The organism is Pseudodonghicola flavimaris (assembly GCF_030164425.1).
Classification (GTDB): domain Bacteria; phylum Pseudomonadota; class Alphaproteobacteria; order Rhodobacterales; family Rhodobacteraceae; genus Pseudodonghicola; species Pseudodonghicola flavimaris.
The window spans coordinates 1-57,671 of sequence record NZ_JASNJD010000013.1 but is presented as its reverse complement, the minus strand read 5'-3'; the positions used below and the strand labels follow the sequence as shown (position 1 = coordinate 57,671).

The window sequence follows — 57,671 nt, the reverse complement described above, 5'->3', positions numbered from 1 at the left end:
GCCAGCCTGACGCTGGCGCAGACCTCCTACGACCGGGCGCAGCGGCTTAAGGGGTCCGGCTATACCGTCGCCGAGGTCGAGGCCGCCCGCGCCACCCTGGCCGAGGCCCAGGCCGCCGTCGATGCCGCCCGGGCGGCGCTGGATTTCGCCCGTACGCAGCTGTCCTGGACCACCATCCGCAGCCCGATCCAGGGCGTTGCAGAGGTCGCCGATGTGTCTGTCGGCGCATTGGTCACCAGCGGCCAGTCCGATGCGCTGACCACGGTCACCCGGCTCGACCCGATCGAGGTGGACATGCTGGAGGCCAGCGCCCGCGTCCTGTCGATCCGCAACCAGATCGACAGCGGCACGATGACGCTCGCCGACAAGCTGGATGCGACGCTGACACTGGAGAACGGCCAGATCTATCAAGGCTCCGGCACGCTGGTGGCGCCCGGCAGCACGGTGGCCACCACCACCGGTACGATTTCGATCCGCTTCCGCTTCGAAAACCCCGACCATCTGATCCTGCCCGGCATGTTCCTGCGCGGCGAGGTGACGCTGGGCACCATTCAGGCCTATCTGGTGCCGCAACGGGCCGGCAGCCATGACAGCGCTGGCAATCTGGTCGTCTTCGCCGCCGATGCCGGTGGCACCGCCCGGCAGCTGGCGCTGAAGGATATCGGCAGCTGGCAGAACAGCTGGGTGGTGACCGAGGGGCTGTCGGACGGCGACCGGATCATCGTCGACGGGCTGAAATCGCTGCGCGCCGGCGCGGAGGTGACCGCAACCGAGGTCGAGATCACCGGGACCGGCCTGGTGCGCGACGCCCCCACCAGCACGCAGGACTGATCATGGCCTCCTTCTTCATTCACCGCCCGGTCTTCGCCTGGGTGATCGCCATCGTCATCATGCTGGCCGGCGTCTTCGGCCTGACATCGCTGCCGATCTCGCAGTACCCCGAGATCGCCCCCACCACGGTGCGGATTTCGGCCACCTACACCGGCGCCTCCGCCGAGACCGTCGAAAACTCCGTCACCACGGTGATCGAGGACGGCATGACCGGGCTCGACGGTCTGATCTACATGACCTCTTCCTCGACCGAGGGGTCTTCCAGCATCTCGCTGGTGTTCGACGACAGCGTCGATCCCGACATGGCGCAGGTGCAGGTGCAGAACAAGCTGCAGCTGGTGCAATCGGGCCTGCCGACCTCGGTCACCAACCGCGGCATCAGCGTGACCCGCTCCACCAGCTCGATCCTGATGGTGGCCGCCGTGGTTTCCGACGACGGCAGCAAGACCTCGGTCGAGCTCGGCGATATCCTCAGCTCCACCATCGAGGACCCGGTCAAGCGCACCGAAGGCGTCGGTTCGATCCGTTCCTTCGGATCGCAATATGCCATGCGCATCTGGCTCGATCCCTGGAAGCTCTATCAATATCAGCTCACCCCCTCCGATGTGACCTCGGCGGTGTCGGAGCAGAACACCAATGTCACCGTCGGCGCGCTCGGCAATCAGCCGACGGTCAAGGGCCAGCAATTCACCGTCTCGCTCAGCGCCCAGTCGCAGCTCTCCACCGTGGAGGATTTCGAACGCATCCTGCTGAAGACCAATTCCGACGGCTCCACCGTCTATCTCGGCGATGTGTCGCGGATCGAACTGGCGGAAGAGGATTACAGCGCCTACAGCCGCTTCAACGGTAAGCCGGCGGCCGGCTTCGGCATCAACCTCGCCACCGGCGCCAACGCGGTGGAAACCGCCGCCCGGGTGCGCGCGACCATGGACACGCTGTCCGCCGCCCTGCCCGAGGGGGTGAGCATCCAGTACCCCTATGACACCTCGCCCTTTGTCGAGGAATCGATCAATCAGGTCTATCACACCCTGGGTGAGGCCATCGTACTGGTCTTCCTGGTGATCCTGCTCTTCCTGCAGAGCTGGCGAGCGACCCTGATCCCCACCATCGCCGTGCCGGTGGTTCTTCTGGGCACCTTCGGTGTGCTCGCGGCGCTGGGGATGTCGATCAACACGCTGACCATGTTCGCCCTCGTCCTCGCCATCGGGCTGCTCGTCGACGACGCAATCGTCGTGGTGGAAAACGTCGAGCGGGTGATGAAGGAAGACGGGCTCGGCCCGGTGGAGGCGACGGAGAAAAGCATGGGCGAGATCTCCAGCGCGCTGGTCGGGATCGTCCTGGTGCTCTCGGCAGTGTTCCTGCCGATGGCCTTCATGAGCGGATCGACCGGGGTGATCTATCGCCAGTTCTCGGTCACCATCATCACCGCCATGGTGCTGTCGCTCGCCGTCGCGCTGATCCTGACACCGGCGATGTGCGCCCAGCTGCTGAAGCCGTCGCATGGGGAAACCCGCCTCGCGCCGCTCAACTGGTTCAACCGAGGCCTCGACCGGCTGACCCTAGGCTACGGCCAGGGCGCCGGCCGGCTGTCGCGCCGGCCCTTCCGCATGCTGGTCGTGCTGGTCGCCATCGGCATCGGCGCCTGGGGCGTCTACAGCCGCCTGCCCTCCGCCTTCCTGCCGACCGAGGATCAGGGCGTGCTGATGGCCATGGTCACCCTGCCCGAGGGCGCCACCACGCCGCAGACCGAAGAGGCCGTCGCCGCGATCGAGCATTACCTGCTGACCGAGGAGACCGACACCGTCGATTCCGTCTTCGGTGCGGTCGGCTTCAGCTTCGGCGGCAGTGGTCAGAATGCCGCCATGCTCTTCGTCAAGCTGAAGGACTTCGCCGACCGCGAAGGCTTCGACGCGGCGGCACTCGCCGGGCGGGCGAACGGGGCCTTCTGGGGCAACCGGATGGGGCAGATCATCTTCATGCAGCCCCCGGCGATCCCCGGGCTCGGCACCTCCTCCGGCTTCACCATGTATCTGGTCGATCAGGCCGGCAACGGCAGCGCCGCGCTGGCCGAGGCCGCCGATGCGCTGGTCGCCGCCGCCCAGGCCGACGGCCGCGTCACCAGCCTGCGCGGCAACGACGATGCCACCAAACCCTCGCTGCAGCTGACAATCGATCCGGAAAAGGCGGAATCCTTCGGACTGACGATCTCCGATATCAACACCACGCTCTCCACCGTCTTCGCCAGCACCTATGTCAACGATTTCACCCTGGGCAACGACCTGCGCGAGGTGATCGTCCAGGGCGATGCGCCCTGGCGCATGCAACCCGAAGACGTGCAGGCCTGGTTCGTGCGCAACAGCGCCGGCGAGATGGTGCCGCTCTCGGCCGTGGTGACCAGCGACTGGACCGAGATTTCGCCCAAGCTGGCACGCTATGGCGGCACCCGCGCCCTGGAGATCTCCGGTTCCGCCGCCCAGGGCACCAGCTCCGGCAATGCGATGACCGTGATGGAGGAGCTGGTGGCCGACCTCGACGGCGGCTACGGCGCCGCCTGGACCGGCCTGTCCTATCAGGAACGGCTGTCGGGCAATCAGGAGCCGCTGCTCTATTCGCTGTCGGCGCTGGTGGTCTTCCTCTGCCTCGCCGCCCTCTACGAAAGCTGGACCGTGCCCTTCTCGGTCATGCTCTCGGTGCCGGTGGGGGTGCTGGGGGCGCTGGTCGCCACGCTGCTGTTCGATCAGACCAATGACGTCTATTTCAAGGTCGGCCTGCTGACCACCATCGGCCTCGCCGCCCGCAACGCCATCCTGATCGTCGAATTCGCCGAAGCGCTGCGCGCCCAGGGCACCGCCCTGATCGAGGCGACCGTCACCGCCGCCCGTCAGCGGCTGCGGCCGATCCTGATGACCTCGCTCGCCTTCGGCTTCGGCATCATGCCCCTGGCCCTGGCCAGCGGCGCCGGCGCGGCGGCACAGAAGTCCATCGGCATCGGCATGTTGGGAGGCATAGTCTTCTCCTCGCTCTTCGGCATCCTGATGGTGCCGGTGCTCTATGTCGCGGTGCTGCGCGCCGTCGCTCTCTTCTCCCGCCGCAAGGAGGCCGCGTCGTGAAATACGCCTCACTTTCCGTTCTCGTGCTGCTGACCGCCTGTACCGTCGGCCCCCGTCACCAGGTACCGCAGGCCACCGTTCAGCAGCGCTTCATCGGCGGCGACGCCGCGACGGTGGGGGCGGTGGCGCAGCAACGCTGGTGGGAGGAGTATCGCGACCGCGAGCTCAGCGCGCTGATCGGCACCGGGCTGCAGCAGAACCTCGACAGCCTGGCGGCGATGGAACGCATCCGCGAGGCGCAGGCCAGGCTGCGCGCCACCGGGGTCAATGCGGCGATGGACGGCGCGCTCGAGACCGGGCGCAGCCGCAGCGGCGGCGATGCCACCACCACCGGCACCGCCACCTCCTCCGGCCTCAGCGCCAGCTTCGTGATCGACCTCTTCGGCGGCATCCGGCGCGGCCGCGACAGCGCCCTCGCCGGGCTCGCCGGGGCGCAGGCCGATCTGGACACCACTGCGCTGGCCTGGGTCGCCGAACTGATCGCCGCCTATGCCGATGCGCGCTACAATCAGGAGGCGCTGGCGCTGACCCGCGAGACCATCCGGACCCGGGAACAGACGCTGGAGATCACCCGGCAGAAATACGACGCCGGTGCCGCCACCGAATACGAGGTGGCCGAGGCCGAAGCCTCGCTCGCCTCCGCCCGGGCGGCGCTGCCGCAATATAACGCCGCCTTCAGTACCAACGTCTTCGCCATCGGCACGCTTCTGAACACCCAGTCGGGCCCGATCCTGGCGCGCATGCAGCGGGGCGCACCACAGCTGCGCATCCCGGCCCCCCGTGGCAGCGGGGTGCCGGCGGACCTGCTGCGCAACCGCCCCGACATCCGCAGCGCCGAGGCCGCCCTGGCCGCCGCCGTGGCCGAGGCCGGGGTGAGCGAAGCAGAGCTCTACCCGGCGCTCACCCTCAGCGGCTCGGTCGCGCGCGTGAGCAGCACCGACAGCTGGTCCTTCGGGCCGGTGCTGTCGCTGCCGGTCTTCAACCAGGGGGCGCTGGCCGCCAATCGCGATGCCGCCGTCTCCGCCGCCCGCCAGGCGGCGATCGACTGGCAGGCCGCAGTGCTGACGGCGGTGGAGGATGTGCAGGTGGCACAGGCGCAGCTGACGCAATACCGCCAGCGCGCCGTGGCCCTGCGGCGGGCCGCCGAGGCCTATGACCGGGCGCTGCAGCTGGCGCAGCAGAACTATCGCGACGGGGCGATCACGCTCCTCGATCTGCTCGACACCGACCGCTCCGCCGCCTCGGCCCGGATCTCCGCCGCCTCCGCCGCGAATGACGCCGCCAAGGCCTGGGCGACGCTTAGGATCGCCATCGGTGCCGGCGCCGGTGCACTGCGCCCCGTCCCGGAGCCGGCCGCACCTGCGGCAGACACGCCCGCCGCGCGCAACGGCTGAGCCGCCGCCGCCGCTGCTCAGGCGGCGGCCAGTTCCGCCTCCACCATGGCGAGGAAATTCGCCAGCGTCGGGGTCCGGTCGTCACGGCGCCAGATCAGCCCGGTCTCCAGCTCCGGCGCCGGCCCGGAAAGATCGAGATAGCGCACCCCGGAGCGCGCCAGATGCCGCAGCGAGGCCGGCACCAGCGCAATCCCCATGCCGGCAGAGACCAGGCTGATGATGGTCTGCATCTGGATCGCGTTCTGCACCACATGGGCGGTGCCGCCACAGGCGGCGTAGTAACCGGTCACCAGATCGTAGAAGGAGGGGGCCGCCGGGCGCGGAAACACCACCAGCGGCGAGGAGATCACCGCCTCCGGCGGCAGCGCGGGCCCCGCCAGCCGCAACCGCCCCTCCGCCAGCCAGCTTTCCGGCACCGCCGCGATCAGCGGCTCCGCCACCAACCGGCGATAGGCGAACCCCTCCGGCACCGGCGCCTCCGCATCGGGGATGATGATACCGGCCTGGCCGTGCCCCTCGCGCAAGGCGGCGATCTGCATGTCGCTGGTCGCCTCGGTCAGCGCCAGATCGACATCGGGATAGAGCTGTCGAAAGCCGTGCACCAGCCGCGGCAGGATGCTGTAATCGGCGGTGGAGACGAAGGAGAGTTCCAGCCGGCCGGAGCGGCCACGGCGCAGCCGCTCGGCGATCTCCGGCAGCGCCCCCAGCCCGTCGAGCGCCTCGCGCACATGCGGCAACCAGGCGGCCCCGAAGGGACTGAGCGCGACGCTGCGGCGGGTGCGGTCGAACAGGGGCGCCCCCAGCTCCCGCTCCAGCGTCTGGATCGACTGGCTCAGCGGCGGTTGCGTCATCCCCAGCCGTTCCGCCGCCCGGCCGAAGTGCAGCGTATCGGCGACGGCAACAAAATGCCTGAGCTGCCGGACATCCATTCCACTTATATCTCCAAAGACCCAATCGACGCACAATAATATATTTCACTCGCAGAAGCGAGGCGTATAGGGTGCGCCGACTCATTTACCAGGGAGGGTTCGATGCCCCGCTATCGTTCAAGAACCAGTACCCATGGCCGCAACATGGCAGGTGCCCGCGGTCTGTGGCGTGCAACCGGGATGACCGACGGCGATTTCGGCAAGCCGATCATCGCCATCGTCAACTCCTTCACCCAGTTCGTGCCCGGCCACGTCCACCTGAAGGACCTGGGCCAGCTGGTCGCACGCGAGGTCGAAAAGGCCGGCGGCGTGGCGAAGGAATTCAACACCATCGCGGTCGATGACGGCATCGCCATGGGCCATGACGGCATGCTCTATTCCCTGCCCTCGCGCGAAATCATCGCCGACAGCGTGGAATACATGGTCAACGCCCATTGTGCCGACGCGATGGTCTGCATCTCCAACTGCGACAAGATCACCCCCGGCATGCTGATGGCGGCGATGCGGCTGAACATCCCCGCCGTCTTCGTCTCCGGCGGCCCGATGGAGGCCGGGAAGGTTGTCTGGGAGGGCAAGGAAACCGCGCTCGATCTGGTCGATGCGATGGTCGCCGCCGCCGACGACAGCTATTCCGACGAACAGGTCGCCGCCATCGAACAGGCCGCCTGCCCCACCTGCGGCTCGTGCTCGGGCATGTTCACCGCCAACTCGATGAACTGCCTGACCGAGGCACTGGGTCTGTCGCTGCCGGGCAACGGCTCCACTCTGGCCACCCACGCCGACCGCGAACGGCTGTTTGTCGAGGCCGGCCACCTGATCGTCGATCTGGCACGGCGCTACTATGAACAGGAGGACGCCAGCGTCCTGCCGCGCAACATCGCCACGGTGCCCGCCTTCAAGAACGCCATGTCGCTGGATATCGCCATGGGCGGCTCGACCAATACCGTGCTGCACCTGCTGGCCGCCGCGAATGAGGGCGAGGTCGATTTCGACATGTCCGATATCGACGCGCTCAGCCGTCAGGTGCCGGTGCTGTGCAAGGTGGCCCCGGCCAAGAACGACGTGCATATGGAGGACGTCCACCGCGCCGGCGGCATCATGTCGATCCTGGGCGAGCTGGACCGCGCCGGGCTTCTGGATACCAGCGTCAATTCGGTCCATGCCGAAAGCCTGGCCCATGCGCTGGACCGTTGGGACATCACCCGCACCAATTCGGAAAGCGTGCATGAGTTCTTCCGCGCCGCCCCCGGCGGCGTGCGCAGCCAGACCGCCTTTTCGCAGTCGCGCCGCTTCGACACGCTGGATCTCGACCGTGAACAGGGCGTGATCCGCGATGCCGATCATGCGTTTTCCAAGGATGGCGGCCTGGCGGTACTCTACGGCAATATCGCCGAGGACGGCTGCATCGTGAAAACAGCCGGCGTGGACGAGTCGATCCTGACTTTCTCCGGCCCCGCACGCATCTTCGAAAGCCAGGATTCGGCGGTGAACGGCATCCTCACCGGCAAGATCAACCCGGGCGACGTGGTGCTGATCCGCTATGAAGGCCCGCGCGGCGGCCCCGGCATGCAGGAAATGCTCTACCCGACCTCCTACCTGAAGTCGAAAGGTCTGGGCAAAAGCTGTGCGCTGGTCACCGACGGACGGTTCTCCGGCGGCTCCTCGGGTCTGTCGATCGGCCATGTCTCGCCCGAAGCGGCCGAGGGCGGCGCCATCGGTCTGGTCGAGGAAGGCGATATCATCGAAATCGACATCCCCAACCGCAGGATCCACCTGGCGGTGGACGACGCAGTGCTGGCCGAACGCCGCGCCAAACGCGAGGAAAAGGGCTGGCAGCCGGACGAGAAACGCCAGCGCAAGGTGTCGAGCGCGCTGCAGGCCTATGCCGCGCTGACCACCTCTGCCGCCCGCGGCGCGGTGCGCGACGTGCGCCAGATCCAGGGCAAGAAATAAGCCTCTCGCTCCGGGGGGAATACCTCCCGGAGCGTCTCTCCCCCGCCCGGCGATCCGGGCGCCCTCTCCTCACATCGTAAACCGCAGCCCTCTGCGTTCAGCCCCAGGGTCCGCTGTTGTCCCCGCCGTCTTGCCGCGTCCGGCGTTTGCCGGCTTTCGGCACGGCGCCAAGACCGCGCGCCGGGGTCTCATAGACGCCCCCCGCATCCCGGACGGGTGCCGGCTGCGGCCGGGCCGCCCGCTGCGGCATCCGGGCGCCGGCACCGGCCAGCTGCCGCAATGCTGCGACGCGGTTCTCGGTCGAGGGGTGGGTGGCGAAGAGATTGTCGCGCCCCTGCCCGTGCAACGGGTTGATGATGAACATATGCGCGGTGGCCGGGTGCTGTTCGGCGGCGACATTGTCGACCCGCGCCGCACCCGCCTGGATCCGTTCCAGTGCCGAGGCCAGCCACAGCGGGTTGCCGCAAATCTCCGCCCCCGCGCGGTCGGCGGCATATTCCCGGGTGCGCGAGATCGCCATCTGCACCAGCGCCGCCGCCATCGGCGCCACGATCATCATCGCCAGGGTGCCGACGATCCCCATCCGCTCACGCGAGCCGCCGAAGAACAACGCGAAATTCGCCAGCATCGAGATTGCCCCGGCAAAGGTGGCGGTCACCGTCATGATGGCGGTGTCGTGGTTCCTGATATGCGCCAGCTCATGAGCGATCACGCCGGACAGCTCTTCGCGCGACAGGCTCTGCATCAGGCCGCGGGTCACCGCCACGGCGGCGTTCTGCGGGTTGCGCCCGGTGGCGAAGGCATTGGGCTGCGGTGTCTCGATCACATAGACCGCCGGCATCGGCAGCCCGGCGTTGCGGGCCAGCCCGGCGACCAGCTGGGTCAGCCCGGCCCGGTCGTTCGGCGGCACCGGCTGCGCATTGTGCATCCGCAGCACCATCTTGTCGGAATTCCACCAGGTAAAGACGTTCATCGCCCCGGCGACCACCAGCGCGATCACCATACCGCCGGTCCCGGCCATCAGATAACCGAGCCCCATGAACAGCGCCGTCATCGCGGCCATCAGCAAAGCGGTCTTGAAATACCCCATGTCTCAGTCTCCCGGTTTCACCCACTGTGGCGAACCCTGCAGATATAAGATCGCCGGCGGCCCGTGCAATTGCAGCATGGCGCTTCGGCTAGGGCTGGCCGGTGCGGGCGGGCCGATGCGTCCTGCGGCGGCGATTCACCCCGAGAGCGGGGATGAATGCGCGGTTTTCACGACTTCCTGCTCATCCGAGGTCAAACCCCGCACGGGTCACCTCCACTGAGGGAAACTTTGCGCATTTCGCGCACGCAGCATCCGCTATCAAGGAGAAAAGCGCGAACAGGAGAGCCCCCATGAGTGACAAGATGTATTTCCACCAGTCCATCGCCCGTGCCCTCTGCGACCACGGGGTCGAAACCATGTTCGGGCTGATGGGGGACGCCAACCTGTTCATGGTCGACCGTTTCGTGCGCGATTGCGGCGGCCGCTTCGTGCCGGTCGCGCATGAGGGCAGCTCGGTGCTGATGGCGCTGGCCTATGCCTCCGTCTCCGGCAAGGTCGGGGTGGCGACGGTCACCCATGGCCCGGCGCTGACCAACTGCATGACGGCACTGACCGAAGGCGTGCGCGCCCATACCCCGATGGTGCTGCTGGCGGGGGATACGCCGGTGTCGAACCCGCGCCACCTGCAAAGCATCGACCAGCGCGAGGTGGTCAAGGCCGCCGGCGCCGGCTTCGAACAGATCCGCGCGCCCGAGACCGCCGGCCGCGACGTCGCCCGCGCCTTCTATCGGGCCCAGGTCGAACGCCGGCCCATCGTGCTGAACATGCCGGCCGATTATATGTGGATCGAGGTGGCCCACGACTGCCGCGTGCTGGATGTCTTCACCGCCCCCGGCGGCGTGGCGGAGGGCGACATGCTGGACGAGGCTATCGGCATGATCGCCTCGGCCCGTCGACCGCTGATCCTGGCCGGTGCCGGGGCCATCGCCGCCCGCGACAAGCTGATCCGCCTGGCCGACCGGCTGGAGGCGCCGCTGGCCACCACGCTGAAGGCCAAGGGGCTGTTCCGCGATCACCCCTATAACATGGATATCTTCGGCACGCTGTCGACGCCCGCCGCCTATGACCTGATCGCCAAGGCCGACTGCGTGATTTGCTTCGGCACCGGGCTGCATGACTTCACCACCGATCAGGGCAAGCTGATGAAGGACAAGCGGATCGTGCAGGTGGATATCGAGCCCACCGCCATTGGCGGCGGCACCCATCCCGACGCCGCCCTGGTCGCCGATGCCGGGCTGACGGCGGACACCATCGTCTATTGGCTGGACGAGGCCGAGATCGCACCGAGCGGCTTCACAAAAGAGCTGGACACCGAAACGCTGACCGCCCATCCGACCCCGCCGGTGCGCGCCGCCGAGGGCTATATCGGCTATGTACCGACGCTGGAGCGGCTGGAGCAGGCGCTGCCGCAGGATCGCATCCTGGTCACCGATGGCGGCCGCTTCATGACCGAGGTCTGGTGCCGCGTCTCCGCCCCCGATCCGAAGAGCTTCGTGGTCACCGCCAATTTCGGCTCCATCGGTCTGGGCGTGCAGGAGGCGATCGGCGCCGGTCTGGCGGCACCGGGGCGGCCGGTGGTGCTGTTCACCGGCGACGGCGGCTTCATGATGGGCGGGCTGACCGAATTCAACACCGCCGTCCGGCTGGGGCTGGACCTGATCGTGATCGTCGCCAATGACTCCGCCTATGGCGCCGAGCATATCCAGTTCATCGACCGCAAGATGGACCCCAGCCTGACCCAGTTCGACTGGCCCTCCTTCGCCGAGGTGGCGACCTCGCTGGGCGGTCAGGGCATCGAGGTCCGGACCGAGGACGATCTGGAGGCGGCGCTGGCCGCGTTGGAGACCCGCGACCGGCCGGTACTGATCGACCTGCGGCTCGATCCCAACGACGTGCCGCGCATGCGGATCTGACGCGGCTTCGACAAGACCGGCGCGGCCACCTGCCGCGCCGCCGCTACAGCAGCAGATCCGTCGCCGTAATCCGCCCGATCCCCTCCAGCACCACCGCGAAATCGGCTTCGCGATCGCCGTCATAGTCTAGCTCGATCCGGTTCAGATCGGCGTCAAACCGCAGCTCATTGCCCTCGCCATAAAAATCCCGGCCGCCGAGGAAATAGAGCGCTCGGTCGAAGCCGGTGAAATCGAGCAGATCCTTGCCGCGGGTGAAATCGGTGATCACATCCTCGGCGCCGGTCGCGCTCTCCGCCACCGAGGTGAAGACGAAACTGTCCCGCCCGGCCCGGCCGCTCAGCCGGTCGCTGCCCAGACCGCCGATCAGGATGTCATTGCCACCGTCGCCGGAGATGCGGTCATCGCCCGTGCCGCCGTCGATCCGGTCGCGCCCGGCACCGCCGCGCAGCCGGTCGTCGCCACCGAGACCCGCGATCCGGTCGTTGCCCCGCAGCCCGTCGATCGTCTCGCCCAGATCGGTGCCGCGCAGCCCCCGGTCGTTGCCGGTGGAGCCGGTGAACTCCAGCACCCCGGTGAGGTCGCGCGTGGCGTCGGAGAAGACCGCCTCTTCCACCATCGGCACTGGCAGATCGTCGGCATACTGGCCGGCGACCCGAATGCTCTGCCCCGAACCGGTGCCGCCGTAGTGCAGCAGCAGATCGTCGCCGTCGCGGGTAAAGCTCACCTCCTCGACATAGACGTCCAACTCGATCCGGTCGAAGCCGCTGCCGGTGGTCTCATCGATCACATCCTCGGCGATATGCGCGGGTTTGAACCGATAAGTGTCCCAGCCATGCCCGCCCCACATCGTGTCAGAGCCTTCGCGCCCCAGCATCAGATCGTCGGCGGAGGAACCGAACAGCCGGTTGTTGCCGCTGTCGCCGCGAACCGTGTCCGCGATCAGCGCCGACACGAAGATCGCGGTATCGCCCAGACCATCGCCGCCATCGGCGACCGAGAAGGCAAAACTGTTCAGCCCGTCGAGGATCGGCGCGCTGACCCGCAGGATGGTGGTATAGGCATCGGCGGAGAGAACAGCGGCATGGGCGCCCTCGCCCACCAGGTTGAACAGCAGTTCCTCGGCGAAGGCACCATCGGGCGCCGCGGCAAGGTTCTGCAGCGTCGCCTGCCGCCCGTCGCCCAGCACCAGCGCGCTCAACCCGTTGACCTTCACATCGACGATATCCTGCCAGGCGGTGCCGGCGAATTCGGGAAACGCCTCGGTCACGATCACCACGTTGAAGAGATCGGCGACCGCCCAGTCGGCCCCGCCGCGCAGATCCACGTCGAGCTCGGCCGACAGCGTGACCCAATCGTCCGCCGCCCCCGGGGTGCCGATATCGGTGGAGGCATCGGCCCCGGCGCTGCTGTCGCCGTCGCTGACCTGCACCCGACCCGACAGCGCCTCTCCCGCGTCATAGGCCTCCCCGACATAGAGGTAGAGCGGCCCGTCGGTCGCCACCGTTTCGGTCAGCTCGAAGGTCGCTGACCCGCCATCGCCCAGCGACACCGCGCCACCATCCAGCGCCGAGCCGGTGTAATCGACCGCCCCGAGCCGCGCGACGCTCTCGTCGATCATCCCGTTCACCGTCCCGCCCAGGGCGGTGAAGAGTCCCGGGTTGCGCATGGTGCCGGCCTCCAGCCGGGTGCCTATCGGGCTGTAGTCGAAGACATCGAGCGTGGCGACACCGGTCAGATCGACCACCCCGCCCACCGCGTCGATCCGGTCGGGCGACAGGAAGATCCCGTCGAGGTCGAAGCCGGAAAACAGGCTGTCGGCGCCTTCCAGGTTCAAACTGTCGGTCAGCGTCAGCGTCTTCAACCCGCCGGCCAGCCCGGAGACATCGGCGCGGAAGATGGCAGAGCCACCGGCGGTGACGCCGAGCTTCTCGAAGACCAGATCGGCCTCCGATCCCGCCAGGATGCCCCGGCTGTCGCTGCCGTCGGCGCGGTTCTCCGCCGCCAGATCCCGCGCCACCCCGGTCGAAAGCACGACCCCCTCTTCCAGACCGAAGGGCGCGTCGGAAAACGCCTTGGCGCTGCCCGGGTTGCCGGCCAGAGATGCCGAGACCGTGGTGATCGACCGCGCCCCGAGATCGGCCAGCCCGTCGCGCAGCACCTCCTCGAACGGGTCGATGACGCCATAATCGTGGATCTCGAAAGGCTCCGGCAGCGGCACCGGCCCGGTCAGCGTCGCCGCGCCACCGCTGCGCCCACTGCCCGACGATGCCACCGGATCGGTCACCGCAACAAAGCTCACCGCCGGATCGGAGAGCGAAACCGCCCCCGCCCCCATCAGCACCGCGACCAGTTCCCCGGTTTCGGTCAGGGTGATGCGGCCATGGCCGGCGGCAGAGACGGAGACGCTGTAATCCGCGGCGCTGCCAGCCAGCTGCAGCCGGTCCTCGGCGATATCGAAATCCTCGATCCGCGCCACATCCTCGGCCGCGGCGCCGTAATGGCTTCCGGTCTCATCCCCCAGAACGAAGAGATCGCTGCCGGCGCCGCCGGTCAGCCCGTCGCGCCCGTCGATCACGCCGGCCAGGCCGCCAATCAGCGTATCGTCGCCGATGCCGCCCTCCAGAAGGTCGGTGCCGGCGCCGCCGACGATCACATCGTTGCCGCGCCCGCCGCTGATCACATCGTCGCCCGCCTGCCCGTCCAGCACATCGTCGCTGTTGCGCCCGTCGAGCCCGGCGATCACGTCGTCGTTGCGACTGCCAGTCAGGACCAGCCGTTCGAATTCGTAGTAGGTCGAATTGCCCTTGAGGACGAAAATCGGGCCGGAGCCCTGTTTCAGCCGAACGTTCAGCCCGGCGGGATCGCCGATGACGGCCGGCGTTTCCAGCGCCGCGTCGACCCACATCAGCCTCTCGCCGGAGTAGTCCAGGATCAGCGTGTCCACCGCCCCGTCGCTGCCGGCCCAGACCAGGTTGTCGCCGTAATCGAGCGTCACCGTATCGGCGCCGTCGCCGGTGTGGAATTCGCTGTCCACAGCCCCCAGCTGGGTCAACTGGTCCTCGCCGCTGCCGGTGGTGATCTTCTCCAGGATCTCGAAACCGGCGAAGACGCCGCCACCAGCAACGCTGAAGGCCAGCCCGCTTTCGCTGAGCGGCGAATAGGAGGCCAGCACCACCCCTGCGGTGTCATAGGAGAGATCCGCGATCAGCCGGTCGATCCCCTGCCCGCCATCCATCACGAAGGTCTCGGCCTTGGTCGCCTTGTCACGCCAGACGGTATCGTCGCCCAGCCCGGCAAAGACCTGATCGGCACCCGATCCGGCGGCGATGCGGTCCGCCCCGGCGCCGGTCGCGATGTAATCGTCACCGGCAAAATGGTCGATGCCCGGCAGATCCTCGGTCTCGTTATCGACGACGGAGGCGATCAGATCGTCACCGGCACCGGTTAGGATGGTGGCATCCTCGGTGTCCCAGATCTCCGCCCGCAGGTCACGATCCTCGATAGCGCCGGAATAGATCCGCGCCCAGGTCGTCGAGAGCTTGACGACGGAGATATCCTCCTCCGCGTCGGACCAGCTGACGATCACCCGGTCGATGCCGCCATTGCCGTCGACCTCGTCATAGGAAAACCCGGTCCAGACGCCGATATCCAGATCGTTGCCACGCAGGTTGCCCAGCAGCACGTCGTCGCCGCCGCTGCCGCGCACCGCCTCGATGCCCGTCAGGCTGTCGCCCTCGGCATCGCCGCCGGCGCCGGTGCCGGCCGCCAGATCGACGGTCACGCCGGCGCCGCTTGCGCTGTAGTCGGCGGTGTCGAAGCCGGCGCCGCCGGTCAGCTCATCGGCATCGGCACCGCCGATCAGGGTATCGTCGCCCCCCGCCCCCGACAGCACATCCTGCCCGGCCAGACCGCGCAGCACATTGGCCTTGCCGTCGCCGCTGATCACATCATAGAGCCGCGATCCGGTCACATCCTCGAAACTGCTGTTACCGGCGTCATCCTCCAGCAGGGTATCGCTGCGGCCGCCGGCGATCTCCGTCGCGGTGCCGGCGGCGAGGTCGATCTCCACCCCGTCCTTGCTGCCCAGGGTGGCGTCGAAATGATGTTCGAAGGTCAGCAGGTCGCGACCCGTGCCACCGTCGAGCCGGTCACCATCGGCGCCCCCCACCACGGTATCGTCACCGCCACCGGCGAAGATGCGGTCGCGCCCCGCGCCGCCGTCGAGCAGGTCGTTGCCCTCGAACCCGTAGACCACATCGCCCACCCGCCCGGTGGTGGCACCGAAGAAACTGTCCGCCTGCCAGGTAAGCTGATAGATCTCGATATTCTCCAGCGTGTCGCCGCTGGCATCGCCGCCCCAGATCACCCCGTGTTCGAGATCGATCAGCACCCCGGCGGTGGAGAAAGCATAGGACACCGCGTCCTCGCCATCGCCGCCATCGAGACGATCCGCCCCGGCGCCGCCCGACAGGAGATCGTCGCCCACCCCACCGATCAGCACATCGTCGCCGCCGCGCCCGTCAAGCGTGGAGTCGGCGACCGGGTCCGCCTCGATCCGGTCGTCGTAGTCGGTGCCCTTCACATATTCGATCGAGGTCAGCAGATCACCCCTGGCCTCGCCGCCGCGCCCGACCCGGGTGGTGACGCCGGCGGTTGTGACATTGACGATGCGGATGCCCTCTGCCGCGCCGGAGTAATCCGCCTCGTCGATCCCCGCGCCGCCGTTCAGCACATCGGCCCCGGCGCCGCCGATGAGGATATCGTCGCCGTTCATCCCCTTCAGCACGTCATCGCCGTCATGCCCGGTCAGCACATCGCGACCGCCATTGCCCGACAGCACGTCCGCCGCGGCGCCGCCCGTCAGCGTGTCATGGCCGCTGCCACCGGCAAAGGCCACCGCCACATCCAGATCGGCCGCCACCGTCAGCCGGTCGTCGCCGCTGCCGCCATCGCCGCTGATCAGGGAAAAGCCTGCGGTGCGGTCATAGACCTCGTAGATCCCGAAGGCCGAGACCGCCAGCGCCGCGGCCGTGTCGCCGCTGCCCTCCGGCGCGCGACCGACATAGACCACCTCGTCGCGCGCGCGGGTGTTGACCCCGGCGGCCTCCAGCGTCTCCAGCTCGGCATCGCTGGCGGCATCAAACGCGGGATCGAGGTCGATCCGCCCGGGCACATCGCGGCGGCCGGAGGCGGCGCCGACATTCAGCGCCAGTTCGCCCCCCGCGACCTTGCGGGCCAGTTCTGTATCGGAAAACCTGAGCGTGGCGGGGTCGAAATCGCTGTCGCAGGGATCGAAGCCGAATTGCGCCAGCACGGTTTCGCCGATGGTCACCCGGTCAGTCACCGACAGCTTGCCGATGCCGATCCTGACCTCGACCTCCAGGCTCGCCTCGATCCGACCGGTGATCGGGTTGAACAGGCAGCCGCCGAGATCGGCCAGCCGGGTTTTCTCTCCGCCACCGGCGAGGAACAGATCGACCACACCGCCGACGCCGCCGACGATGGAGACCTTGGCAACCCCGGCGCCGACACCGCCGCCTGCCTCCATCCCGAAGGAGAGCGTCAGGAAGGGATCGACCCGGGTGCCATCGACGGTGGTGACGTAGAAACCGGCGCCGAATTCCACGCCGCCCAGGGTGAATCCGGCAGTGTCATAGCCGATTCCGAAGTCGGTCTCCGCCGCGAAACTGCCGCCGATGAAGAAGGACAAGGGCCCGACGTCGAAGGGAATTCGCGGCGCCACCGAGAACCCCAGCGGCGGCAGATCGTAGGACACCAGCGTCACCGGCGCACCGTAATAGCCGTTCAGCAGCAGCGCACCCAGCGTGCCCAGAGGATCGGAGAGCAGCGGGATGTCGAGCCGGTCAGAAGCCTCGATCCCGGCGCCGAGCGAGCCGGTGAGAAGCCCGTCCAGACCGCTGCCGGCGATCAGGTCCAGCAGGTCGGTCTCGGCCGTGGCGCTGACACCGTCGCCGTCCAGATCGAACCGTGCCTCCGTCGTCGCCTCCGCCGACAGGACCAGATCGCCCAGATCGACCCGATAGGCCAGATCGCGCAGGTCGTCGATCGTCTCCAGCGCGTCGACCAGCGCCTCGATCGCGGTGACGAACCCCATGTTGTCGCTGTCCGACCCGAAGGCGAGGATGAAATCCGCCGCGGTGATCGAGCCGTCGCCGGTCTTGTCCAGCGATCCCGGCGCGATGGCGTCGATCACCGGGATCGGCGTGGTCAGGATATCCAGCACGGTGCCGAAGGGAAAACTGTCGGTGATCGCGGTGATCTGGCCCAGCACCGCGTTCAGGAAATCGACCAGCCCGCCCATGTCGAGCGTCAGGTTCTCCAGCCCGATGCGGCCGGCGACGTCGATCGCCACACCGTCCTCGAGGGCAAGGGCAGCGAAATCGAAACCGAGGTTCAGATCGCCGGAGATCACCGGCAGGATGTCGGAGGCGGCGGTGGTCTCGAACCCCCGGCCGAAGGTCGCCCCGCCGGAGAGCGTGGCATGGACCGCGCTGCCGTCCAGATCGACATCGAAGGACAGATCGATGCCGTCCGCTGCCGACCAGCCGCCCAGCAGGCTGTCGAGAAAGCCGAGCTCCACCCCGCCCTCGGGCAACAGTCGCCCGAAGAGATCGAGCCCGAATTCCTGACCGGGCGATGTATCCACCCGCACCGACCCGGTCTCGGCATCGAGCACCAGGACCAGCCCGGCCTCGACCGTGGCATCGAGATCCAGCGTCCCGTCGAAGGCGATGCCGGTTCCCAGACCGCCAAGCGCCGCCGCCGCCGTTTCCGCCGCCAGCGAGATCACCGCATCATGGTCGAACTCCAGCGCCAGCGTCCCGTCGGCGCGGATCGTCGCGCCCAGCTCCGGGCCCGCCAGGCCGACCGCCGCGGCGATCTCTTCCAGTGTGGCCGTGGCGGTGCCGATCCCCTCCAGCGCCGTGCGCACCCCGGTCTTCAGAGTGTCGACAAAGCCCAGAACCTGATCTGCCGTGTCAGCGAAGCTCTGGCCCAGAAGCGGGATGTCGGAGCGGAACACTGCGGTTTCGATACGGGAGCGGTAGCCGTCCAGCAGGCTGTCGATACGATCAGCCACAGCCGCAACGGGCACAACGGCTGGCGAAGAGCTGTCAAGCGCCATCGAAAAATCCTCAATAAAAGCATGTCGACCCAGAAAAAAACGGCGGGTCTGCATAAGAATAAGGGGGATAGTAGCAAAACACCCCCACCGATCAATATGGAAAATCCTGCGCCGGTTGTGCCGGATGGCCCGTCCTGGGCGGCTCAGGCCGAGGGGCCACGCGGCGGCCGGCTGCCCGCGCTCCAGTCGCTCAGCAGGGCGCGCAGCCGCTGGATCAGCAGACGGGCGGCCGAACGATGGCTGACCGGCCCCACCGTCATGGCATAGATATCGAAGCTCAGGTCCGGCTCCAGATCGCGGATGGCGAATCCGGTATCATTCTGGAAATACGCGGTAAACTCATCGGCGAGCGAGGCCACCCCGAGCGTTTGTGCCAGGGGCGGCACCAGGCTGAGGGAATTCACCGTCACCTGTGAGCTGAAATCGATGTCCTGCCCGACCAGCGCCTCGCCCAGCACCTTGCCGACCGGCCCCCGCAGGGTGGAGCCCAGCAGCGGGCTGGCCTTGAGATCGCGCATCGGCAACGGCCCGTCGCCGGCCAGCGGCCCATCCGGCGGCGTCAACAGCAACAGCCGGCCTTGGCCGATCCGTTCCAGTTGCACCCCTTCGGCCTGCACCTTGCCCGCGACCAGGCAGAGATCGACCTGCCCCGCCTTCAGCGCATGCATCTGCTGGGCCAGCGTGCCGATGTCCAGCGTCAGGCTCAGCCCCGGCAGCTGTCCCAGCAGGTGGCGCACCGCCTGCGGCACGAAATGCACCGACAGCATGTTGACCGTCATCACCGACAGGGTCTGGCCGACGCCCTTCTGCAACGCCTCGATCCGGTTCTCCAGCCGGTTGACGCCTTCGAACAGAAACCGGCTTTCGCGATAGATCGCATCCGCCTCCGCCGTCGGCATCACCCGGCCCTTGTCCAGCACGAAGAGCGACAGGCCGAGCGCGGCTTCGAAATCGCGCAGGTGGCGCGACACGGTGGGCTGCGACAACCGCAGCTGCCGTGCCGCCGCGGTGATCGAATCCTGCTCGTAGACAGCGCAGAAGACCTGCAGACGCTGAAGGGTGATAGGGCGCATTCTCGGGCTCCGCAGGGTTCGATGGGCAAGGCATAGAAAAACACTATGGGAAAGCCAAATGTTTTCTATTTCCCCATCGCCCTCCCCTGCCCAAGGTGGGCGCAAAGCAACAACGACAGGGACGATCCGGGTATGCCCGCGCCATTCATTCTCGGTTTTGCCGTTCTCGGCCTCCTGGCCGGCTCTGCCATCGCCTATGTGATCGGCGCCTCCGCCATCCTGACCTTCGTTGCCGCCGGGCGCGAAAACTTCATGGCGGTGCTGCCGCAGCGGCTGTTCAGCCAGCTCGACAGTTTCGCCTTTCTGGCGATGCCGCTGTTCATCTTCGCCGGCGACCTGATGAACCGGGGCGGGCTGGCCTCGGCGCTGATCGATTTCACCATGTCCTTTCTGGGCCGGCTCAAGGGCGGGCTGGGGCATGTGAACGTCGCCACCTCGGTGTTCTTCGCCGGCGTCTCCGGCTCGGCGGTGTCCGATGCCGCCGCGCTCGGCAACTCGCTGGTGCCGGAGATGCAGCGGCGCGGCTACACGCTCGATTACGCCGCCGCGATCACCGGCGCCTCCTCGATCATCGGGCCGATCATCCCGCCCTCGTCGATCCTGATCTTCTACGGCGCGCTGATGGAAACCAATGTGACCACGCTGTTTGCCGCTGGCATCCTGCCCGGCCTGCTGCTGGCGGCGGTGCTGATGGCGATGAACGCCTTCTACGCCCATCGCGACAATCACCCGGGCGGCCGCGATGTCGAGGTGCCGCCGTTCTTCCCCTCGCTGCTGCGGGCGCTGCCGGCGATGGCGCTGCCGGTGATCATCCTCGGCGGCACACTCTTCGGCTTCATGACCCCGGCCGAGGCGGCGGCGATGGCGGTGGTCGCGGCGCTGGCGATCGGCATCGGCTATGGCAAGCTGTCGCTCGGCGATATCGGTGCCAGCCTGCAGCGCACTGCGGTGATGCTGGGCGGGCTGTTCATCATCCTCTGCGCGATCTCCACCTTCAGCTATCTCGCCGCCCTGCTGCAATGGCCGCAGGCGATCAAGGCGGTGATCGAGGGCTGGGGCCTGGGGCCGCTGCAATATCTCATGCTGATCAACGTGATCTTCCTCGGCGCCGGCATGGTGATGGACGTCAAGGCCGCCGTCGCGCTCTTCGCGCCGATCTTCGTTCCGGTGGCGCTGGCGATGGGAATCGACCCGGTGCACCTGGGCATCGTCATCTGCTTCAACATCACCATCGGCCTGCTGTCGCCGCCGCTTGGGGGCGTGCTGCTGATCCTCGCCACCACGGTCAAGATGGACTACTGGCGGCTGATGCGCGCGACCTTCCCGTTCTTTCTGGCCGAGGTCGTTCTGCTTCTGGTCCTGACCTTCTTTCCCGACATCACACTCGCCCTGCCCCGGCTTCTGGGGCTGGCCAAATAACCCACCAAAACCCAACAGTGGAGCATGCCATGAGTTTTCTGTCCCGTACCCTCGCCGCCACCGCTGTGGCCCTGATCGCCGGCGCCGCCGTTCAGGCCGCCGAGGTCAAGATCGCCATGAATGGCGTCGACGATCCCGTCACTAATGCCGAGGCCGCCTTTGCCCACGGCTTCGCCGACGCGCTGAAAGGCACCGATTTCGAGGTCTCGATTTTCCCTTCCGGGACGCTCGGATCGGAAAAGGAGCGCTATGACCAGGTCGCCCAGGGGCTGGTCGAAGTCGACCTTGCCACTGCTTCGACCACCTATGGCATGTCGCCCCTGGTCAAGGGCGTGGCGCTGCCGTTCTTCTTCGCCTCGACCGAGGAATTCGACGCCATCATCGGGGACACCGATATCCTGGCCGAGATGAACGCGCCGTTGATCGAAAACGGCGTGCGGCTGGTCGGCTTCAACTACATCGGCGGGTCGATCGGCATCCACAATGCCACCCGCCCCATCGCCTCTCTCGATGACATGAAGGGCATGCGGTTCCGGGCGCTGAACGCCGAACAGCTCGACTTCATCCAGACACTGGGGGCGACCGGCACCATCGTCGCCTGGGCCGAGGTCGCCAATGCGATCCAGACCGGCGTCGCCGAGGGTTATTTCAACGCGCCGAACTCCGCCATCCGGACCGGGCATACCGACTTTCTCAAGTATTACACCCCCGCCGCGATCTCGCCCTCGACCCGGGTGGTTCTGATCTCGGAGGACTGGTACGCGCTGCTCACGGAGGCCGAGAAGGCGCAGATCGATGCCGCCATCGCCGCCGGCGTCGCCGCCAACCGCGCCTGGGTCGCCGACTGGCTGCCGAAGGTGCGCGCCAAGCACGAGAGCCTGGGCGTGACCTACACCGAACTGGCCCCGGGCGAGCGCGACAAGATGGCCGAGCTGTCGAAACAGGTCTGGGCCAAGACGCTGAGCCCCGAGGACCTGCAGGCCTGGACCGACGCCCGCGCGGCGGTGGCGCAGTAATCCGAACCCGAGGACGGTCCCCATGCAACGTACAGCCAAGATGATGATCGGCCTGTCGAACGGGCTCGACCGGGTGGCCACGGTGGTCGCGGGCACCGCCATCGCGGTGCTGGTGGGGGCCGTCATGCTGCAGGTGGTGGCGCGCTACATCTTCCAGCAGCCCCCCGCCTGGACCGAGGAACTTGCCCGCTACGCGATGATCTGGGCCGGGCTGACCGGCGCCACCATGAGCTTCAAGCGCCGCTTCGACCCGGCGCTGTTCAACGGCTCCAGCGCCCGCGGGCTGATCGGGATCGCCGCCGAGGCGATGAAATCCATCGTCGTTCTCACCTATCTGCTGCCGATCCTGTTCTATGTCTTCTACGGCCCCGGCATGAACCCGGCGCGCGGCTTCCTGCTGCGCCACAGCCGCAGCATGGCCGAGGCGCTGCCGTTCTCGACCGTCTGGATCGCGGTGGCGGTGCCGCTGATGATCGTCTTCATCCTGCTCCATCTCGTCGCGCGCTGGTGCGGCGACGACGGGCCGGCGCAGCCCGATAACGACGCCACATAATTTCCGAACCAAGTCAGGAGACTACCATGCACGCTGATTTCATCATCCGCGGTGCCGAGATCATTGATGGCACCGGCGCGCCGCGCCGCAGGGGCGATGTGGCCGTCAGCGACGACCGGATCGTGGCGACCGGGGATCTGAGCCACTGGACCGCCGGCCGCGAGATCGAGGCCGCGGGACGTGTCGTCTCGCCCGGGTTCATCGACCCGCATGTGCACCACGACGCCGCGCTGTTCATGCGTCCGGACATGGAATTCATGACCAATCAGGGCGTCACCACGGTGATCAACGGCAACTGCGGCTTTTCCATCGCCCCGGTGACCCGGCCGGAGAACCTGCCCGGCCAGCTGGCGGCGATCGCCGGCCGCCCCGATCTGATCTTTGCGACCTATGCCGCCTATCGCGACCGGATCGCGGCGGAACCGCCAGCGGTGAATGCCGCCTGCCTGATCGGCCAGTCGACCCTGCGCGCCAATGCGATGGACGATCTGACCAAGGCCGCCACCAAATCCGAACTGGCCGAGATGTGCCGCCTGCTCGACGGGGCGCTGGCCGAGGGCGCGATCGGCGTCTCCACCGGGCCGTTCTATCCGCCCTCGCGCGCCTCCACCACCGAGGAGCTGATCGAGCTGGGCAAGATCGCCCATCGGCACGGCAAGCTCTATGTCACCCATATGCGCGACGAGGGCGACCGGGTGATCGAGGCGCTGGAGGAGACCTTTGCCGTCGGCCGCGAAAGCTGCTGCGGCGTCCATGTCTCGCACCACAAGTGCGCGGGCCTCGCCAACCACGGGCTCTCCACCACCACGCTGAAGATGATCGACGACGAGATGCAGCAGCGCGATGTCGGTCTCGACACCACGCCCTGGATCGCCTCCTCTACCATCCTGAACTCGGGCCGGCACAAGCAGGCGACCCGGGTGATCGTGGCCGAAAGCGAGCCCTATCCCGACATGGCCGGCCGCGACCTGGCCGATATCGCGCGGGAGTGGAACACCGACCTCGACGACGCGATGGAGCGGCTGCTACCGGCCACCGGGATCTTCTTCATCATGGCGGAGGAGGATGTGCAGCGCATCCTCTCCTATGAACACACGATCATCTGTTCCGACGGCATGCCCACCGGCAAGCACCCGCATCCCCGCGTCTGGGGCACCTTCCCGCGGGTGCTGGGCCATTACGTGCGCGATGTCGGCCTCTTCTCGCTGGAAGAGGGGGTTCGGCGGATGACCTCGATGCCGGCGGACCGCTTCGGCCTCGGCGGTCGCGGTCGCATCGCGGTCGGCGCCTTCGCCGATCTGGTGATCTTCGACCCCGCGACCATCGCCGAGGGCGCCACGTTCGAAAATCCGATCCAGCCGGCGCATGGCATCGACCGGGTCTTCGTCAACGGCCGCGAGGTCTTTGCCGGCGGCAAACCCACCGGCGCCCGCCCGGGCCGGCCGCTGACCCAGACCGCGCCGGTGCAGGTGGTCTGACCCCTGCCCATTCCCCTCCCCCACCTGCGGGCCGTCGTTTCGGCGGCCCGGCTTTTTTCCGGCGGGGGGCTGGTGATCCTTGCCGGCCTAGCGCCGCAGCAGCTCCATCAGCCGTCCGGTGTCCATCGCCCGGCAGATGCCGGTGGCCGGCCGCGCCATCGGCACGTCCTCGGCGGCGCAGAGCGCGTTCAGAACCGCCTCTTCCACCGCCTCCACCGCCGCCAGATAGACCGGATCGAGCAATTCGTCGTTCAGGCAGGTCATCTGCCGCCACGGGCCCGACAGCTGCGGCAACGCCATTTCGTTGGCGGTGGAGAACGCCAGGAAGATATCGCCGGAGTTGTTGCCGCCCGGAGTGCCGCCGCGGCCGATGCCGATCGCGGCGCGGCGCGCCAGCCGTTCGAGCTGGCCAGGCGACAGCGGCAGATCGGTGGCCAGGATCACGATGATCGAGCCGCGCTCGGTCATCATGTCGGCGATCCGGTGCTCCGGCATCTCGCGGCCCACCGGCTGGCCGGCGACCGTCAGCCAGGGTCGCAAACCATGGTTGGCCTGGACCAGCGCCCCGAGGGTGAATGCCGTGCCGTCGATCCCGATCCGGCGCGAAGCGGTGCCGGTGCCGCCCTTGAACTCGTAACAGATCATCCCGGCGCCGCCGCCGCTGTTACCCTCAGCCACCGGGCCCGGCCGCGCCGCCTCCAGCGCCGCACGGGCGCAGGCCTCGGTCACATGCAGCCCGTTGATGTCGTTGAGCACCCCGTCATAGGTCTCCGCCACCACCGGCATCGCCCAGAGGTGGTTATCCTCCCAGGTGGCGCCATAGGTCTCGATCATCCAGCGCACCGCCGCCGTGTGGCAGGGTCCGATCGCATGGGAGTTCGAGATCATGATCGGCCCGGCCAGCCAGCCGCCGTCCCGGACCCAATGCGCGCCGGTCATCTCGCCGTTGCCGTTCAGGCTGAACTGCCCGGCCCAGACCGGCTTCGGCTGCGGATCGCGGCCGCGCGGCAGGATCGCGGTGACCCCGGTCTGCACCTGTATGCCGCGGGTGGCCAACGCCGGGTCGCGCGACGACAACAGCTCCACCGTGCCGACCTCGACCCCCGGCACATCGGTGATCGCATTCAGCCCGCCCGGGGTGCCGGGCAGCGGCACGCCCAATTCGCGGGCGCGCGGTTTCGCAGGTTCGGTCATTTCTGTCGTCTCGATCTGAAGTAGAGGCCGACCGCCGCGATCACCAGGGTGAACAGCAGCATCAGCGTGGCGATGGCGTTGATCTCGGGCTTGATGCCACGGCGCAGCATCCCCCAGATGTGGATCGGCAGGGTCGTGTTCCCGGTGCCGGCGATGAAATAGGTGATCACCAGATCGTCCATCGAGATGATGAAGGACAGTAGCCAGCCCCCCAGGATCCCCGGGGCGATCCCCGGCAGCGTCACCTTGCGGAAGGTCTGCGCCGGTGTCGCCCCCAGATCGGCCGAGGCTTCCTCGAGGCTGGTGTCGAATTCCGCCAGCCGGGCCGAGACGGTGACGAAGACATAGGAGATCAGAAAGGTAGACTGACCGACGATGATGGTCATCAGTGACAGGTTCATGCCGATGGTGATGAAGAAGATCAGCAGCGCAATGCCCAGAACGATATCCGGCATGATCATCGGCACCATCATCAGCGTGCGGTAAAAGCCCGCCAGACGGAACCGGTAGCGCGCCACGGCAAGCGCCAGCGCGGTGCCGCAGACGGTGGAAAAGACCGAGGTGGAGAGCGCCACGGTCAGGCTGGTCCGCACCGCGGCATAGAGCTGGGCGGAGCTGTCGACATAGGTGGCGCTGTCGGTGATCGTGGTCTCGAAGCCGAAGATCTGGCGATACCAGTCCAACGTGAACCCGTTCCAGATCATCATGTTCAGCGTGTTGGCGTTGAAGGAATAGATCACCACCAACAGGATCGGCGCGTAGATGAAGACGAAGAACAGCAGCCCATAAAGGCTGAGCAGACGACGCAGGATCATGATTGCGCCTCCCGCCGGGCCAGGCGCAGCTGCAGCAGCAGAAGCACCAGAACCACGGTCATCACCAGCATCGCCAGCGCCGAGCCGAAGGGCCAGTTCCGCGCCGACAGGAATTGCTGTTCGATCAGATTGCCGATCATCAGCACCTTGGCCCCGCCCAGCACCGAGGGCACGATGAAATTGCCCAGGGCCGGGATGAAGGTGATAATCGAGCCGGCAACGATCCCCGGCATGGTGGCCGGCAGCACCACCTTGCGAAAGGTCTGCAGCCGGGTCGCGCCCAGATCGGCCGAGGCCTCAAGCTGCGCCAGGTCGAGCTTTTCGATGGCGCTGTAGAGCGGCAGGAACATGAAGGGGATGAACACATAGGTCATCCCGAGGATGACGGCGAAATCGGTATAGAGAAACTCGACCGGCGCCGAGGTCAGCCCCACCGCCATCAGCCCCTGGTTCAGAAAACCGGTCGGGCGCAGGATCAGCACCCAGGCGAACAGCCGCACGATCAGGCTGACGAAGAAGGGCAGCGTCACCAGGAAGATGGCGAAATCGCGCCGGCCCGGGCGCATGCGGCTGATCCAGAAGGCCGCCGGATAGCTGACGATCAGGCTGGTCACCACCGTCATCGCCGCCAGCCGCAGCGACCGCAGGAAGATCGCCAGAAACACCGGATCGAATTTCTCGTACCGGGTATCGGCCCAGCCCAGGATGCGGCCGTAGTTCAGATGGGAAAACTGCCATTCCACCCCGCCATAGAGACCGGGGGTAAGGAAGCTGTAGACCAGCATGATGATCAGCGGGCAGAAGAAGAATACCAGCAGAAAGACCGTCGGCGCCCCAAGCAGGCCGATCAGCTGCATCAGCTTGCGGCGGGCGAGGCTCATGACGCCACCTCGTCGATCAGATGCAGTCCGGTCGCCGGTGCAAAGAGCTCCAGCCCCGCCCCAGGTTCGGGCAGCGGGCTGCCGGTGCGCAGCAGCGCCCGCAGCGTGCCCAGTGCCTCCGCCTGCAGCGTCACCTGGTGGTCCTTGCCGGTATAGTATACCTCGCCGATTGTCCCGGAAAACCGCAGCGCCGGCCCCTCCGGCCGCGCCAGCCCCAGCGCCTCCGGCCGCAGGAGCAGCGTCGCCTGCCCCGCCGGCCGGTCGCAGGCGAAGCCCTGCCCGTCGGCGAGCCGCGCGACCTGCCCGTCCAGCGTCACAGGCAACAGGTTGCTTTCGCCGAGGAAGTCGGCGGTGAACAGATTGACCGGCGTCTGATAGAGCGCCGATGGCGCGCCGATCTGCTGGATCCGGCCATGTGCAAGCACCGCGATGCGGTCGGACATGGTCAGCGCCTCTTCCTGATCGTGGGTCACGAAGATGAAACCGATGCCCAGCTCGCGCTGCAGCGCCTTCAGTTCCTGCTGCATCTTCTGGCGCAGGTTCTTGTCCAGCGCCGACAGCGGCTCGTCCAGCAGCAGAAGCTTCGGCTTGCCGGCCAGCGCCCGGGCCAGCGCCACCCTCTGCTGCTGGCCGCCGGACAGTTGGGAGACCATGCGTTTTCCCAGCCCGGCGAGCCCGACCAGCTCCAGCATCTCGCCCACCCGGGTGCGGATCTCACGTTTGTCGCGCCCGGCGATCTCAAGCGCATAGCCGACGTTGCGCGCCACGCTCATGTGACCGAAGAGCGCGTAGCGCTGGAACACCGTGTTCACCGGGCGCCGGTGCGCCGGAAGCTGGGTGACGGCGGCGCCGTCGATCACGATGTCGCCGGCATCCAGCGTCTCGAATCCGCTGATGGTGCGCAGCAGCGTGGTCTTGCCGCAGCCTGACGGCCCCAGCAGGGTGACGAATTCCGCCGCCGCGAGTTTGAGCGACACCCCGTCAAGCGCGGTGAGCGTGCCACCCTCCGGCGTGCGGAAGGTCTTGTGAGCGTCGATGATTTCAAGAGGTGCAGGCATGGTCGTCCGGTCCCGGGGCCCGGCGGGATCGCGCCGCCGGGCCGTTGTCATTGCGTTGTCATTTCGATGTCATTGCGCGGTCTTGATCCGCGTCCATTCGGAGTTGTAGAGCTGCAGGTCGCGGCCCAAGTCCTCGAAGATCTGCAGCTTGTCCATGACCTCCTGCGGCGGATAGATCGTCGGGTTCGTGGCGATCGCCTCCGGGATCAGCTTCTGCGCCGGAACGTTCGGCGTGCCGTTCATCTGCTGGGCGACGTTCAGCGCCGCGATCTCCGGTTTCAGGTAGAATTCCAGGAACGCCTTGGCGTTCTCCTTGTTCGGCGCCGAGGCCAGCACGCAGATGTCCTCCTGATACATCGTCGCGCCCTCTTCCGGGATGATATAGCCGATCGTCTCCGGGTTCTCGGAGACGAAGAGGTTCGCCCCCACATACCAATGCGCCGCCGCGACATCGCCGGAGATCACCTGCGGCACGGAATCGTAGGTAAAGGCGGTGACCCCATCGAGATGGTCGACGATATAGTCCGCCGCCGCCTCGACCTCGGCCGGATCGGTGGAATTCACCGAATTGCCGTTCATGATCAGGCCAATACCGATGGTCTCGCGCAGGTCGTCCAGCAGGGTGATCTTCTTGCCCTCGGCGCCGAGCGCAAAGAAATCCTCCCAGCCCTTGATGTCGCCGGCCAGCGCCTTGTTGTAGACGATGCCGACATTGCCCCAGGCATAGGGCAGACAGTATTCCGCCTTGGGATCGGTCTTTGCGCGGATGAACTGCGGATCGATATTGGCGAAGCCGGGCGCCGAACCGATATCGGTCTTCGCCAACAGGCCGAGCTGATACATGATGTCGTGCATATGCACCGACGGGAAGACGATGTCATAGCCCGTGGCGCCCGCCTGAATCTTTGCCAGCATCTCCTCGTTGGAGCCGTAGGTGTCGAGCGTGATCTCGATCCCGGTCTCAGCGGTGAAGGCTTCGAGCACTGCCGGATTGATGTAATCGCCCCAGTTGTAGATCGACAGCTTGCCTTCGGCGGCAACCGCCAGCGGGGCCAGGACCAGCGCTGTGGTCAGGGCGAGAGAGGTCGGTTTCATAGCGTGGATTTCTCCCTGTCAGGTCAGTTTGTGGTTTTTCCTTGAGTCGAGAAAATGATGTCGTACTGTCTTTTTCGTCAAATGATAGTTTTCTGTCACACGGAGATCCGACATGTCACAGGGCTTTGCCTCCTACGCCGAAGCGCCGCTTGATGAATTTGTGAGCAGAATGGAAGCGGGCATGGCGTCCCTGCCCAAGCAGGAGGCGAAGGTGGCGCAGTATTTCCTGCTCAACCTGACCTCGATTTCCTTCGAAACCGGCAAGTCTATCGCCCAGAAGGCCGGCGTGGCCGAGATCACCGTGGGACGGATGCTGCGCCGCTTCGGCTGTGCCGGCATGAAGGAGTTCAAGGCGATGTTGCGCCACCGCTACTCCGTCAGCGGCGAAAGCCTGGCCGATGCCGGTGCCGAACTGCCCGAGGACTGGCAGGAGCAGATGAATGCGGAACTGCTGGCGGTCCGCACCGTCTATGCCAAGATCAACACCCCGGCGTTCCAGGCCGCCGAACGGTATCTGCGCGAGGCAACGGATGTCTATGTGACCGGGTTCCAGACCGTGCGCGGCCTGGCCGAGGATACCGCGCGCCGGCTCGCCCTCGCCCGGCCCCGGGTCCGCTTCCTGTCCGGGCACGACAGCATGTTGTCGGAATGGCTCGACCCACCGGCCGCGGGCGGCAGCTGCCTGCTGATCATCGACGTCATCCCCTATGCCGCCGAATGTGAAACGCTGGCCCGGCTGGCGCGCGATCAGGGGCGTTCGGTCGTGGTGGTGACCGATGAATATTGCCACTGGGCCCATGACGTGACCGACGCGGTGATCAACACGCCGTCAAAGACCGGGCTGTTCCTGGAATCGATCCTCGGGCTCAACGCCGCCACCAGCCTCCTGGCCCACGCCACCGCCAACGCGGCGGGCACGGATCTGGACCGCAGGATGCGAGACTGGAAGCGGCTGGCGCATCGGATCGGCATCTTCTGATCCCGGGCGGACCACGACGGGCGGACGACCCACCCAGCCCCCTCACTTCTTGCGCAGATAGGCCCAGGAGACATAGCCCTGCAGCCCGTGCGCGCGCTCCAGCGACACTTTGCACCAGCGGGTGCCGCCGGTCTGTTCGCAGCTGTGAACCCGCAGCCCGGTGCCGTTCGGCAGGCCGACGATGACGACAAAGCCGGTGCCGGGCCCGGCCCGCATCTTCAGCATGTCGCCCTCTTCGACGCCAAAGACCTCGTAGCGGTCGCGCCAAGCCGCCGCCGCCGGTTGCGCCCCGAGGGTCAGGGCCAGCCCCGCCGCCGCCAGGGACATCAGGATGGTTCCGCGCATCGTTCTCTCCCTCTGACCGCTTTGCCCGGCCGGTTTACCCGGTTCTCGACCCGGCGCAAATGCCGTTCTCGCTCCCGCGCCGATGCCGCCGCCCGCCTTCGCCACCTTGGCGGCCCCGCGGCAGCTGATAGACTGCCCCCCGACACCAACCCCCGACAGCAAGAGGCAGAGAGCCATGTCCGCCATCACGCTCTTCGGTATTCTCGATGTGCTCGGCACATTCGTCTTCGGGCTCAGCGGTGCGATGGTGGCCATCCGCCGGCAGCTCGACATCTTCGGGATCCTCGTGCTCGCCGCCGCGACCGGGGTGGCCGGGGGGATCGTCCGCGACCTGCTTCTGGGCGACACGCCGCCGGCGGTCTTCAGTACCCTCCGTCCGCTGAGCGCGGTCTGCGCCGCCGCCGTCTGCGCGTTTTTCTTCGGCGCGCTGATCGACCGGCTGAAACGGCCCGTCATGCTGTTCGATGCCATCGGCCTCGGCGTCTTCGCGGTTGCGGGCTGCGAAAAGGCACTGGCGCACGGGCTGGCGGCGCCCGGCGCGATCCTGCTGGGGGTGATCACCGCCATTGGCGGCGGCATGCTGCGCGACATGATGGCCACGGAAGTGCCGCGGGTGCTGCGCGAAGAGGTCTATGCCCTGGCGGCGCTGGCCGGGGCAGCGATCTATGTCATCGCCCTCAGGCTGGGGCTGACGGAAACGATCGCGGCCAGCGCCGGGGTGCTGCTTGCCGTCGCCCTGCGCATCGCCAGCGTCCGCTTCGGCTGGCAACTGCCGCGCGCGCCCGGGTCCTGAACCGCACCGGTAACCGGTCGCGCGGATCGTCGCCCGCCCCGCCTTGACTGATATCAAGGACGCCTCCGCGCCAGACCTGTAGAAAAGCGGACCGGGGTCAGGACGCACGGGAGGAGGCCCGGCTGCCGCGCACCGGAATCGCAACGGAGGAGGCGAGCGATGCGTGTTGTTTCCTATGTGCCATTTCAGGTCGAAAATCTGTTTTTTCAGGGCACCGTCACCGAGAGGACCGCGACGCGGATCGTGGTGGAGGGCGAGATCGCCGGCCGCAAGGCGATCTATGACGGTGCGTTTACCCATTCCGGTGGCATCACCACCGGCGTGATCGAAGGTCTGCGGCTGTTCTCGGGCGAGACGCGGCAGGTGGTGTTTTCCGGCGCATCCTGGGATGCGGCCAGCTACTTCAGTGCGCTGACCACGGCGGTCACCGGTGGCGGCGCCCAGCCGCTGATCGATCTGGTCACCGCAGAAAACGATGTCGCCATCGGGTCGGAGTTCTTCGACGTGTTCCGGGGCGGCGCCGGCGCCGATCGGGTGTCCGGCAAGGCCGGGGACGATTACATCTCGGGCGACGGCGGCAACGATGTCGGCTTCGGCGGTCTCGGCAACGATCACCTCTACGGCGGCCGTGGCAACGACAGGCTGCAGGGCGGTGAGAACGACGACATGCTGACCGGGAACAAGGGGGACGATATCCTGATCGGCGGAACCGGTCGCGATGTGTTCTACGGCGGCTTCGGTCGCGACACGTTCTTCATCGACGACGACGATTACGTCATCGAGGGCGGCCCGGGCCGCGATACCTTGTCGTTCGAGACCTATGACGCCGGCGTCACCCTGACCGGAACCCATGGGTTCCTGCCCTATTTCGAGATGCGGGTCTGGGGCACGCTGCAGGAGATCTCCGGCATGGAGATCGTTCTGGGCACGGCGTTTTCCGATTGCCTCTATGTCAACGGCTTCGCCCAGACGGTCAAGGCCGGCGCCGGCGATGACGGTATCCAGGGCGGGCTGATCGACGAGAAGTTCTTTGGCGGCAACGGCGCCGATGTGCTGGCGGGCGGCGACGGCGCCGACCGGCTGTTCGGCGGGCGTCACGGCGACACGCTGCACGGTCAGGACGGCCGCGATCACCTGTTCGGCGGCAACGGCGCCGATGTGCTGATCGGCGGACGCGGCCAGGACATGCTGACCGGGGGGCGCGGCGCCGATGTCTTCGCCTTCAACCGGGGCCACGGCGCCAACGACGAGGTTCTGGATTTCGAGGACGGCATCGACCTGCTGCAGTTCGGTGAGGTCGCCTACGCCTTTGACGATCTCACCATCGTGGATGAGGCCGGCGGCGCCCGCATCTCCGCCGGCAACGTCTCGGTGCTGGTGCACGACATCGCGGCGGCGGATCTGACGGCGGAGGATGTCCTGTTCGGCCGGGTGACCGATTACGTCTTCTTCCCCGAGTGCGGCTAAGCCGCCGGCACCGGTTGCCGCAGCCGCTCAAGGGGTCTCGACATCAATCGGCCAGGCGGTGGTGGCGTGCAACGTCTCCATCGCGAATTTGGAGGTCACATTGCGGCAGGGGAGCGCCCGGGTGAACTGCAGGTAAAAGGCGTCGAAGGCATCGGTATCGGCCACCGCGACCTTCAACAGATAGTCGGTCCGCCCGACCATCCGATAGCTTTCGACGATCGCGTCGAAGCGTGCCACGGTCTCGCGGAACGCAGCGCGCCAGCTGTCGCTGTGGTCCTGTGCCTCGATCTCGACAAAGGCGATCAGGCCGATGCCGACCGGCTTCGGCGCCACCCGCGCCACCCGGCCGAGGATAATCCCGGCCGCCTCCAGCTTCTGCACCCGCTTCCAGCAGGGGGTCTGCGACAGCCCCACCCGTTCGGCCAGCCGGGCAACGGGCAGGCTGGCGTCCCGCATCAGCTGCTGCAGGATCCGGCGGTCGATCCGGTCGAGACGAATGTCGGTCGTGTCTGAGCTCATAGTCCTGGCCCTGTCTCCAGCCCTGCTCCGCCGCACCGACCGGTACGGCGGAGCGCGGAACCTCGCCCTCTTGCCACCACTCGCGCCGCCATTAGGCCGCGGTGAAGGCGCGGACGAAGGCGCTGGCCGGGCGGGTGCGGATATCGACCGGCCGTCCCACCTGTTCGATCCGGCCCATCGACATCACCACCACGAGATCGGCCAGCTCCATCGCCTCTTCCTGATCGTGGGTCACGAAGACGGTGGTGAGCCCGGTGGTATCGTGGATCTCGCGCAGGCCCTGACGCAGTTCCTTGCGGACCTTGGCGTCAAGCGCACCGAAGGGTTCGTCCAGCAGCAGCATGCGAGGTTCGATCGCCAGCGCCCGCGCCAACGCCACCCGCTGGCGCTGACCGCCGGAGAGCTGGCCGGGATAGCGGCCACCGATCTGCGGCAGCTGGATCAGATCGAGCAGCCGGGTTACCCGGCGCCGGATCTCCGCCTCGGTCGGGCGATCACGGCGTTTGCGCGCCCGCAGCCCATAGGCGATGTTCTCGAACACGGTCATATGGCGGAACAGCGCATAATGCTGGAACACGAAGCCGGCGCGGCGGTCCTGCACGCTGAGCCCGGTGGCCTCCCGTCCATCGAACCGCACCCGGCCCGAGGTCGGATACTCCAGCCCGGCAAGAATGCGCAGCAGCGTCGTCTTGCCCGAGCCCGACGGCCCCAGCAGCGCCACCAGCGCCCCCGACGGGATCGCCAGCGACACCGGATGCAGGGCGTGTTCGGTGCCGAAGGCCTTGGCGATTTCTTCGATTTCGATAAACATGTCCGGTCCTTTCAGACGCGCCGCGTGGCGGAGAGCACATCGGCATAGCGCCATTCGAGCAGGGATTTCAGAAACAGCGTGAGCAGCGCCAGCAGCGCCAGCGTGGCGGCGAGGGAAAAGGCCGCGACGGAAAGATATTCGTTGTAGAGCATCTCGATCATGATCGGCATCGTGGTGGTCTCCCCCCGGATCTTGCCGGAAACAACCGCCACCGCGCCGAATTCGCCCATCGCCCGCGCCGTGCTGAGCAGCAGACCGTAAAGCAGCGCCCAGCGGATATTGGGCAGCGTGACGGTCCGAAACAGCCGCAGACCGGAAGCGCCCAACGTCAGCGCCGCCTCTTCCTCCGCCCGTCCCTGTTCGGCCATCACCGGGATCAGTTCACGCGCGACGAAGGGGAAGGTCACGAACATCGTGGCGAGGACAATGCCGGGAAAGGCGAAGACGATCTGCAGATCCTGCGCGATCAGCCAGCCGCCCAGCCCCGATCCCGCCCCGAAGAGCAGCATCAGCGCCAGCCCCGCAACCACCGGCGACACCGAGAACGGCAGATCGATCAGGGTGATCAGCACCGCCTTGCCGCGAAAGTCGAATTTGGTGATCGCCCAGGCCGCGGCGATGCCGAAGATCGCGTTCAGCGGCACCGCGATGGCCGCGACGATCAACGTCAGCCGGATCGCGGCGCGGGCATCGGGAGTGGAGATGCCGTCCCAGGCGGCAGCCCAGCCCTTGCTCAGCGCCTCGGCGAAGACCGCGATCAGCGGCGCGAAGAGCAGCACCGAGACCAGCAGCAGGATCGCCCCGATCACCAGGCCGCGCGCCAGCGGCGGCTCGGTCGTGACCGAAACGGCCCCGGCGGATGCGTGTTGGATATCAGACATTTCCGATCCTCCGTCTGCTCCAGACCTGGAGCGCGTTAATCAGCAGCAGCATCGCGAAAGAGATCAGCAGCATCGCCAGCCCGATCGCGGTGGCCGCGCCATAGTTGAATTCCTCCAGCCGGATCACGATCAGCAGCGGCGCGATCTCGGTCTTGAACGGCAGGTTGCCGGCGATGAAGATCACCGATCCGTATTCTCCCACCGACCGCGCCAGCGCGAGAGCGAAGCCGGTCAGCAGCGCCGGGCTCAGCATCGGCAGAACCACCCGGCGAAGGGTGTAGAAACGGCCTGCCCCGAGGGTGGCGCTGGCCTCCTCGACCTCGCGGTCGATCTCTTCCATCACCGGCTGGACCGTGCGCACCACGAAGGGCAGCCCGATGAAGATCAGCGCCAGCCAGATGCCCGGTTCGGCATAGGCGATCTTCAGCCCCAGCGGCGCCAGCCACTGCCCGAACGCTCCGTTCGGCGCATAAAGCGCGGTCAGCGCGATCCCCGCCACCGCCGTCGGCAGCGCGAAGGGCAGATCGATGGCGGCATCGATCACCCGGCGCCCCCAGAACCGGTAGCGCACCAGCCCCCAGGCCAGCAGCAGCCCGAAGATCAGATTGAAGACCGAGGCGATCAGCGCGGCACGAAAGGACAGCGCCAGCGCGCTCAGCACCCGGGGGGTGCCGACCACCTGCCAGAGCGCCGCCGGCCCGGTGATCAGCCCTTGGCCGATCAGCGCCATGATCGGCAACAGCACGACGGCGGAGAGCATCGCGATCATGATGCCGAAGCTCAGCCCGGCGCCCGGCAGCGGCGACGGAGCGAGAAGACGGAAAGCCCGCATCGCTCAGCGCTCCTCGAAAATCTGGTCGAACAGGCCGCCGTCGCCGAAAAAGGCCGGCTGCACCGCGTCCCAGCCGCCGAAACTGTCGATCGACAGCCGCTCGACATCGGGGAAGCGGGCGATGTCCTCCGCCGATGCGGCAGAGACATCCCAGGCGCGGTAGAAGTTCTTCAACGCGAGCGCCTGCGCCTCGGGGCTGTAGAGATGCTGCAGATAGGCCTCGGCCAGGGCATGCTGCTCGGGCGTGGCGATATTGCCCTCGACCAGCGCCACGGGGGGTTCGGCCAGCATCGAGACCGAGGGTACAACGATGTCGAAGCCGCCCGCACCCGCCTCGATCATCGCCAGGAAGGCCTCGTTCTCCCAGGCCAGCAGCACGTCGCCGATGCCGCGCCGGGTGAAGGTGTTGGTGGCGCCGCGCGCCCCGGTGTCGAGCACCGGAACATTGTGATAAAGCGCGCGCATGTAGTCGCGGGCGCGGGCCTCGTCCTGATCGAAGGCGGTCAGCGCCCAGGCCCAGGCCGCCATGAAGTTCCAGCGCGCCCCGCCCGAGGTCTTCGGGTTCGGGGTGATCACCTCGATATCGTCGCGGATCAGGTCATCCCAATCGGTGATCCCCTTGGGATTGCCGGCACGGACCAGAAACACGATGGTCGAGGTATAGGGGGCAGAGTTATGCGGCAGCCGCGCCTGCCAGTCCGCCGGGATCCTGCCGCTGCGCTCGGCGATGGCAGAGATATCGGCGGCCAGCGCCAAGGTCACCACCTGCGCCCCGAGCCCGTCTATCACCGCCCGCGCCTGGCCGCCGGAGCCGCCGTGCGATTGCCGCAGCGTGACCGGCGGATGCCCCTGGCCGGTCCACCACTCGGCGAAGAGCGCGTTGTACTGGCGATAGAATTCCCGGGTCGGATCGTAGGAGACGTTGAGCAGATCAAGCGTTTCCTTCGCCTCCACCGCCGCGCCGGGCCCGAAGCTGAGCGCCAGCGCGCAGAGCGCCGCAAGACCCCCCTGCCGCCAGCGCCGCCCCGGCAGGAACCGGCGCAGGCCCGTGACCGGCCGCGCGGCCGCCCCGCCGCCGGTCACCGGTGCGCCGACAAGACGGAGGCCGCCGGCGTCGATCTCGATACGTCCGTCGCCGAGACTTCGGATCACCTCGCCCTGCGCAAGCGCATGCGCCCCGATCGTGATGGTCTGAAACATTGTGACTTCCTCTGCTGAACCGGCCCCGCCCCGGTGTCAGGAGCGTCGGCAAGGCCCGTTTCGCCCCTGCGGCCGCCCCCGCACTGCGGGAGACGATCGCCGGCACGACCTGACCACATAATTACGACAGAGATAGTCGTGTATTGCAAAGGAAAAATCACGTCTTATTCAGTCGTGATTATAGGGAATTATTCTCCGAGGCCCGGTCCCGACAGCGAAAACCGCTCCAGAGGTCGCGAATCCGACATCAGATCGGCCAGCGTCAGGGATTCGATCATCACGATATAGGCGGCGTAAAATCCACCGAAGACGGCGCGCACCCGGCACGTTTCCTCGTCCTTGCAATCGTCGCAGCGCTGGTAGGCGATGCGCGACAGGCAAGGCAGCGGCGCCATCGGGCCGTCGATCAGGCGCAGCACCTCGGCCAGCGACACGCGCTTTGGATCCTTGATCAGCTCATAACCGCCATTGCGGCCGCGCCGGCTGCCGATCAGCCCTGCGCGTTTGAGATCCAGCAGGATGTGTTCCAGAAACCGCTTGGGCGCCCCAGAGCGGTCGGCGATCTCCTCGATCCGCAGGGCGGTGCCCTCCCCCGCCTTCTCATCCGCCAGCACCATGAGCGCCTTGAGCGCGTATTTCGTCTTTTGCGTGATCATCTGCAGCTGGCCGCCCGGGTATTACGACTGGTCCGATCAACATTAGCAGGATCGGGGGCGAAAAGGGAAACGCTCGTTTCCCGCCGCCTCCAGGTTTCAGCATGGCCCCCGATGTTGCGACCGGCGGCGTCCGCATCTGTGCTATACTGCCCCGACACGGCTCTGAAGACAGGAGGAGGTCATGAGCTTGCAACAGGAAGAGGCCGCCGCCGGCCAGATCACGGCGGATGCGGCACGGGTCTATGAGGCGTTCTTCGTCCCCGCGCTGTTCGGGCAATTCGCCCCCTGGCTGGTGGAGGCCGCCGGCATCCGGGGCGGCGGCCGGGTTCTGGACGTGGCCACCGGCACCGGCGTGGTGGCGCGGGCCGCTCTCAAACGCGGTGCCAGCGTCACGGCGGTGGACCTCAACGACGGTATGCTCTCCGTCGCGCGGGAACTGGCGCCGCAGGTGCATTTCGAACAGGCCCCGGCCGAGACGCTCCCCTTCGAAGACCAGGCTTTCGACGCGGTGACCTGCCAGTTCGCGCTGATGTTCTTCGCCGACCGGGTCCAGGCCCTGCGCGAAATGGCGCGCGTCTGCCATCCGGGCGGCCATGTCGCGGTTTCGGTGTTCGCCCCCTGGGAGGACTCGCCGGGCTATTGCGATCTCATCCCGATGCTGGCCGATATCATGGGGCCGGAGGCGGCGGAGGCGCTGAAGGCACCGTTCTGCCTGGGCGGCGCCGGCGCGCTGGAAAGCCTGCTGGCGGCGGCCGGGCTCGACACCGCAACCCTCAGCCCCAAGACCGGGCAGATCCGCCATGCGTCGCTTGACGGCTGGCTCGAGACCGAGATCGGCGGCTGGACGCTCGCCGGGGCGGCGACGCCGCGGATCATGGCAGATCTCAAGGCCGCCGCAGCGGAGCGGCTGGGAAAATACTGCAACGCGGATGGCACGGTGTCCTTCGAGGCGCCGGCGATCTTCGCGGTCGCGACGGTCTGAGCCCCGCCTTTCGCCGGCGCCGGTTCGGGGCGGAAAGCCTCAGACGGCCTGCAACAGCAGCACCGCGCCCCAGGCGATCAGCCCCGCCCCCGCGAACCGGGCGAGCGCCGCGCCGAAGGGTGTCAGCTTTTCGACCGCCACGAAGAGGGCAAGGCCCACGATCCAATAGAGGTTTCTGATGCCACCGACGAAGAGCAGCGCCATCAGAAACCAGCAGCAGCCGAGGCAATAGGCCCCGTGCTCCAGCCCCATCCGGAAGGCCCCTGCCCGTCCCGGGCGCCGCCGTTCGGTCAGGAACCGGATCGGAGAGCGGCATTGGATGAGGCAGGCCGCCTTCAGCGGCGTGAACTGAAAGACCCCCGCCGCGATCAATACCACCGCACCGGCGGCGGTATCGGTGAGCGTCATCATCGTGGCCGAGACCAGGCCGGCCGCCTCCAGCCCCCACTGGGTGGCAGTGGCAACGGCGCTGAACCCGGCCCAGACGGCAAGATAGCCGGCCAGGAAGGCGGCGGAGATCGCCGGCACCGCCCCGGCCCGCCCCGCATGACGCAGCAGTGCCGCGTTCAACAACACCGTCGGTGCCACGCTCGGCACCATCATGGCGATCATCATCACCCACCACATCAGGAAGACGAGAAGGGCATAGCCCGGGCGCCAATCCCCCGGAACCGCCCCGCCCGGCATGTCGCGCATGCCGCGCATGGCGGTCATCTCCATCGCCGACATCCGCATCCCCACACCGAACACGGTGTAGAAGCCGGCCAGCACGACCAGCAGGGCGAGCAGCGCCACCAGCAACAGCCTGTCGCGCCGCAGCACCCGCTCCATCAGAACCGCATCGCCCATCTCCGTCCCCGGTCCACCGGATCAGGCGGCGTCGAGCACACCGGCGTTGTTCAGGTGCAGCTCGCAGAAATGCGCGTGGCTGCCGATATTGTCGGCAATCTCGATCTCGCCCGAGGTCTTCGTCGTCGCCTTGCCGACCTCGGCCACGCGATATTCGAAACCGTGCGGCAGATCGATCCGGGCACGGTGTTCCGCCCCGCTGACCGGATTCACCAGCGGCTCGAACCTGGTCTCGAAGACATCCGACACCCGGGCCGATCCGCTGCGGCCCTCGAAATTCATGTCGATGTCGATCGGCTTGTAGAGGGTTTCGAGCTTGTTCGGGCTCATTGCCGAATAGACCCACCAGAAGGTCGCCATTTCCTCAGTGTCCTGACCGGTGGCGATCTTCTCAAGCGCCGCGCGCTGTTCGGGTGTCGCGCTCTCGTCGATGATGGTCTGCATGGTGCCATTGCCCTCATGCACCGCGCCCGGCCATTTGTAGACCTGGGCGATCTTGGTGCCGGACAGATCGACATCGCCGTAGCGGCCCTTCTCGATGACGAAGGCGACCGCAGCTTCGCAGGAGCCCTTGGTCGGAAGCGACATGAACTGACAGGGGCAGCCCGTGTTGCAGTTGCAGTTCGCGAGTTCGAAGCCGTGAATTTCCCAGGGTGTCATGCCACTCTCCTTATGAAAAACGCTTAGCCTGCGCTCGCAACATAACATAATACTGACGATTCGTGAGCATCGTCGATCCCGGGACAGTGCCGGGCGACCGCGCAGAGCGTTCCCGGGGCGCAAAGGAACGGGCCCGCCCCGCCTGCGCGGAACGGGCCCGGATCAATCGAACCACGGCCTGCCCCGGACACCTCCGGGGCAATCCGATCGAAAATCAGACCGGGCCGCCGGTATCGCCGATGTCCCAGAACAGCCCCGCCATGCAACCGAGCGCGTCGCGGCAGATCGGCTTCAGCACATGTTCGTTCGGCGCGTGCTGGGAACAGGCGCGATAGGAATGCGGCACCCAGACCGTCGGCAGGCCGAGGATATCGGTGAAGCAATCGTTCGGCAGCGATCCTGCCAGGTTCGGCAACACATGCGGCGGCTTGCCGGCGGTCTGCTCCAGCGACCCCCGCACAAAGGCGGCCCAGGGGTGATCGGGGTCGAGCCGCGTCGCCGGGAACGACCCACGCTTGTGCGGCACGATCTGCACCTGACCAAACCCATGGGCGTCGAGGTGGCGGCGCAGCGCCGGCACGATCTGATCGGGATCGGTGCCCACCACGAACCGCAGCTGGCAGGTGGCCTTGGCGTAATCAGAGATCGCGTTCACCGGTGCCTCGGGCACACCGCTTTTCATCGCCAGGACCGCAAAGCTGTTCCAGCCGAAGACACGTTCGGCAGGGCTCAGGCTTTCCTCGCCCCAGTCCTCGTCGATGGTGGGGCCATCGTCCATTTTCAGCGGCAGGTCGCTGAGGGCGGCGCGGATCTTCGGCGTCAGGCTGTCGGGGCGCCATTCCGGCACCTGGATCTGGCCGCGCGCGTCGGTGATCACCGACAGCGCCTGCGCCAGGATCATCGCCGGATCGGCCAAAAGCCCACCCCAGTTGCCCGAGTGATGCGCGCCCTGCCGCAGATGGACCACCAGATCGAAGGTGGAACCGCCGCGGGCGCCCATGAACATGGTCGGGGTATCGGGCTGCAGGCGCGGCCCGTCCGAGGCGATCAGAACATCGGCCACAAGCCGTGGTTTCTGCGCGGCAAAGAACTCGCGCAGGCCGGGGGATCCGGTCTCCTCCCCCGTCTCGATCAAGATGCGGGTGTTGAAGCCGAGCTTGCCACGCACCTCCAGCACCGCGTCGAGAGCGGCGATATTGATCAGATGCTGGCCCTTGTTGTCGGCGGTGCCCCGGCCATAGAGCCGGTCGCCCTCCTCCACCAGGGTGAAGGGGGCGAGCCCTTCGCGCCACATGCCCTCCTGCGCGCGGATCACATCGCCATGACCGTAGATCAGCACGGTGGGCAGATCGTCGCCCTCGTGCCGTTCGGCGATCAGGAAGGGGCCGGCGCCCTCGACCGGGTTGTCGAAGGTCTCGCAATCAAAGCCCATCGCCGTCAGGCGCGGCTTCATCGCCGCTTCCAGATAGCGGCCGAGTTCCGGCGCCGCCTCCGGATTCTGGCTTTCGGTGGGATAGGCGACGAGTTCGGCCAGCTCGGTCTGGAACCGGCCTTCGTCGAAATAGGCGTGAATGGTGCCGATCGCGTCGTTGCGGGTCATTGGGCCATCTCCTCTTCGGTGATCGCATCGCCCCAGGGCGACATGATCTCGGTACAGCCGGAGTTCAGACCGCCGCGCCGCATCACCCCCGCCGGGCAGGCGAAGGCATAGGGGAAGACGGTGCGCTTGGTGGTCTGCACCTCGTTCTCCTCGGCCAGCCGGGCGAGGATGTCCGACGAAAGCGTCTCATCCGCCACCAGCGTCTCACCGCCCGAAACGTCGATCCGCGGGCTGTGGAAGGCCTGGCCGACATCCATGCCGTAATCGGTGACGAAGCCAGCCAACTGCGCCACGGCCGAGACGATCTTGCGCCCGCCACTGGCGCCGAAGGCGAAGCGGGTCTCGCCGCTCTCGCCCAGCACCGGGCAGACGTTCATCAGACAGGCCTTGTCAGGACCGAGCGAGTTGGGCTTGCCCTGCTCCGGGTCGAACCACATGATACCGTTGTTCAAGAGCAGCCCGGTCGAGGGCGACACCACCCGGCTGCCGAAGATCGACAGCAGCGTCTGGGTCATCGCCACCATGTTGCCGTCCTTGTCGACCACCGAGAAATGGGTGGTGCACCCCGGTGCGCTGGTGCTTTCGCCAGTGTCGCCCATGCCGGAGAGCCGGCTGACATAGGCCGATTTCAGCCCCCGCGCCCAGGCGGCATAGGCCTCACCATCCGGGGTGCTGCTGCCCGACAGCGGCGTCTCCGCCGCCAGGCTCAGCGCCTGTTGCAGCGTCGGGCCCGCGGTCAGCCCGGGCACCGCGTGGATCATCGCGTCACGATAGGCAAAGCTCAGCGCCGGGTGGAAGGTCGCGCGATAGTCGCGCAGATCCTCATGGCTGAGGCTGCCGCCCTTGTCCTGCACGTCCTGCGCCAGCGCCGCGCCCAGATCGCCGTCGTACAGCGCGCGGGCGCCGCTGCGGGCGATCTCTTCCAGCGTCGCGGCCATCTTCGACTGGTCGATCCGCTTCTCCGCCAGCGCCGTCCAGGCGCCAATGGTCGGCCATTGACCGTCCTCCAGGAACATCGCCGCCGCGTCCGGGTCCTTCGCCAGTTCGCGGGTGGTGGAGGCGATGATCAGCGCCGCGTACCAGTCGACCTCCATGCCGGCCCTGGCATGGGCGATGGCCGGCGCCAGCAGATCGGCCCAGGGCATCCTGCCCCAGCGCGCATGCGCCTGGCCCAGCCCGTCGACCACGCCCGGCACCGCCACGGCGGTGGCGCCCTGAACGTTGCGGTTGTCGACCACCTCCTCCCAGGGGAAGAGATCGCCGGCCTTGCCCTTGCCCGACAGCGGATAATCGGAAACCTTGAGCCCCTTGGGCGAGCGCATGCCATAGTTCAGCGCGATCGCCTCGCCCGGGTCGGCCCGCCACAGCATCATGGCACCGCCGCCGGCCGGGCCGCTCATCCAGGGTTCGAGAACCCCCAGCACGAAGGAGGCGGCCACCGCCGCATCCACCGCGTCGCCCCCGGCGGCAAGCACGGCGGCCCCGGCCTGCGCCGCGAGGCTGTGCTGGGACGCCACCACGCCCCCCTTGGTTTGGATCACGGTCTTGGTGACGGTCTGGGTGCGCGAGAGCGAGGTTTTCATAGGGTCAGGCCTGTTCGAACATTTCGGTTTCAGGGTCGTAGAGATGGCATTCCACGAGGCCGCCATCCTGCGCCACCGGGCGCGGGGCCCTGGTCTTGCAAAGCTCCGTCGCCAGCGGACAGCGCGGATGGAAGGCGCAGCCCGAGGGCGGATTGATCGGGTTGGGATAGGCCATGCCCAGCTGGGTATCCGGCACGCCCAGCCCCGGTTCCGGGGTCAGCACCGATTTCAGCAGCGCGCGGCTGTAGGGATGGCGCGGATTGTCGAAGAGCTCGCCGGTTTCGGCCTCTTCCACGATCCGCCCCAGATACATCACCGCCACCCGGGTGGCGAGATGTTCGACCACGGCAAGGTTGTGCGAGATGAAGAGGTAGGTCAGCCCGAATTCGCGCCTGAGCTCTCCCAGCAGGTTGAGGATCTGCGATTGCACCGACACATCGAGCGCCGAGGTCGGCTCGTCACAGATGACGATCTCGGGTTTCATGATCAGCGCCCGGGCGATGGCGACGCGCTGCCGCTGACCGCCCGACATCTGGCTGGGATAGGTGTTCATCACCCGCGACGGCAGGCCAACCACATCGAGGATCTCGCGCACGGCCTGCTTCTGGCTGGCGGCGTCTCCGATGCCATGCACCCGCAACGGCAGCGAGATGATATCGGCAATGCTCTTGCGCGGGTTGAGCGAGGAATAGGGATCCTGAAAGATCGGCTGGATGCGGCGGGCCAGCTTGAGCCGATCCTGCGCCCCCAAGGCCTCACCATCCACCAGCACCTCGCCCGAGGTCGGCGCCTCCAGCCCCAGCAGGATCTTGGCGAGCGTCGACTTGCCGCAGCCGGATTCCCCCACCAGCCCCAGCACCTCGCTGCGGCCAAGGCTCAGGCTCACGTCCTTCACCGCGGTCAGGGGCTTCGGGCGCCCCATCAGCCCCTGTTTCACGCTATAGGTCTTGACGACGTTGCGCAGTTCCAGAACCGGAGCGGTCATGCCTGCACCTCTTGTTTTTCCTGGGAGAGCCCGCCGTCGTCCAGCACGCAGCGGAAGGCCTGCGGACCCCGCAGGTGGCGCGGGATATCGCCCCGGCAGGCCTCGGTGGCAAAGCCGCAGCGGGTGCGGAACACACAGCCCGACACCTTGCCCACCAGCGACGGCACGATGCCCGGGATGGTGCCCAGCTCACTGCCGCGCTTGGTCTTGCCCGGCAGCGGGATGCAGCGCAGCAGCCCGCGGGTATAGGGGTGCATCGGCGCCTCGAAGATCTGCTTTGCCGGCCCGGTCTCGACCAGCTCGCCGGCATACATCACCGCCACCTTGTCGGCGACCCGGGCGACCACGCCCAGATCGTGGGTGATCAGGATCATCGCCATGCCCATCTCGCGCACCAGATCGACCAGCAGGCGCAGGATCTGCGCCTGGATCGTCACGTCGAGCGCGGTGGTGGGCTCATCGGCGATGATCAGCTCCGGCCCGCACATCAGCGCCATGGCGATCATCACCCGTTGCCGCAACCCGCCCGACAGCTGGTGCGGATATTGCCCCAGCCGGCTTTCGGCGGCGGTGATACCGACCTTTTCCAAAAGCTCGACCGCGCGTGCCCGGGCCTGCGACCGCGGCACGTCACGGTGCAACAGCATCGCCTCCATCAGCTGATCGCCGATGGTATAGGCCGGGTTGAGCGAGGTCATCGGTTCCTGGAAGATCATCGACATGCGGGCGCCGCGCAGGCCGCGCATGGTCTTCTTCGACGCGCTCAGCAGCGCGGTGCCGTCGAAGTCCATCTGCGTCGCCTTGGGCTTGATCCGCTTGCCCAGAAGCCCCATCAGCGCCAGCGAGGTCAGCGATTTACCCGAGCCGCTTTCGCCGACGATGCAGAGCACCTCGCCCCGGTCGAGTTCGAAGTCGATACCGCGCACCGCGTGCAGGGTGCCGCCGCCGACGGGAATGTCGATCACCAGATCGCGGACTGTCAAAAGCCTGTCTGCCATCGGATCAGCTCCTGTTCTCGGGGGCGGCCACGTCGCGCAGCCCGTCGCCCATCAGGTTGATGCCCAGAACCAGCACGAACAGCACCGCGCCGGGGATCATCACCAGCCAGGGTTCGAACAGCATCATGTTCTTGCCCTCGGAGACCATCAGTCCCCAGCTCGGCGTCGGCGGTTGCACACCCAGACCCAGAAAGCTCAGCGCCGCTTCCAGCAGGATCGCATGCGCCATCTCCAGCGTGACCACGACGATCAGGTTGTTGACGATGTTCGGCATGATCTCAGCCAGCAGGATCCGCGGGGTCGAGGCGCCGATGGCCTGGGCGGCGGCGACGTATTCGCGTTCGCGCACCTGCCGGGTGGAGGCCCGCAGCACCACCGCGAACCGGTCCCACAGCAGCAGGCCCAGAACGGAAATCATCACGGTGAGCGAGCCGCCGAGGATCGCGACCACGGCCAGCGCCACCAGCACCACCGGCATCGCCAGGCGGACGTTGATCAGGAAGGTCACCACCGCATCGACACGGCCGCCGAAATAGCCGGCACAGACCCCCATGACCGAACCGATCAGGCCGGAGATCACCGCGGTGACCAGGCCGATCAGCAACGACACCCGGGCGCCGTAGATCAGGCGGGACAGGTAATCGCGCCCCAGATGGTCGGTGCCCAGCGGGTGTTCCCAGGTGCCGCCCAGGAAGACCGGCGGCTTCATCCGGGCCACCAGGCTCTGGGCATAGGGATCATGCGGCGCCAGCAGCGGCGCGAAGATCGCCACCAGCACCAGCAGCGCCACCACGGTGCCGCCGATCAGCAGCCCCTGGTGGCCGAAGATACGCCTGCGCAACATCTGCCCCGGCGTCGGCCCGACGATTTCCGCCAGCAGCGGATCGGTCATAGCGTCGCTCATCTCAGCTGCTCCTCATCCGCGGGTCGAGCCAGGCGTTCAGCACGTCGGCCAGGAAGGTGAAGACGATGTAGAACATCGCGAAGATCAGGATCAGCGCCTGCACCGTCGGCAGGTCGTTGCGGCCGATGCTCTCCCAGGCGAGATAGCCGGCGCCATGCAACGCGAAGATCGATTCCACCACGATGGAGCCGCCCAGCATGAAACCCATCTGCACCGCCGCGAGGCTCACCACCGGGATGATGGCGTTGCGCAGCGCGTGTTTGAACATCACCCGCATCTCCGGGGCGCCCTTGGCCCGCGCCGTGCGGATATAGTCGGAGGACAGAACCTCCAGCATCCCGGCCCGGGTCAGCCGCATGATCGCGGGCATCGCGTAATAGCCCAGAACGATGGTCGGCATGATGAAATGCTGCCAGGTCGCGGTGCCCGAGGGCGGCAGCCAGCGCAGCTTGATCGAGAACACCACGATCAGGATCAGCCCGAACCAGAAGCTGGGCAGCGCCTGCCCCGCGACCGAGAGAAACAGCGCCACCCGGTCGATCAGCGAATTCGGCCGGATCGCGGCGGCAACCCCTAGCGGCACGGCGGTCAGCAGCGCGAAGGCGATGCCGCAGACGCCCAGCGTCATGGTGATCGACAGCCGGTCGAAGATCAGCCCGGCCACCGGCAGTTTGAAATAATAGCTCTCGCCGAAATCGCCGCGCAGCGCCGAGAACAGCCAGTCGCCGTATTGCACCATCATCGGCCGGTCGAAACCGTAGAGATGGCGCAGCGCCTCGATGTCCTCGCCGCTGGCGGTTTCCCCGGCCAGCGCCGCGGCGGGATCGCCCGCCAGGAACAGCAGCGAAAAGCTGATGAACGACACGGTGAAGGCCACGAGAATGGCCAGCCCCAGCCGTTTCAGGATGAATTGGAACACGTTCAGATGACCCTTAGATAACCTGTGGCAGCAGCGCCCGAAAGGCCGCGGCCATGGGACTCCTCCGGCGCGCGCGCGGCCGCCGGAGGAACGTTCAAGAGAGGCTTACTTCCACGACATGGTGGTAAAGCGCAGCACCTCATCCGGCGTCGGGGTGTAGTCGATGTCGGTCTTGAACACGTAGTTGGTGTTGTAGCTGAACAGCGGCACCCAATAGGCCTGATCGGTGATCCGCTGCAGCGCCTTGGTGTAATATTCGATCCGCGTCGCCGGGTCGGTCGAGGTATCGGCCATGTCGAGATCTGCCGCGACCTGTTCGTCGCGCGCATCGTCGAGGCTGCCCAGCTTGAAGAACTGGCTGACCATCGCCGAGGCGTCGTTGATCGAATAGCTGCCCCAGGTCGAGAAGTTGAACGGCACCTCGCCCTTCATGTTCAGCTCGCGGATGGCGGAATACTGCATGTATTTCAGGTTCGCCTTGATGCCGACCTCGCTCAGGTAGCTGACCAGCGCCTCTGCGTAATCGCGGTTGCGATAGGCGTAGATGTCGGTCTCGAACCCGTCGGGATAGCCCGCCTCGGCGAGCAGCGCCTTGGCCTTCGCCGGGTCGTAGTCATAGACGGTGATGTCCTGCGCGCAGCCGAACTGGCTGGGGAAACAGGGGGTGTTGACCACCTGCGATTTGCCCTTCAGCAGGTTGTCGACGATGGCCTGACGGTCGATGGCGTGGTTCACCGCCTTGCGCACCCGCACATCGGTGAAGGGATTCGGATCCATGCCGGAACGGCCGGCCGCGTCCATCGAGACATAGCCCACCCGCATGGTCGATTCATTCGCCACGGTGAAGCCGCCCATCTGCTCCAGCTTCTGCGCCTGATCCGCCGGCACCTGCCAGATCAGATCCAGCGAGCCGGAGAACAGCTCGGCGATCTGGGTGTTCACATCGGGAATGGTGCGGATATCGACCTTCTCGATGCTGGGCTGGCCCTTCGGGCTGTCATGATAATTCTCGTTCTTCACCAGCACGAAATGCTGGCCGGGAACCACCTCGACGGCCTTGTAGGGGCCGGTGCCCACCGGTTTCAGCCCCATGCCCGAGGGGCCGACTTCGGCGTAATATTCGTTGGGATACATCGACACCGGACCGGAGAGGAATTCGATCGCCGCCGGGAATTTCTTCTTCAGATGGATCCGCACGGTGTAGTCGTCGATCTTCTCGGCCGACTTCATCCAGTTCACGTTACGCTGGGTCTTCACGCCGTTGGCTTCGTCGGCAACGAAGTTGACGGTGAACACCACGTCATCGGCGTTGAACGGCTCGCCGTTGTGGAAGGTCACGCCCTGGCGCAGTTTGAACTCCAGCGTGGTGTCATCCACCCAGGTCCAGGATTCGGCCAGGTTGCCCTTGTATTCGTTGGTGATCGGGTCGCGATAGATCAGCCCGTCCCACAGCGCGCGCTGCATGACCACGCCTTCGCGCGACGAGTTGAAGTAGCTGTCGACATTCTCCAGCTCCTTGGTGAACCCGGCATAGAGCGTGCCGCTGGCCTTGTCCGCCATGGCCTGTCCCGCAGCGGCGGAAAGCGCCAGAGCTGCGATCGTCGTCTTCAATGCACCGGAATATGTCATGATTTCCCCTGTCGACTATGCCGCGCCCGCACAGATGGCGGTTGCGAACTCTCCCACTAAGTATTATATCGTGATACTTACGCTTACGATATAATCCATTAAAGAAGCGCATCGGTCACGCGTCAAGTGCCAAGACCGGGTGTTTCGGGACCGGGACCGCAAAACCGATGACATCCGACAGCCCCCACGCGCCAGGAAAGCAGAACACGCTCTATGTCGGCGCGCTGGCCAAAGGCCTGCGTCTGCTGCATGCCTTCGACGAGTCGCACACCCGGCTGTCGCTGTCGGAACTGTCCGAGCGCACCGGCCTGGACAAGAGCGCGACGCAGCGTTTCGCCAATACCCTGCATCTCGAAGGCATGCTGGACAAGGACCCGCGCACCCGCCGCTACAGCCCGTCGCATGCCTGGCTGCAGATGGCCTATGCCTATTACTGGTCCGACACGCTGGTGGCCCGGGCGATGCCGCGGCTGATCGAACTGTCGCAGCAGATCGGCGAGACCGTTAATCTCGCGGAACTGTCCGAAGACCACATCATCTATGTCAGCCGCCTGCCCTGCAAGCGCACCCATTTCGCCGCCAGCATCGCCGGACGCCGGCTGCCGGCGCTGTCCACCTCGGCCGGGCGGGTTATGCTGTCGACCTTCCCCGAGGCGGAGCGGCAGGAGGCTCTGCAGAACTGGCCGCTGCATCCCTACACCCCGCGCACCACGCTGGACCGCGGCAAGATCGCCGATATGGTCGCCCAGGCGGTGGAACAGGGCTATGTGATCTCACACCACGAGATGATCCTGAACGAGACCTCGATCGCCGCCCCGGTGCGCAGCCCCGGCCAGACCGCCTTCGCCGCGGTGCAATGCTCGGTCTCCTCCTACAGCTGGCCCGAGGAGCGGATCCGCGAGGAAATCCTGCCCTACCTGCAAGACACCGCCAACAGCATTTCCCCTGCCCCCGACAGCCCGGAACCGCGCGGCTGAGAGGTGGGTGGGCTCGGCCTCCCCCCTCAGTTCAAAAACGGGTCCGGTACGCCTCCAGCCTCAGGAAGCCCTTCGCCTTTTTCCTGAAAAGGTGGCTCAATCAGCAATACCGCGCTTTCAACGCGTCATAAAACGTTCACCTTCAGCAATCCGGCTCCGCTCTCGATCCTTTCAGAACCTGTCCAGCGTTGCAAAGTCATCACACCGAACGGCGCATCGGGTCTAAAATATCCGTACATTCGATACCCCAAGGGGTGATCTGATTTTTATCGACTGAATATTCTCAGAAGAGCATCTCTATATGCTCCCTCAGGAACATGGAGCGATTAAGAAATTATCACTCCAATAAACGAGGGAAAGATGAAGAAGTATTTTGCGATCCTCGCCATTGGGACTTTCATCGCTGGATGTGCGCAACAGCCCGCCGCCATTACGCCAGTTTCGATGGGAGATGCTTATAGCACTGTCTCTTGCTCCAAAGCCCGGCAACTCTATAATGCAGAAGCCGCCAAGGCCCCCCCGCTCGTCAAGGCACAGAAACAAGCTGTGGCCGGCGACGCCGTTGGCGTGTTCCTGCTGGGCATTCCGGTGTCGAGCCTGTCCGGCGACGATCTGGAAGGGGAAATCTCCACGACCAAGGGAAAGCTCCTCGCGCTCAGCGCAAGAATGGAAACCTGTGGGATGACCCCGGCTCCGGTCGATTGGAGCTAAATAACGTCAAGTCACCTTTTCCCGGCCCCGCATGTGGCCGGGAATTCCTGTCGAAATGCGTTCCTGGATCTCATCCGCGATTATTGACCTGGCCAGAGCATTTCGGCCATTCCGAACCGGCGCCCAGATGGATCGGCCCGAGGCTTATTTCACCACGGCGCCATTAAAATGCGAGCTCCTGGGTTTCCCGAACGGCATTCAGGCCCATGGAGATTTACGCCGAGGCTCACCCTTCTTAACGATATAGTCCGCATCAGGGCAGGATGCATATTTGCACCTTGGGACACCCCCAGCCGCGCCCTTCGGTTTTCGCGCATCATGAAACGCATTCGGCAACCGAAGTAGTACCGGCCCGCTCTATCCGCGCCGAACGGCCCCGGCCGGGCCCTCGGCCAAAGCATCAGAGGCCGCCAGGAAATCCGCAACGCTGCGCCAGCGCGCGGCCTCTGCCCCGACCAGCGCGAAGTCGAGGCCCAGCCGCCTCGCCCCAGCGGCATCGGTCCTGGGATTATCGCCGATCGCCAGCACCCGCGTCGCCACCGGATAGCGCGCCAGCGCGCTACGATAGAGCCCCGGTTCGGGCTTGCCCACCACATCGTGGTCCAGCCCCGGCAGCACGCTGAGGATCGCGGCAAGACAGCTGCCGGTTTCCGGAACCGGCAGCCCGTCCGGTCCAGGATAGCTGACATCCGGGTTCGCCACCACCAAGCGCGCACCGCGCGACAGCAGGGCGATGGTTTCCTGCAGCTCGGCATAGCCGTAGCTGAGATCCTTGGCCAGCAACACATGCGTCGGCGCGCCGCGCTCCTCCACCAGACCGGCGGCTGCGGCATAGACCCGCAGCGCCGGGCTGGCGAACAGCCGGACCCTGGCACCGGGGCGCGCCGCGAGATGGTCGATAGCGGCGGTCCCGGCCAGCACGATCCGGCCGGGCGGCACCTCCAGCCCCATCTCCGCGAGCCGGGCGCTCAGCGTCTCGGGGGTGTCGGTGGAATTGTTGCTGAGGATAGTCAGCCGGACACCGGCCCGCCGCAGCAGCGCGCGCGCCCCCGGCAGCACCACATTGCCGGAGATCAGGCAACCGTCGAGATCGCAGAGGATCGCGTCGTAGTCGTCGAGCCGCATCAGTGGTGCACCAGATCGGCGGGGCTGGCGACGGCGGCGGCCTCGGGCGATTCCAGATCGAAGACCGGGCCGGCATAGGTGAAGGAACAGTCGTGGATCAACACATCGCCGCCGTCGACGGTGACATAGGCCAGATCGGGCGCCTCTGTAGCGCCCATGATGCGGCCGGGTCGGTCGAACTCATGGTGGACCTGATGCATCAGCGCCCGCTGGATGTGATAGGGAATGCCCTGCCACAGTCCGCTGATCGGGCGATGCACATGGCCCATGAACAAGTAATCGGGGCGCCGGCCGGCGCGGTCGAAGACCGCCAGTTCCGCCGCGCTATCGCGCAGCCGGATCGCATCCATCGGCGGGATCGACAATGCCATCGGCGGATGATGCTGGAACAGCAGCACCGGCCGGTCCACCGGCGCATCGCGCAGCGCGGTTTCCAGAAAGGCCAGCCGCGCGGCGCAGAGCCGACCATGATGCACGCCCGGTACATCCTCCAGCGTGTCGAGGGTGATCAGGCTGGCCTGATCGAAGACATGCAGCCCCTGGACGAAGCCGTTGGCATCGCGGGGCGCGGCGGGAAAGGCCGCGCGAAACGCCCGCCGGTCGTCGTGATTGCCCACCATCAAGATCACCGGCAGCGGCAGCCCGGCCAACGCCTGACGCAGGCTGTCATAGGCCGCCGGCTCGCCGCGGTCGGCCAGATCGCCGGCGATCAGCAGAAAATCCAGCTGCGGCAGCTCCCGCAGGAACGCCAGCGCCCGGGCCAGACAGGCGCGCGGGTCGAAGCCATAGATGCTCTGCCCCTCGGGCACGAAATGCAGATCGCTCAGGACGGCGAAGCGAAGCGGTGCAGTCATTTGTTTTCCTTTGAAAAAGACGCGGCGGCCAATTCGCCGCCGCGCCGGTGTCAGATCGGGGATCAGCGCGGCAGCAGCGCGTTGACCTCCTCGACCATCTCGTCGCGCAGCTCTTCCATATCGGTGGCATCGCCGACGAGGATCGCCTCCAGCCCGTCGTGGATCACCTGGGTCACCGCCAGCCCGTTGTCACCGGGATAGGCGAACCACTCGGACAGCAGCGGCAACTGCGCCACGGCGGTCATCTTGTTGGGGTTCTTGGCATAGAAATCCGCCATCAGCAGGTCGTTCGCCTTCTGGTTCGGCGGCACATAGCCGGTGGTCAGCGCCACCGCGGCCGCGCCCTCGCCCGAGGTGGTGAACTTGATGAACTCCCAGGCCGCCGCGCGCACCTCCGGATCGTCCGAGGCACTGGTCATCATCGCCGCATTGCCGCCCGCCGGCAGCGCCTTGGGTGCGCCGTCCTGCCCCGGATAGGGCGCGGTCACGAACTCCCAGTCGCCCAGCTTGGAGCGGTCGACGAAGCTGACATAGGCGGTGGAGCTGAAGAACATGCCCAGCTCCCCCGCCGCGAAGGCCTTGGAGGCATCGCCACCGCCGGTGTTCTTCATCTCGCAGTCGCGGAAGATCGCCTGCGCGGTCTCCAGCGCCCGCAGCCCTTCGGGGGTGTCCATGTTCAGCTTGCCGTCCTTGATCGTCGGCACACCCTGGCTCCACATCTCGGTCTGCAGCATCCAGTTGCCGGAGATGTCCCAATGCCAGTAGATCGCCTCGTGCCCGGCGGCCTTGACCGCCTTGCAGGCAGCGATCACCTCGGGCCAGGTGGCGGGCACCTCGTCGATGCCGGCCGCGCGCAGCATGTCCATGTTGTAAAAGCCGATCGGGGTGGAGACCGAGAACGGCAGCCCGTAGATGTGGCCGTCGAAGCGCGACAGATCCAGCATCGCCTGGTGATAGCCTTCGGTCTCGAACCCCGTTTCTTCAGCGATGAACGGATCCAGCGGCTGGGCGATACCGCGATCCACCAGGATCCGCTGACGGTTCAGCGCCTGGAAGGACACATCCGGCACGGTGCCGGCGACGGCTTCGCGCAGGATGGTGTTGGTGGCGTCCTCGTAATTCTCATAGGTGGCACGGAAGCGCACCTCGATCTCCGGGTGGGCAGTCTCGAAGGCCTGCATGATCCGGGCGAAGGTGGGATCGAACAGTGAGGAATAGGCATAGGCCACCTCGATCTCGACCGCATGGGCGGCAGGCGCCAGCAGGGTCGCGGCGGCGGCCGCGGACAACAGGTGTTTCATGGGAGTTGATCCTTGTCAGGTCAGGAGGAGAGGGAAAGGAAGAGGGATCACTTCATGCCGGTCAGGGTGATGCCGTCGATGAAGCGGCGCTGCGCCAGCAGGAAGGCGGCGACCAGCGGGGTGACGATGACCAGCGCCGTGGCCATCATCGGGCCGTAGAAGGTGCCGTCGAGATCGCCCTTGAACTCGCGCAGGCCCAGTGGCGGGGTGAACAGGCTGCGATCGCCGGTGATGACGATCCGCGGCCAGAAGTAATCGTTCCAATGCGCCACCACCGAGAAGATGGCGAAGGCCAGCAGCGCCGGAATGGCAGTGGGCAGCATGACACGCCAGATGATGGCGAATTCCCCCATGCCGTCCATCCGGGCGGCATCTATCAGGTCGTCGGGCACGGTCATGAAGAACTGCCGCATCAGGAAGATGCCGAAGGCCGAGACGATCCAGGGCAGGATCAGCGCCGCATAGCTGTTGGTCAGCCCCAGTTGCGCCAGCATCAGATAGAGTGGCAGCGCGATGGCATGCACCGGGATCAGCAGGCAGAACAGCACCAGCGCAAAGGCGGCATCGCGGCCCCAGAACCTCAGCTTGGCCAGCGCATAGGCGGCCGGCACCGCGATCAGCGTCTGCAACGCGAAGATCGCGGCGGTCACGATCACCCCGTTCAGCATATAGCGCCACAGCGGCGCCTTGGTGAAGGCCTGGCGGAAATTGTCGATCACCGGCCGGGTCAGGCAGCCGGCCTCGGTGCCGCCCTGCAGCAGGCAATCGGGGCTGACCATGGGGGCCTGGGCGCCGAACAGGCCGCCAGTGCCGGAGGTGATCTCGACCGGGGATTTCAGCGCGGTGGCCACCATGACGTAGAAGGGCAGCAGCACCACCACGGCGCCCAGGATCAGCACGGCGTGGATCAGGCTCTGGCGGGCGGAGAAACGATGGGTCATGCGTAATGTACCTTGCGTTCGACGAAGCGGCGCTGCGCGACGCTGATCGCCATCACGAAGCCCAGGAACAGCACCGTGATGGCCGCCCCCATGCCGACGAGGTTCTGGGCGATGCCCTTTTCATAAATCGCGTAGATCATCACATAGGTGGACTTGGCCGGGCCGCCGTGGGTCAGCGCCTCCACCGTGTCGAAGACCTGGAAGGACCGGATGGTGGAGATCGTCACCACGAAGACCGTGGTCGGCCCCAGCATCGGCCAGGTGATCAGGCGAAACCGCGCCCAGCCGCTTCTCACCCCGTCCATCTCGGCGGCGGCATAGAGATCGCGCGGCACCGAGGTCAGCCCGGCGAGATAGAGCACCATGTTGAACCCGAAGCTCTGCCAGATGCCGATGAAGGCCAGAGTCCACAGCGCGTAATCTCGATCCGACAGCCACAGGGGAAAGCCCTCGGCGCAGCCGCGCGCATACCAGGGCCAGAGCTCAAGCCCGGTGCCGCAGCCCTGCTCCAGCGTGCGGTTGACCAGCCCGAGCGAGGGGTGCAGCGCGAATTCCCAGACGATCGCCATCGCCAGGAGCGAGGCCATCACCGGCAGGAAATAGACGGTGCGATAGAGATCGGCGCCCACCCGCACCGCCCGGATCAGCAGCGCCGCCCCGAGGCCGAGCCCGACTGAGACCGGCACCGTGACCGCGACATAGAGCACCGTCGCCGCGATCATCTTGCGGTAGCTCGACCGGGTGAAGATATCGGCGTAATTCTCCAGCCCCACCCAGCCGAGACCGGAACGCCCCAGCGTGTAATCGGTGAAGGAGAGCACCGCGGCGACGATCACCGGCAGGATCAGGATCAGCAGCATCAGCACGAGCGCCGGCGCGATCAGCACGGCCCCGGCTCGGGCCTGCCGACGCTCGGGCCGGGCACTGGCGGGGGGAGAGATCGAAGGCCCGGCGATGGCAGCGGGCTGGCAGGTGGACGCGTCACGCATCGGTGGTCACCTCCGCGCGCAGCGGCGCCGCCTGCCCCATGCTGTCGAAACCGCGCGCCCGCCCTGGCCGCGCCCGCAGATGCATCAGATCGCCGGGGGCGACCTTGCCGCGCGCCTCGGAGGGCAACCGCAGCGTGACCGTCTCGGCCAGCCCCTCGGCCCGCAGCTGCACGAAGAGGTCCGAGCCGAGGTTTTCGATCATCGTCACCCGCCCGGCGATCAGCCCCGGCCCGTCGCAGGGGATCAGCGCCTCGGGACGGATGCCGATATGGGCCACCGGCAGCGGCCCCGACCGCAGCCCGCTGTCGCGCCCGGCCAGGAGGATCGCCCCGCCGCTCCCCGTCTCCACCGGCAGCAGGTTGATCGCCGGCGAACCGATGAAGCGCGCCACCCGGATATCGGCCGGATCGTCATAGAGACTGTCCGGCGTGCCGACCTGCAGCAACTCCCCGTCAGTCATCACCGCGATGCGGTCCGACATGGTCATCGCCTCTGCCTGGTCGTGGGTGACATAGACGAAAGTGGCGCCGAGCCGGCGGTTCAACTGGGCGATCTCGGCCCGCATATGCACCCGCATCTTGGCGTCGAGGTTCGACAGCGGCTCGTCCAGCAGGAAGGCCGCCGGATCGCGCACCAACGCCCGCCCCAGCGCAACCCGCTGTCGCTGACCGCCCGACAGCTGCCCCGGCTTGCGCCCCAGCAGATGCGCGATGCCCAGCGTCTCCGCCGCCTCGCGCACCGTGCAGGCGATATCGGCACGCCGCGCGCCGGCCCCCGGCATCAGCGGCCCCACCAGCGGCAGCCGGTCGCGCGCGCGCAGCCGGCGCATGGTCAGGGGCACCGCGATATTCTCCGCCACCGTCAGATGCGGATAGAGCGCATAGCTCTGGAACACCATCGACAGATCCCGATCCGCCGCCCGCTGGCCATCGACACAGTCCGGACCGATATGGACCGAACCGGAGGTCTGGCTTTCCAGCCCCGCGAGGATGCGCAGCAGCGTGGACTTGCCACAGCCAGAGGGCCCGACCAGCGACAGGAATTCCCCGTCGGCGATATCGAGGCTGACGCCGCGAAGCACCTCTGTGCCGCCGAAGGATTTCCGGATGTCTCTCAACTCTAATGTCGCCATGGGGCCTCTCGCATTTGCTGCGGCCCTCATAGGAAGTCTCTGCGACAGTCATGTTACGGTTACAGGGGATGCCTATAATGCGCGCATGAAAAGCTTGTCCCCGAAGGATCCGGTCGCGGCGCTGACCTTCTCGCGCCTCAGGGCGCTGAACGCAGTCACCGAGACCGGCAGTTTCTCGGCGGCCGCGCGGCGCATGGCGGTCTCTCAGGCGACGGTCAGCCAGCAGGTTCGCGACCTGGAACGGGCGCTGGGGGCCGAGCTGTTCCGCCGCAGCGCCAACGACATGATCCCCACCCCGCTCTGCCAGCAGATCTATGACATCGCCCGCGAGATCGAGGACGACGGCCTGAAGATCGCCGAGCTCCTGCGCCGCCACCGCACCATGGAACATGGCGAACTGCGGGTGGGACTGGGGCAGCCGCTGCCCGGGATGGCGCTGATCCGCGGCTTTCGCAGCCGGTTTCCCGGAGTCGAGGTGAAGATCGAGATGGGCAGCTGGGGCCGGATCGTCGAGGCGGTGGCCGAGGGCCGCGTCGATGTCGGCGTGCTGCCCGAACCGCCGGAGCAGGAGCGGTTCCGCCGCCGCAGGATCCAGAGCCAGTCAGTCGTCGCCATCGTTCATCCCGATCACCCGCTGGCCGGACGGCCGATGGTCAGCTGCGCCGATCTGGCCGCCGAACGGCTGATCTTCCGCACTGCCGGCAGCTCGACCCAGCGGGTGGTCGACGACGGCTTTCGCCGTGCCGGCGTCGCCCCGCGCCCCTCCATCGTGATGGACACCCGCGACGGCGTGCTGGATGCGGTGAGCCACGATCTCGGCGTCGGCTTCATGTGGAGCAAGGGCGCCAGCCGGCAGGCCGAGCTGACCCAGTTGCCCTGCCGCGAGATGAGCCGCGAACGACCCGACTATATCTTCGCCCTGCGCAGCACCGCGACGCCGCTCAGCAATGCCTTCTTCGCGCTGGACCCGGAGCAAAGCGAACGCCCATCCTCGGGGTTTTGATCAGAGGACGACGAGGAAGTCGTCGGCGCTGAGGGCGAGGCCGGGTTCGAGTTGGGCGAGCTGGCGGGCGGCGCCGGCGCCGCTGCCGTCGGCGTCGAAG

General features: G+C 66.8%; 47 protein-coding genes (1 of these 47 running past the window's edge). 16 read left to right on the top strand and 31 right to left on the bottom strand.

Annotated elements, in window-relative coordinates; genetic code table 11:
- The 3 genes in view from QO033_RS16365 to QO033_RS16355 are tightly spaced (at most 2 nt apart) and all read left to right on the top strand, a layout consistent with a single transcriptional unit that may run on beyond the window.
- A protein-coding gene (locus QO033_RS16365) for an efflux RND transporter periplasmic adaptor subunit (protein WP_284482058.1) crosses the window boundary here: on the top strand, positions 1-831 show its 3' portion. It extends 363 nt beyond the left edge of the window; 831 of the gene's 1,194 nt are visible here — the last part of the coding sequence; the start codon falls outside the window, past its left edge; its stop codon occupies positions 829-831.
- A 2-nt stretch (positions 832-833) separates the two neighbouring features.
- The gene (locus QO033_RS16360) at positions 834-3,941 is read left to right on the top strand and encodes an efflux RND transporter permease subunit (protein WP_284482057.1); all 3,108 of its coding nucleotides are present in this window, start codon (positions 834-836) and stop codon (positions 3,939-3,941) included.
- Positions 3,938-5,335, top strand: coding sequence for an efflux transporter outer membrane subunit (locus QO033_RS16355; protein ID WP_284482056.1), 1,398 nt, complete (start codon positions 3,938-3,940; stop codon positions 5,333-5,335). Before QO033_RS16360 ends, QO033_RS16355 begins: the two co-directional genes overlap by 4 nt.
- Positions 5,336-5,352: 17 nt before the next feature.
- Here QO033_RS16355 and QO033_RS16350 read toward each other — a convergent pair whose 3' ends face one another.
- On the bottom strand, positions 5,353-6,264 hold the full coding sequence (locus QO033_RS16350) for a LysR family transcriptional regulator (protein WP_284482055.1): 912 nt from the start codon (positions 6,262-6,264) through the stop codon (positions 5,353-5,355).
- Between the two features lie 102 nt (positions 6,265-6,366).
- Between QO033_RS16350 and ilvD the strand changes: the two genes are divergently transcribed.
- Positions 6,367-8,217 (top strand): dihydroxy-acid dehydratase, encoded by a 1,851-nt coding sequence (gene ilvD / locus QO033_RS16345; RefSeq protein WP_284482054.1) that lies wholly within the window; start codon positions 6,367-6,369, stop codon positions 8,215-8,217.
- A gap of 97 nt (positions 8,218-8,314) precedes the next feature.
- Here the strand turns inward: ilvD and htpX are convergent, their stop codons facing one another.
- On the bottom strand, positions 8,315-9,307 hold the full coding sequence (gene htpX / locus QO033_RS16340; RefSeq protein ID WP_284482053.1) for a zinc metalloprotease HtpX: 993 nt from the start codon (positions 9,305-9,307) through the stop codon (positions 8,315-8,317).
- A gap of 290 nt (positions 9,308-9,597) precedes the next feature.
- On the opposite strand from htpX, the gene QO033_RS16335 reads away from it, so the two are divergent.
- Positions 9,598-11,220 (top strand): thiamine pyrophosphate-binding protein, encoded by a 1,623-nt coding sequence (locus QO033_RS16335; protein ID WP_284482052.1) that lies wholly within the window; start codon positions 9,598-9,600, stop codon positions 11,218-11,220.
- 43 nt (positions 11,221-11,263) lie between these two features.
- Here the strand turns inward: QO033_RS16335 and QO033_RS16330 are convergent, their stop codons facing one another.
- The gene (locus tag QO033_RS16330; protein ID WP_284482051.1) at positions 11,264-18,364 is read right to left on the bottom strand and encodes a calcium-binding protein; all 7,101 of its coding nucleotides are present in this window, start codon (positions 18,362-18,364) and stop codon (positions 11,264-11,266) included.
- A gap of 143 nt (positions 18,365-18,507) precedes the next feature.
- Positions 18,508-19,437 (bottom strand): LysR family transcriptional regulator, encoded by a 930-nt coding sequence (locus tag QO033_RS16325; protein ID WP_284482050.1) that lies wholly within the window; start codon positions 19,435-19,437, stop codon positions 18,508-18,510.
- Positions 19,438-19,569: 132 nt separating this feature from the next.
- Between QO033_RS16325 and QO033_RS16320 the strand changes: the two genes are divergently transcribed.
- The 4 genes from QO033_RS16320 to QO033_RS16305 are packed head-to-tail and all read left to right on the top strand — an operon-like array spanning position 19,570 to position 23,903.
- Positions 19,570-20,856, top strand: coding sequence for a TRAP transporter large permease (locus QO033_RS16320; protein ID WP_284482049.1), 1,287 nt, complete (start codon positions 19,570-19,572; stop codon positions 20,854-20,856).
- Positions 20,857-20,885: 29 nt separating this feature from the next.
- Entirely contained in the window at positions 20,886-21,872 is a 987-nt protein-coding gene (locus QO033_RS16315) for a TRAP transporter substrate-binding protein (RefSeq protein WP_284482048.1), read from the top strand.
- Positions 21,873-21,894: 22 nt separating this feature from the next.
- Positions 21,895-22,425: a TRAP transporter small permease gene (locus QO033_RS16310; protein ID WP_284482047.1), complete on the top strand. Its 531-nt coding sequence runs from the start codon at positions 21,895-21,897 to the stop codon at positions 22,423-22,425.
- 26 nt (positions 22,426-22,451) lie between these two features.
- Entirely contained in the window at positions 22,452-23,903 is a 1,452-nt protein-coding gene (locus QO033_RS16305) for an N-acyl-D-amino-acid deacylase family protein (protein ID WP_284482046.1), read from the top strand.
- A gap of 87 nt (positions 23,904-23,990) precedes the next feature.
- Here QO033_RS16305 and QO033_RS16300 read toward each other — a convergent pair whose 3' ends face one another.
- The 5 genes from QO033_RS16300 to QO033_RS16280 form a co-directional block, all read right to left on the bottom strand.
- Positions 23,991-25,097: a P1 family peptidase gene (locus QO033_RS16300; protein ID WP_284482045.1), complete on the bottom strand. Its 1,107-nt coding sequence runs from the start codon at positions 25,095-25,097 to the stop codon at positions 23,991-23,993.
- Complete coding sequence (locus tag QO033_RS16295; RefSeq protein WP_284482044.1) at positions 25,094-25,912, bottom strand: ABC transporter permease; 819 nt, start codon at positions 25,910-25,912, stop codon at positions 25,094-25,096. Before QO033_RS16295 ends, QO033_RS16300 begins: the two co-directional genes overlap by 4 nt.
- Entirely contained in the window at positions 25,909-26,793 is an 885-nt protein-coding gene (locus tag QO033_RS16290; protein ID WP_284482043.1) for an ABC transporter permease, read from the bottom strand. Before QO033_RS16290 ends, QO033_RS16295 begins: the two co-directional genes overlap by 4 nt.
- Positions 26,790-27,851 (bottom strand): ABC transporter ATP-binding protein, encoded by a 1,062-nt coding sequence (locus tag QO033_RS16285; RefSeq protein WP_284482042.1) that lies wholly within the window; start codon positions 27,849-27,851, stop codon positions 26,790-26,792. Before QO033_RS16285 ends, QO033_RS16290 begins: the two co-directional genes overlap by 4 nt.
- Before the next feature lie 69 nt (positions 27,852-27,920).
- A complete protein-coding gene (locus QO033_RS16280) occupies positions 27,921-28,946 on the bottom strand; it encodes an ABC transporter substrate-binding protein (RefSeq protein WP_284482041.1) in 1,026 nt (341 codons plus the stop codon).
- Positions 28,947-29,127: 181 nt separating this feature from the next.
- Between QO033_RS16280 and QO033_RS16275 the strand changes: the two genes are divergently transcribed.
- Entirely contained in the window at positions 29,128-29,925 is a 798-nt protein-coding gene (locus QO033_RS16275) for a MurR/RpiR family transcriptional regulator (protein WP_284482040.1), read from the top strand.
- Between the two features lie 42 nt (positions 29,926-29,967).
- On the opposite strand, the gene QO033_RS16270 is transcribed toward QO033_RS16275, so the two are convergent.
- Complete coding sequence (locus QO033_RS16270) at positions 29,968-30,270, bottom strand: SH3 domain-containing protein (RefSeq protein ID WP_284482039.1); 303 nt, start codon at positions 30,268-30,270, stop codon at positions 29,968-29,970.
- A 175-nt stretch (positions 30,271-30,445) separates the two neighbouring features.
- Here QO033_RS16270 and QO033_RS16265 point away from each other — a divergent pair, with 175 nt between their 5' ends.
- Together QO033_RS16265 and QO033_RS16260 are read left to right on the top strand one after the other, a co-directional pair.
- Positions 30,446-31,063, top strand: coding sequence for a trimeric intracellular cation channel family protein (locus QO033_RS16265; protein WP_284482038.1), 618 nt, complete (start codon positions 30,446-30,448; stop codon positions 31,061-31,063).
- A 159-nt stretch (positions 31,064-31,222) separates the two neighbouring features.
- Positions 31,223-32,530 carry a calcium-binding protein gene (locus QO033_RS16260; RefSeq protein WP_284482037.1) on the top strand — a complete coding sequence of 436 codons (1,308 nt, stop codon included), beginning with the start codon at positions 31,223-31,225 and terminating at the stop codon, positions 32,528-32,530.
- A gap of 27 nt (positions 32,531-32,557) precedes the next feature.
- Here the strand turns inward: QO033_RS16260 and QO033_RS16255 are convergent, their stop codons facing one another.
- The 6 genes from QO033_RS16255 to QO033_RS16230 all read right to left on the bottom strand — a co-directional run bounded on the left by QO033_RS16255 (position 32,558) and on the right by QO033_RS16230 (position 37,429).
- On the bottom strand, positions 32,558-33,049 hold the full coding sequence (locus QO033_RS16255; protein ID WP_284482036.1) for an Lrp/AsnC family transcriptional regulator: 492 nt from the start codon (positions 33,047-33,049) through the stop codon (positions 32,558-32,560).
- Between the two features lie 91 nt (positions 33,050-33,140).
- Positions 33,141-33,860 carry a sulfate/molybdate ABC transporter ATP-binding protein gene (locus tag QO033_RS16250; RefSeq protein ID WP_284482035.1) on the bottom strand — a complete coding sequence of 240 codons (720 nt, stop codon included), beginning with the start codon at positions 33,858-33,860 and terminating at the stop codon, positions 33,141-33,143.
- Between the two features lie 11 nt (positions 33,861-33,871).
- Positions 33,872-34,741 carry a sulfate ABC transporter permease subunit CysW gene (cysW, locus tag QO033_RS16245; protein WP_284482034.1) on the bottom strand — a complete coding sequence of 290 codons (870 nt, stop codon included), beginning with the start codon at positions 34,739-34,741 and terminating at the stop codon, positions 33,872-33,874.
- The gene (gene cysT / locus QO033_RS16240; RefSeq protein ID WP_284482033.1) at positions 34,734-35,573 is read right to left on the bottom strand and encodes a sulfate ABC transporter permease subunit CysT; all 840 of its coding nucleotides are present in this window, start codon (positions 35,571-35,573) and stop codon (positions 34,734-34,736) included. The genes cysW and cysT overlap by 8 nt, the downstream gene beginning before the upstream one ends.
- Before the next feature lie 3 nt (positions 35,574-35,576).
- Complete coding sequence (locus QO033_RS16235) at positions 35,577-36,773, bottom strand: sulfate ABC transporter substrate-binding protein (RefSeq protein ID WP_284482032.1); 1,197 nt, start codon at positions 36,771-36,773, stop codon at positions 35,577-35,579.
- 188 nt (positions 36,774-36,961) lie between these two features.
- On the bottom strand, positions 36,962-37,429 hold the full coding sequence (locus tag QO033_RS16230) for an RrF2 family transcriptional regulator (protein WP_284482031.1): 468 nt from the start codon (positions 37,427-37,429) through the stop codon (positions 36,962-36,964).
- A gap of 181 nt (positions 37,430-37,610) precedes the next feature.
- On the opposite strand from QO033_RS16230, the gene QO033_RS16225 reads away from it, so the two are divergent.
- Entirely contained in the window at positions 37,611-38,411 is an 801-nt protein-coding gene (locus QO033_RS16225; protein WP_284482030.1) for a class I SAM-dependent methyltransferase, read from the top strand.
- 39 nt (positions 38,412-38,450) lie between these two features.
- Here QO033_RS16225 and QO033_RS16220 read toward each other — a convergent pair whose 3' ends face one another.
- The 9 genes from QO033_RS16220 to QO033_RS16180 all read right to left on the bottom strand — a co-directional run bounded on the left by QO033_RS16220 (position 38,451) and on the right by QO033_RS16180 (position 48,469).
- Entirely contained in the window at positions 38,451-39,260 is an 810-nt protein-coding gene (locus QO033_RS16220) for a DUF2182 domain-containing protein (RefSeq protein WP_284482029.1), read from the bottom strand.
- Positions 39,261-39,281: 21 nt separating this feature from the next.
- Entirely contained in the window at positions 39,282-39,920 is a 639-nt protein-coding gene (locus QO033_RS16215) for a DUF1326 domain-containing protein (protein ID WP_284482028.1), read from the bottom strand.
- 214 nt (positions 39,921-40,134) lie between these two features.
- A complete protein-coding gene (locus QO033_RS16210; RefSeq protein ID WP_284482027.1) occupies positions 40,135-41,520 on the bottom strand; it encodes a M20 family metallopeptidase in 1,386 nt (461 codons plus the stop codon).
- Positions 41,517-43,103, bottom strand: coding sequence for a gamma-glutamyltransferase (locus tag QO033_RS16205; protein WP_284482026.1), 1,587 nt, complete (start codon positions 43,101-43,103; stop codon positions 41,517-41,519). Before QO033_RS16205 ends, QO033_RS16210 begins: the two co-directional genes overlap by 4 nt.
- A gap of 4 nt (positions 43,104-43,107) precedes the next feature.
- The gene (locus tag QO033_RS16200; RefSeq protein ID WP_284482025.1) at positions 43,108-44,088 is read right to left on the bottom strand and encodes an ABC transporter ATP-binding protein; all 981 of its coding nucleotides are present in this window, start codon (positions 44,086-44,088) and stop codon (positions 43,108-43,110) included.
- The gene (locus tag QO033_RS16195) at positions 44,085-45,086 is read right to left on the bottom strand and encodes an ABC transporter ATP-binding protein (protein WP_284482024.1); all 1,002 of its coding nucleotides are present in this window, start codon (positions 45,084-45,086) and stop codon (positions 44,085-44,087) included. The genes QO033_RS16200 and QO033_RS16195 overlap by 4 nt, the downstream gene beginning before the upstream one ends.
- Before the next feature lie 4 nt (positions 45,087-45,090).
- A complete protein-coding gene (locus QO033_RS16190; protein WP_284482023.1) occupies positions 45,091-45,990 on the bottom strand; it encodes an ABC transporter permease in 900 nt (299 codons plus the stop codon).
- A 1-nt stretch (position 45,991) separates the two neighbouring features.
- Entirely contained in the window at positions 45,992-46,909 is a 918-nt protein-coding gene (locus tag QO033_RS16185; protein WP_284482022.1) for an ABC transporter permease, read from the bottom strand.
- Positions 46,910-47,014: 105 nt separating this feature from the next.
- Positions 47,015-48,469, bottom strand: a complete 1,455-nt coding sequence (locus QO033_RS16180) for an ABC transporter substrate-binding protein (protein WP_284482127.1) — start codon at positions 48,467-48,469, stop codon at positions 47,015-47,017.
- Between the two features lie 236 nt (positions 48,470-48,705).
- Here QO033_RS16180 and QO033_RS16175 point away from each other — a divergent pair, with 236 nt between their 5' ends.
- Positions 48,706-49,515 (top strand): IclR family transcriptional regulator, encoded by an 810-nt coding sequence (locus QO033_RS16175; protein WP_284482021.1) that lies wholly within the window; start codon positions 48,706-48,708, stop codon positions 49,513-49,515.
- 360 nt (positions 49,516-49,875) lie between these two features.
- Positions 49,876-50,226 (top strand): hypothetical protein, encoded by a 351-nt coding sequence (locus QO033_RS16170; protein ID WP_284482020.1) that lies wholly within the window; start codon positions 49,876-49,878, stop codon positions 50,224-50,226.
- 357 nt (positions 50,227-50,583) lie between these two features.
- Here QO033_RS16170 and QO033_RS16165 read toward each other — a convergent pair whose 3' ends face one another.
- The 6 genes from QO033_RS16165 to QO033_RS16140 all read right to left on the bottom strand — a co-directional run bounded on the left by QO033_RS16165 (position 50,584) and on the right by QO033_RS16140 (position 56,568).
- Positions 50,584-51,351: an HAD-IIA family hydrolase gene (locus tag QO033_RS16165; protein ID WP_284482019.1), complete on the bottom strand. Its 768-nt coding sequence runs from the start codon at positions 51,349-51,351 to the stop codon at positions 50,584-50,586.
- Complete coding sequence (locus QO033_RS16160; protein WP_284482018.1) at positions 51,351-52,205, bottom strand: phosphodiesterase; 855 nt, start codon at positions 52,203-52,205, stop codon at positions 51,351-51,353. The genes QO033_RS16165 and QO033_RS16160 overlap by 1 nt, the downstream gene beginning before the upstream one ends.
- 62 nt (positions 52,206-52,267) lie before the next feature.
- A complete protein-coding gene (locus QO033_RS16155; protein ID WP_284482017.1) occupies positions 52,268-53,506 on the bottom strand; it encodes an ABC transporter substrate-binding protein in 1,239 nt (412 codons plus the stop codon).
- Between the two features lie 47 nt (positions 53,507-53,553).
- Positions 53,554-54,447, bottom strand: a complete 894-nt coding sequence (locus QO033_RS16150; protein ID WP_284482016.1) for a carbohydrate ABC transporter permease — start codon at positions 54,445-54,447, stop codon at positions 53,554-53,556.
- Positions 54,444-55,436, bottom strand: a complete 993-nt coding sequence (locus QO033_RS16145; protein WP_284482015.1) for a carbohydrate ABC transporter permease — start codon at positions 55,434-55,436, stop codon at positions 54,444-54,446. The genes QO033_RS16150 and QO033_RS16145 overlap by 4 nt, the downstream gene beginning before the upstream one ends.
- On the bottom strand, positions 55,429-56,568 hold the full coding sequence (locus tag QO033_RS16140) for an ABC transporter ATP-binding protein (protein WP_284482014.1): 1,140 nt from the start codon (positions 56,566-56,568) through the stop codon (positions 55,429-55,431). Before QO033_RS16140 ends, QO033_RS16145 begins: the two co-directional genes overlap by 8 nt.
- An 85-nt stretch (positions 56,569-56,653) precedes the next feature.
- Here QO033_RS16140 and QO033_RS16135 point away from each other — a divergent pair, with 85 nt between their 5' ends.
- Positions 56,654-57,571, top strand: a complete 918-nt coding sequence (locus tag QO033_RS16135) for a LysR family transcriptional regulator (protein WP_284482013.1) — start codon at positions 56,654-56,656, stop codon at positions 57,569-57,571.
- Positions 57,572-57,671: the final 100 nt, after the last annotated feature.

What these genes read in the sequence shown, in the direction of transcription:
- QO033_RS16360 (WP_284482057.1), top strand. Translation starts at nt 834, where the DNA reads ATGGCCTCCTTCTTCATTCACCGCCCGGTCTTCGCCTGGGTGATCGCC.
- QO033_RS16350 (WP_284482055.1), bottom strand. Translation starts at nt 6,264, where the DNA reads ATGGATGTCCGGCAGCTCAGGCATTTTGTTGCCGTCGCCGATACGCTG.
- ilvD (WP_284482054.1), top strand. Translation starts at nt 6,367, where the DNA reads ATGCCCCGCTATCGTTCAAGAACCAGTACCCATGGCCGCAACATGGCA.
- htpX (WP_284482053.1), bottom strand. Translation starts at nt 9,307, where the DNA reads ATGGGGTATTTCAAGACCGCTTTGCTGATGGCCGCGATGACGGCGCTG.
- QO033_RS16335 (WP_284482052.1), top strand. Translation starts at nt 9,598, where the DNA reads ATGAGTGACAAGATGTATTTCCACCAGTCCATCGCCCGTGCCCTCTGC.
- QO033_RS16330 (WP_284482051.1), bottom strand. Translation starts at nt 18,364, where the DNA reads ATGGCGCTTGACAGCTCTTCGCCAGCCGTTGTGCCCGTTGCGGCTGTG.
- QO033_RS16325 (WP_284482050.1), bottom strand. Translation starts at nt 19,437, where the DNA reads ATGCGCCCTATCACCCTTCAGCGTCTGCAGGTCTTCTGCGCTGTCTAC.
- QO033_RS16320 (WP_284482049.1), top strand. Translation starts at nt 19,570, where the DNA reads ATGCCCGCGCCATTCATTCTCGGTTTTGCCGTTCTCGGCCTCCTGGCC.
- QO033_RS16315 (WP_284482048.1), top strand. Translation starts at nt 20,886, where the DNA reads ATGAGTTTTCTGTCCCGTACCCTCGCCGCCACCGCTGTGGCCCTGATC.
- QO033_RS16310 (WP_284482047.1), top strand. Translation starts at nt 21,895, where the DNA reads ATGCAACGTACAGCCAAGATGATGATCGGCCTGTCGAACGGGCTCGAC.
- QO033_RS16305 (WP_284482046.1), top strand. Translation starts at nt 22,452, where the DNA reads ATGCACGCTGATTTCATCATCCGCGGTGCCGAGATCATTGATGGCACC.
- QO033_RS16300 (WP_284482045.1), bottom strand. Translation starts at nt 25,097, where the DNA reads ATGACCGAACCTGCGAAACCGCGCGCCCGCGAATTGGGCGTGCCGCTG.
- QO033_RS16295 (WP_284482044.1), bottom strand. Translation starts at nt 25,912, where the DNA reads ATGATCCTGCGTCGTCTGCTCAGCCTTTATGGGCTGCTGTTCTTCGTC.
- QO033_RS16290 (WP_284482043.1), bottom strand. Translation starts at nt 26,793, where the DNA reads ATGAGCCTCGCCCGCCGCAAGCTGATGCAGCTGATCGGCCTGCTTGGG.
- QO033_RS16285 (WP_284482042.1), bottom strand. Translation starts at nt 27,851, where the DNA reads ATGCCTGCACCTCTTGAAATCATCGACGCTCACAAGACCTTCCGCACG.
- QO033_RS16280 (WP_284482041.1), bottom strand. Translation starts at nt 28,946, where the DNA reads ATGAAACCGACCTCTCTCGCCCTGACCACAGCGCTGGTCCTGGCCCCG.
- QO033_RS16275 (WP_284482040.1), top strand. Translation starts at nt 29,128, where the DNA reads ATGGCGTCCCTGCCCAAGCAGGAGGCGAAGGTGGCGCAGTATTTCCTG.
- QO033_RS16270 (WP_284482039.1), bottom strand. Translation starts at nt 30,270, where the DNA reads ATGCGCGGAACCATCCTGATGTCCCTGGCGGCGGCGGGGCTGGCCCTG.
- QO033_RS16265 (WP_284482038.1), top strand. Translation starts at nt 30,446, where the DNA reads ATGTCCGCCATCACGCTCTTCGGTATTCTCGATGTGCTCGGCACATTC.
- QO033_RS16260 (WP_284482037.1), top strand. Translation starts at nt 31,223, where the DNA reads ATGCGTGTTGTTTCCTATGTGCCATTTCAGGTCGAAAATCTGTTTTTT.
- QO033_RS16255 (WP_284482036.1), bottom strand. Translation starts at nt 33,049, where the DNA reads ATGAGCTCAGACACGACCGACATTCGTCTCGACCGGATCGACCGCCGG.
- QO033_RS16250 (WP_284482035.1), bottom strand. Translation starts at nt 33,860, where the DNA reads ATGTTTATCGAAATCGAAGAAATCGCCAAGGCCTTCGGCACCGAACAC.
- cysW (WP_284482034.1), bottom strand. Translation starts at nt 34,741, where the DNA reads ATGTCTGATATCCAACACGCATCCGCCGGGGCCGTTTCGGTCACGACC.
- cysT (WP_284482033.1), bottom strand. Translation starts at nt 35,573, where the DNA reads ATGCGGGCTTTCCGTCTTCTCGCTCCGTCGCCGCTGCCGGGCGCCGGG.
- QO033_RS16235 (WP_284482032.1), bottom strand. Translation starts at nt 36,773, where the DNA reads ATGTTTCAGACCATCACGATCGGGGCGCATGCGCTTGCGCAGGGCGAG.
- QO033_RS16230 (WP_284482031.1), bottom strand. Translation starts at nt 37,429, where the DNA reads ATGATCACGCAAAAGACGAAATACGCGCTCAAGGCGCTCATGGTGCTG.
- QO033_RS16225 (WP_284482030.1), top strand. Translation starts at nt 37,611, where the DNA reads ATGAGCTTGCAACAGGAAGAGGCCGCCGCCGGCCAGATCACGGCGGAT.
- QO033_RS16220 (WP_284482029.1), bottom strand. Translation starts at nt 39,260, where the DNA reads ATGGGCGATGCGGTTCTGATGGAGCGGGTGCTGCGGCGCGACAGGCTG.
- QO033_RS16215 (WP_284482028.1), bottom strand. Translation starts at nt 39,920, where the DNA reads ATGACACCCTGGGAAATTCACGGCTTCGAACTCGCGAACTGCAACTGC.
- QO033_RS16210 (WP_284482027.1), bottom strand. Translation starts at nt 41,520, where the DNA reads ATGACCCGCAACGACGCGATCGGCACCATTCACGCCTATTTCGACGAA.
- QO033_RS16205 (WP_284482026.1), bottom strand. Translation starts at nt 43,103, where the DNA reads ATGAAAACCTCGCTCTCGCGCACCCAGACCGTCACCAAGACCGTGATC.
- QO033_RS16200 (WP_284482025.1), bottom strand. Translation starts at nt 44,088, where the DNA reads ATGACCGCTCCGGTTCTGGAACTGCGCAACGTCGTCAAGACCTATAGC.
- QO033_RS16195 (WP_284482024.1), bottom strand. Translation starts at nt 45,086, where the DNA reads ATGGCAGACAGGCTTTTGACAGTCCGCGATCTGGTGATCGACATTCCC.
- QO033_RS16190 (WP_284482023.1), bottom strand. Translation starts at nt 45,990, where the DNA reads ATGAGCGACGCTATGACCGATCCGCTGCTGGCGGAAATCGTCGGGCCG.
- QO033_RS16180 (WP_284482127.1), bottom strand. Translation starts at nt 48,469, where the DNA reads ATGGCGGACAAGGCCAGCGGCACGCTCTATGCCGGGTTCACCAAGGAG.
- QO033_RS16175 (WP_284482021.1), top strand. Translation starts at nt 48,706, where the DNA reads ATGACATCCGACAGCCCCCACGCGCCAGGAAAGCAGAACACGCTCTAT.
- QO033_RS16170 (WP_284482020.1), top strand. Translation starts at nt 49,876, where the DNA reads ATGAAGAAGTATTTTGCGATCCTCGCCATTGGGACTTTCATCGCTGGA.
- QO033_RS16165 (WP_284482019.1), bottom strand. Translation starts at nt 51,351, where the DNA reads ATGCGGCTCGACGACTACGACGCGATCCTCTGCGATCTCGACGGTTGC.
- QO033_RS16160 (WP_284482018.1), bottom strand. Translation starts at nt 52,205, where the DNA reads ATGACTGCACCGCTTCGCTTCGCCGTCCTGAGCGATCTGCATTTCGTG.
- QO033_RS16155 (WP_284482017.1), bottom strand. Translation starts at nt 53,506, where the DNA reads ATGAAACACCTGTTGTCCGCGGCCGCCGCCGCGACCCTGCTGGCGCCT.
- QO033_RS16150 (WP_284482016.1), bottom strand. Translation starts at nt 54,447, where the DNA reads ATGACCCATCGTTTCTCCGCCCGCCAGAGCCTGATCCACGCCGTGCTG.
- QO033_RS16145 (WP_284482015.1), bottom strand. Translation starts at nt 55,436, where the DNA reads ATGCGTGACGCGTCCACCTGCCAGCCCGCTGCCATCGCCGGGCCTTCG.
- QO033_RS16140 (WP_284482014.1), bottom strand. Translation starts at nt 56,568, where the DNA reads ATGGCGACATTAGAGTTGAGAGACATCCGGAAATCCTTCGGCGGCACA.
- QO033_RS16135 (WP_284482013.1), top strand. Translation starts at nt 56,654, where the DNA reads ATGAAAAGCTTGTCCCCGAAGGATCCGGTCGCGGCGCTGACCTTCTCG.